This is a genomic window from Vibrio sp. 2033 (genome assembly GCF_033339735.1).
This window is the reverse complement of sequence record NZ_JAWOVC010000010.1, coordinates 57,672-115,342: the sequence shown is the minus strand read 5'-3', so window position 1 is coordinate 115,342 and position 57,671 is coordinate 57,672. Positions and strand designations below refer to the sequence as shown.

Sequence of the window (57,671 nt, the reverse complement as noted above, 5' to 3'; positions counted from 1 at the left end):
TAGATGTGATAATGGATCTTCTTTGGCATAGACACGCCAAGCTTTGGCGCAAAAACGCTCTAAATCAATCAAGCTTTCTTCTAATGCCATAAAAGCCACCACCACTTAGTTAGCAAGACTAACTATTTTAAATGAGTCACTCATCAAGTTCAATCATAAAAAAAGCCGCTCTCATCGAGCGGCTCTAAATCATTCAATTTCCAGCTTCTTGGCAGCCTTTAACTTGGCCAATCTATCTTGCTGTAATTGATCGTAAATTTGCGCCAACTCCAAGAAAGAATAGCGATGCTCAACATAATCGTAAACGTTGAACGAAATCGCGAGCTTATAAAGTGAGATGGCACTTGCGATATCACCTTCAAGCTGATTACGCTTTCCAAGGTAGAAATACGTTTCCGTCAATCGTTCAGCTAGGCGATAGTTCTCTCTCGTTCCATCCATAATTGCTTTAAGCGCGTCTTCGTCCGAGACGTCTCGTAGCATGATGGCAACAAGAACCCATCCCCACTCTTCACTACGATCTCGTAAATAACGCTGTTGAAGATTGGCTTTTGCTTGCTCTGGATTTTGCTCAGCTTCGATGATGTACAGCCATAATGAACGAAAAGGATCCGTTGGCATTTCTTGATAATGCTTGGTCATATCTTCTAAAGCGAGATCGATTCGGCCACCATAATACAGTGCAATCGCACGGTTGCGCTCAGCATAGGTATTATCAGGAGCCAACTCTATGGTCGAGTCAAACGCTTCATATGCCGCATCAAACTCTCCTACTTGGGTAAAGTATACTCCCAAAAGATTGAAGATGTCCGGCTGAGCAGGATTCAACTGCAAAGACTGGTTAAAGTCCAAACGGGCAAGATCACGCAAACCAACGCTGTCGTAGTAGCTACCGCGCTCATAATGCATTTTAGCGCGCACTTCATCACTAAGGTCGGGACGTTGTAGCAACTGCGAGAGACGCGCGATTTGTACTTCTTGTTGAACACTAGGCTGAAGTGGCACCGCCATCGGTGGATATAACCACTTTTGTGCTGATTGTTGAGAAGTATTTGCACAACCGGTCAGCGCGATAGCAACACATAAAATTGCGGTTTGAAACCATTTCACTAATTGATACTCCTGTTTGGACCGCTCAAGATTTGTTTCTCTTAATGCAATATAGGCGATAACCTCGTTTGAGGTTAATACATCGAAACAAACCAAAAAAGGGGAGCGAAAATGCTCCCCTTTTATAACATGCTTTCAGGCCCTTAATCTAATAAAAGGCTGAAAGTCTCATTTTGTCTTACTCGTCTTTAGCAGCCGGTGCTTCAGCAGCAGCTTCTTCAGCTGGCTTTTCTACCGCTTCTTTCATGCTTAGACGTACACGGCCTTGGCGGTCGATTTCAAGAACTTTAACTTGAACTTCTTGACCTTCAGCTAGGTAGTCAGACACTTTCTCTACGCGTTTTTCTGCGATTTGAGAAATGTGTACAAGACCATCTTTGCCTGGAAGAACCGTTACGAATGCACCGAAGTCAGCTAGACGTGCAACTTTACCTGTGTAGATACGGCCCACTTCCACTTCAGCAGTGATCTCTTCGATACGGCGGATAGCTTCTTTCGCAGCAGTGCCTTCAGTTGCCGCAATCTTGATAGTACCGTCGTCTTCGATTTCGATAGTTGTACCAGTCTCTTCTGTTAGAGCACGGATAACTGCACCACCTTTACCGATAACGTCTTTGATCTTCTCAGCGCTGATCTTCATCGTGTGAATACGCGGAGCAAATTCAGAGATGTCTTCACGAGCACCAGAGATAGCTTCATCCATTACAGATAGGATGTGCTTACGTGCGCCTTGAGCTTGGTTAAGCGCAATTTGCATGATTTCTTTAGTGATGCCTTCGATCTTGATGTCCATTTGAAGTGCAGTGATACCAGTGTTAGTACCTGCTACTTTAAAGTCCATGTCACCTAGATGGTCTTCATCGCCAAGGATGTCAGAAAGTACAACGAAATCGTCACCTTCTTTAACAAGACCCATTGCGATACCAGCAACAGATGCTTTGATTGGTACACCTGCGTCCATAAGCGCAAGAGAAGTACCACATACTGAAGCCATTGAAGATGAACCGTTAGATTCAGTGATTTCCGATACAACACGTACTGTGTATGGGAACTCATCAACAGAAGGCATTACTGCAGCAATACCACGCTTCGCCAGTTTACCGTGGCCGATTTCACGACGCTTAGGAGAACCTACAAAACCAGTTTCACCTACACAGTATGGAGGGAAGTTGTAGTGCAGTAGGAAGTGATCTTTACGCTCACCAGTTAGCTCATCGATGATTTGAGCATCACGCTGAGTACCTAGCGTTGCCGTAACGATCGCCTGAGTTTCACCACGAGTGAATAGCGCGCTACCGTGAGTACGAGGAAGAACACCAGTACGTACATCTAGTGCACGAACCATGTCTTTTTCACGGCCATCGATACGAGGGTTACCTGCAATAATACGGCTACGTACTACTGTCTTCTCTAGATCATGGAAGATAGTGTGGATTTCTTTTGTATCTGCTTCAGGATCTTCAGCAAGAAGAACTTCATTTACTTCCGCAGCGATCTCATGGATGCGGTCGTAACGAGCCATTTTCTCAGTAATTTGGTAAGCTTCAACAAGTTTAGCTTCTGCTAGATCAGCAATCTTATTTTTAAGCGCTGTGTTCTCTTCAGGAGCAACCCAATCCCAAGCAGGAGTTGCAACTTCTGCTTTGAATTCGTTGATAGCTTGAATAGCAACTTGTTGTTGGTCATGACCATAAACAACCGCCGCTAGCATTTCTTCTTCAGTTAGGTTGTCCGCTTCTGACTCAACCATCAGTACTGCTGACTCTGTACCTGCAACAACAAGGTCAAGCTTAGAAGTTTCTAGTTCAGTTTGGCTAGGGTTAAGTACAAGCTGACCATCGATATGACCAACACGCGCCGCACCGATAGGGCCGTTGAATGGAATGCCAGAGATAGCAAGAGCAGCAGAAGTACCGATCATTGTAACGATATCTGGCTGAACATCTGGGTTTACAGACATTACTGTCGCGATAACCTGAACTTCGTTTTTAAACGCGTCTGGGAATAGCGGACGGATTGGACGGTCGATTAGACGAGCTGTTAGCGTTTCGCCTTCAGAAGGACGACCTTCACGTTTGAAGAAGCCGCCTGGGATTTTACCCGCAGCGTAAGTACGCTCTTGGTAGTTAACCGTTAGTGGGAAGAAGTCTTGACCTGCAACGGCTTCTTTTTTACCTACAACAGATACGAATACAGACGTATCATCCATTGTGACCATAACTGCTGCTGTAGCTTGACGTGCAATAACGCCAGTTTCTAAAGTAACTGTGTGGTTGCCGTACTGGAACGTTTTAACAACTGGTTTTTCGAACATTGTTATTCCTTGTTTCTAATCTTCCTTTAGTGCTTAAAGAAATCTTAGATGTGTTAATTGACACTCAAGGCATTACGAATCGCGACTAGTAAAAAGAAACTCGGAAATTCCTTTTGAATAGTCGCGACCTTTTGGTCGACGTGGTTGACTGTAATGCTATGAGCTTTTGAGAAAACCTCTTACAAGGTTTAGCCGCCAGTATTATAACGGCATAAGTCTAATTTGGCTAAATTTAGGCAACAAAAAAGGGGCATAAAGCCCCTTTTTAGACAAACTGCTATGCAGTCGCTGATTAGCGACGTAGGCCTAGACGTTTGATTAGGTCTTGGTAGCGAGCTAGGTTTTTACCTTTTAGGTAATCTAGAAGCTTACGACGACGAGAAACCATGCGTAGAAGACCACGACGGCTGTGGTGATCGCCTTTGTGCGCTTTGAAGTGACCTTGTAGGTGGTTGATAGAAGCTGTAAGTAGAGCTACTTGAACTTCTGGTGAACCAGTGTCGCCTTCGCCTTGTGCGTATTCTGCAACGATTGCTGCTTTAGTTTCTGCATTCAGAGACATAATTCTCTCCTAATAAGAGTAGGTTTAAAGTTGTAGCAGCCAATCTCTGATTCAGCCGCTACGCGAAGCGCGGATTATAGGGAAATTTCCTATCTCGTGCAATATAAAAATACCGACACTCAGGTCGGTATTTTCAATCATTTACTTGGATGCAACGTCATCTCGGAACACGACCAATCGCTTAGGAGCGATTTTGCCATCTTCGTTCATTTCGCCAACGCCAATAAACAAGCGTTCTTCACCCATAGTAAGGCGAAGTGAGCCCTCAGTCGGAGCACCAAATACTTGAACGGGCTGCCCATGTTGGACCATATTCGCCAGTTCAGGCACCAAGTTGACTTCTGGTAAGTCTTCTACCGCTGTATCCATTGGCAAAAGCAGTGGGTCCAGTAGCTCTCGAGGCGCTCGTTCCTCGCGGTGAGCTTGCTCTAGCAACTCATTTAGTTGCTCAAGTGTTACCATATTCTCGTAAGGGTATTTAGCAACACCAGTACGACGAAGCATAGTTACGTGCGCACCACAACCTAACATTTCGCCCAGATCATCAACGATAGTACGAATATAGGTACCTTTAGAGCAGTGCACTTCCATCTCTACTTCATCGCCTTCAAAACGGTGAAGAACAATCTCATATACCGTGATCTTACGAGATTCACGCGGAACTTCGATGCCTTTACGAGCGTATTCATACAAGGGTTTACCTTGATACTTCAACGCAGAGAACATGGAAGGCACTTGATCAGATTCACCACGGAACTGATCGATGCACGCTTCTAGCTTGTCTAACGTAACATCGACTGGACGCGTCTCTACAACTTCACCATCCGAGTCAGACGTATTGGTACGTTCACCCAGCTTTGCGATCACACGGTAGCGTTTATCAGAATCAAGAAGAAACTGAGAAAATTTTGTCGCTTCACCCAAGCAAATTGGCAGCATGCCTGTCGCTAATGGGTCCAAGGCTCCAGTGTGGCCTGCTTTCTCAGCAAAGTAGATTCGCTTTACTTTTTGCAGTGCATCATTGGAAGAGATACCTGTTGGTTTGTCCAACAGTATAACGCCATTAATTGGACGACCTTTACGACGACGAGCCATTATTCTTCGTCCTCACGACCAGAATCTTTTTGCTTTTGTTTGTCTGAACTAACGACTTCAGACACTAGGTTAGACATACGCATACCTTCAACAAGCGTATTGTCATAGTGGAAGCGGATTTCTGGCGTTAAACGTAGACGAATACGCTTACCTAACATCATGCGAATGTGCACTTCGTGCTCACGTAGCGCTGCTAGACATGATTCAGGTGTTTGCTCACCCACACACAGGAAGGTCACAAATACTTTTGCGTAAGCTAGGTCACGAGAGACTTCTACGTCTGAGATCGTCACCATGCCAAGGCGAGAGTCACGAACTTCACGTTGAAGGATCATCGCTAGTTCTTTTTGCAGCTGCTGTGCAACGCGCTGCGTGCGGCTAAATTCTTTTGACATATCTTTACTCTTATATAGAAAGAATGGGGGGTTGGTCAAAGCCAGCCCCCCATGGTGTATTCAACAACCAATTACTACTTATCTTTCAAAGACAATATTAGTAATTTTAGTCAATTAGTCTAGAGTACGTTTAATTTCAACGATTTCGAAGACTTCGATTTGGTCACCAACGCGAACATCATTGTAGTTCTTAACGCCGATACCACATTCGTAGCCATTCTTAACTTCTTGAACGTCATCTTTGAAACGACGTAGTGACTCTAGTTCACCTTCGTAAATAACAACGTTATCACGTAGTACACGGATTGGGTTGTTACGCTTGATCACACCTTCTGTAACCATACAACCAGCGATAGCGCCCAGTTTCGGTGACTTAAACACGTCACGAACTTCAGCAAGACCAATGATCTCTTGCTTGAATTCTGGAGCAAGCATACCGCCCATTGCTTGTTTCACTTCGTCAATCAATTGGTAAATGATTGAGTAGTAACGTAAGTCAACAGCTGCGGCTTCAACAGCACGACGAGCAGAAGCATCTGCACGAACGTTAAAGCCAAGGATGATTGCGTTTGAAGCTTCCGCTAGTACTACGTCAGTTTCCGTAATACCACCAACACCAGAACCAACGATGTTCACTTTAACTTCGTCTGTAGATAGCTTAACTAGTGAGTCTGCGATTGCTTCTACAGAACCTTGAACGTCTGCTTTAAGTACAACGTTAAGTTCAGCAACTTCACCTGCAGTCATGTTAGAGAACATGTTCTCTAGTTTAGATTTCTGCTGACGAGCAAGTTTCACTTCACGGAACTTACCAGCACGGTAGTTAGCTACTTCACGCGCTTTACGCTCGTCACGAACTACTGTTGCTTCATCACCTGAAGATGGTACACCTGAAAGACCTAGGATCTCTACAGGGATAGATGGGCCAGCCGAAGTAATTTCTTTACCTAGCTCATCACGCATTGCACGAACACGGCCGTATTCTTGACCACAAAGAACGATGTCGCCTTTGTTTAGTGTACCTGATTGAACAAGTACTGTTGCAACTGGACCACGACCTTTATCTAGGCGAGATTCAACAACAACACCAGATGCCATGCCTTCAGCTACAGCTGTAAGTTCAAGAACTTCAGACTGAAGAAGGATTGCTTCTAGAAGACCATCGATGTTTGTACCCTGTTTAGCAGAGATGTGAACGAACATGTTCTCACCGCCCCACTCTTCAGGAATAACGTCGTATTGAGCAAGCTCGTTCTTAACGTTATCTGGGTTCGCGTCTTCTTTATCGATCTTGTTCACAGCAACAATTAGAGGAACGCCTGCCGCTTTCGCGTGCTGAATCGCTTCTACTGTTTGTGGCATTACGCCATCGTCTGCTGCAACTACAAGAACAACGATATCTGTCGCTTGAGCACCACGAGCACGCATTGCAGTAAACGCTGCGTGTCCAGGAGTATCAAGGAACGTGATCATGCCGTTGTCTGTTTCAACGTGGTACGCACCAATGTGCTGAGTAATACCACCCGCTTCGCCAGAAGCAACGTGTGTGCGACGGATGTAGTCAAGTGTTGACGTTTTACCGTGGTCAACGTGACCCATGATAGTAACAACTGGAGCACGTGGAACTGCTTCCGCGTTAGTGTCACGGTCAGATAGTACCGCTTCTTCCAGTTCGTTCTCTTTACGAAGAACTACTTTATGGCCCATTTCTTCAGCAACAAGTTGTGCTGTTTCTTGGTCGATCACTTGGTTGATAGTCGCCATAGCGCCCATCTTCATCATTACTTTGATAACTTCTGTCGCTTTAACCGACATCTTGTTAGCAAGTTCTGATAGAACGATCGTTTCGCCAATTACAACGTCTTGCTTAGCAACCGTTGCTGACTTATCAAACCCGTGCTGCATTGAAGTCGGCTTAGCAAGTTTGCCCTTACGACCTCTACCGCCACGTTGGTTGTTACGGCCACCGCGAGCTTGGTCGTCTTTACCCGAAGCTGCTTTTTTCTTCTTACGACGACCGCCTTCTACTTTGCGATCTGCTTCATCTTCGGCTTCACGTGCGTATTGTGAAGTCGTTACATGGTAATCTGTATCTTCCATATCACCCTTTTTCTCTTCTGCAGCAGACCAACGCTCTTTATTCTTTTCAGCCAATTCGCGAGCTTCTTCAAGCTTGCGCTGACTTTCCTCTTCAGCCTTACGCTTAGCTTCTTCTTCCTGACGACGTTTAAGCTCGTCGGCCTCTTTTCGCGCTGCTTCTTGCTTAATTTTCTCTTCAGCATCACGCTTTGCTTTTTCTTCAGCATTACGTTGTGCATTCGTATCTACGTCTCGCTTCGCTTTTTCTTCAGCTTCACGTTTCGCTTTTTCTTCCGCTTCACGTTTTGCAGCTTCTTCAGCTTCACGTTTTGCAGCTTCTTCAGCTTCACGTTTTGCAGCTTCTTCTGCTGCACGTTTTGCTGCTTCTTCTGCTTCACGTTGTGCTGCTTCTTCAGCTTCACGTTTCGCTTCATCTTCAATTGTGCTGCGCTTCACGTATGTACGTTTTTTGCGCACCTCAACCTGAACATTCTTACTCTTACCACCACCCGCGTTCACACTAAGTGTACTACGAGTTTTACGCTGAAGCGTAAGGCGAGTCGGCTCTGAATCACCTGATTTATCACCGTGTTCTTTCTTTAAATGAGAGAGAAGCTTCTGCTTCTCTTCATCAGTAACATTGTCAGAGCTCGCCTTTTTAATGCCAGCGTCAGCAAGTTGTTCAATCAAGCGGTCGACTGGCGTACCAATCTCATCACTCAGTGCTTTAACTGTTAATTGTGTCATGCCGCTTCCTCCTTGCCGAAAATTATGCTTCTTCGCCGAACCAACAGATGTTACGTGCGGCCATAATTAGCTCACCTGCACGTTCTTCGGTCAGGCCTTCGATACCTTCTAAATCGTCAATACCTTGGTCAGCAAGATCTTCCAGTGTCGCTACACCTTTCGCTGCCAATTTAAATGCCATCTCACGCTCAAGACCTTCAAGTGCAAGTAGGTCCTCAGCTGGTTCTAGACCTTCAAAAGACTCTTCTTGTGCTAGTGCGATCGTCGTTAGTGCATCTTTTGCACGTCCACGAAGCTCTTCGATTAGTTCTTCATTCAAACCATCGATTTCTAGTAGCTCGTTAACTGGCACGTATGCGATTTCTTCTAGCGTTGAGAAACCTTCTTCAACAAGAAGTTGAGCGAAGTCTTCTTCAATATCTAGGTACTTCATGAAGTTTTCAATAGATGCTTGTGATTCTTCAGCGTGTTTCTTCTGAAGATCAGCAACTGTCATAACATTCAGTTCCCAACCGGTTAGTTGAGATGCTAGACGCACGTTTTGACCGTTACGACCAATAGCTTGCGCTAGGTTGTCAGCTTCAACTGCGATGTCCATTGAGTGTGCATCCTCATCAACGATGATAGAAGCAACATCAGCTGGCGCCATTGCGTTGATAACGAATTGAGCTGGGTTATCATCCCAAAGAACGATATCGATACGCTCACCACCAAGTTCGCCAGAAACAGCCTGTACACGTGCACCACGCATACCAACACACGCACCTACAGGGTCGATACGTTTGTCATTTGTTTTGACAGCGATCTTAGCACGAGAACCAGGATCACGTGCTGCGCCTTTCAGCTCGATAATATCTTCTGCGATTTCAGGCACTTCAACACGGAACAGTTCTGCCAACATTTCTGGCTTAGAACGAGTGATGAACAATTGGAAACCACGTGCTTCAGGCGCGACTTTGTAAAGAAGGCCACGTACGCGGTCGCCTGGACGGAAGTTTTCACGAGGAAGTTGGTCATCACGCAGGATTACCGCTTCAGCGTTATTACCAAGATCAAGCACGATTGTGTCACGGTTTACTTTTTTCACGACACCAGTGATTAGATCACCCTCATTGTCGATGAACTGTTCAACGATTTGTGCGCGCTCAGCTTCACGAACTTTTTGAACGATAACTTGCTTAGCAGTTTGAGTCGTAATACGGTCAAACGTTACTGATTCGATTTCGTCTTCTACGTAGTCGCCAAGCTCGATTGAGTCATCTTCGTATTGCGCTGCTTCTAGTGAGATCTCTTTTGTAGGGTTCTCAACGTCATCAACAACTAACCAACGGCGGTAAGTTACAAATTCACCGGTTTTACGGTCAATGGCAACACGTACGTCGATTTCGATTTCGTATTTTTTCTTTGTAGAAGTTGCTAGAGCAATCTCAAGAGCCTCAAAGATACGCTCACGAGGTACCGCTTTTTCGTTCGATACCGCTTCTGCTACCGCTAAAATTTCTTTACTCATTGTATTTAGCCTCTAAGCTTAAACTTTTTTAGGGAACTAAAATTTAGGGATCAGGTTAGCTTTGGAAATGTTACTTAGAGCAAACTCTTCTTGCTGACCGTCTACAGTAATTGTCACTGTTTCGCCATCAACACCGTGGATAATACCTTTCCACTTACGACGGTTTGCTACAGCCATTTTCAATACGATGCTGACCTCGTGACCAATAAATTGCTCGTAATGTGCTGCTTTAAAAAGTGGTCTTTCTAAACCTGGAGAAGACACTTCTAGGCTGTAAGCAACAGAAATTGGATCTTCAACGTCTAAAACTGCACTAACTTGGTGGCTAACTTCTGCACAGTCGTCTACGTTAATACCATTTTCATGGTCAATGTAGATACGTAACGTTGAGTGCGCGCCTGCACGAATGAATTCTAATCCAACTAACTCATAACCTGATGCCGCTACTGGCGCGTCAAGCATTTCAGTAAGTTGTCTTTCTAAACCAGTCATTTAACCACTCCAGAAACAAAAAAAGGGCTCAGAGCCCAATCAAAAAACCAAGCAGTATCTGAGCTATTTCAAAAAGCTCAGATAACAAAAAACCCCGATAGTCGGGGTTTTATGCTGCTGGACCCTGATACGTTAAGAATAGCCAACAATTGCTTTTCTTAACTCGTAGTGTGGTTAGCACTACGCAAACTTGCCAATCTACGATTTCCTTTTAAAGAAAGAGATTGGTTGCGGGGGCCGGATTTGAACCGACGACCTTCGGGTTATGAGCCCGACGAGCTACCAAGCTGCTCCACCCCGCGTCCGACTTGCTGAGCATTATACTCGCAAACAAGTGATTTACAAGTTTGTAAATACATGGTGCCGAGAGAGGGACTCGAACCCTCACACCTAAGGCACTAGCACCTCATGCTAGCGTGTCTACCAATTTCACCATCTCGGCATCAAAACCTTACAGCTTATTGAGGAATTTCATCACCCGCAGGGGCAGGAACTTCACTCGCTGCATCCTTAACTTGTTCAACAACTGGTTGACCTAACGTTGGGTCTACCCATTGTGATTCAGTCTGGTGCGTAGACATACGACCAAGTAACAAGCTAACGATAAAGAATACGGTTGCTAAAATAGCAGTTGTTCGGGTTAAGAAATTACCTGAGCCGCCAGCACCAAACACTGTGTTTGAAGCACCAGCACCGAACGAGGCTCCCATATCTGCGCCTTTACCTTGTTGAATCAACACAAGGCCAATCACACCAAGCGCTGCCAACAGGTAAATCACAAGTAGAACTGAAAACATTTTTTCCACCTATGTTCCAAATTGTTGAGCCAGCGCCGTTCAAAAGAATAAATCATAATGAACAAGGCTAGCGACCTCCTAACGGGAGGCGGAGCAATACTAGCGAAAGCCAGTAACGCTGACAAGGGAAAATTAGTAAAAAATCAATGCCAATGCGTTAAGCGCTCAAAAAAAGGGCAAAAGACACCCTTTTCATTCAAGACATGCTTTAACGCAATGATTAACAACTTGCTTTAACAGCCTCAGCGATTTTCAATGCTGAGTGTTGAACTAGTTCACCATCTTCTCCTTCCACCATAACGCGGATCAAAGGCTCAGTGCCAGACTTACGCAGCAATACACGCCCTTTATCACCAAGTGTCGCCTCTACTTCAGCGACAGCATTTAATACAGCTGTAGCTTCAAGAGGGTTACTTTCTCCTGAGAAACGGACATTTTCTAAAACCTGAGGATATAGTGTCATTCCTTGCGATAGTTCATATAAAGACATATCGCTGCCAATTACAGAAGCAAGTACTTGAAGTGCAGCAACAATCGCATCGCCGGTTGTGACTTTATCTAATAAGATCACATGGCCTGAGTTTTCAGCACCAATTTTCCAACCTTTTTCTAGCAGTTGCTCCATGACATAACGGTCACCAACAGCAGCACGTACAAACGGAATGCCTAGCTGCTTTAAACCATTTTCCATACCCAAGTTAGTCATTAGTGTACCAACAACACCACCCTTTAGCTCACCACGACGAAGTGCATCACGAGCGATGATATAAGCAATTTGGTCACCATCAACTTTGTTACCCAAGTGATCGACCATAATGATACGGTCACCATCACCATCAAACGCGAGACCAAGATGCGCTTGCTCTTCAACAACACGCTGTTGAAGAGCTCGTACGTCTGTTGCGCCCACTTTTTCATTAATGTTGATGCCGTTAGGCTCTACGCCCATAGCGATAACTTCTGCCCCAAGTTCTTTGAAGACATTTGGAGCGATGTGGTACGTTGCACCGTGCGCACAGTCTACTACGATCTTAAAGTTCGCAAGGCTCAACTCAGATGGGAAAGTACTCTTACAGAATTCGATGTAACGACCAGCTGCATCATTTAGGCGGGTTGCTTTACCAAGCTCAGCAGACTCCACACATTCAATTTCTTTATCTAACTCTGCTTCAATCGCCAATTCAATATCGTCAGGTAGCTTAGTACCCTCAGAAGAAAAGAATTTAATGCCGTTGTCGTAATATGGGTTATGTGATGCAGAAATCACAATACCAGCCTCGGCACGGAAAGTCTGAGTTAAATAGGCCACAGCTGGAGTTGGCATGGGACCAGTAAATGTTGCTTTAAGTCCCGCAGCTGCAAGGCCTGCCTCTAGTGCAGATTCAAGCATATAACCTGAAATACGTGTATCTTTACCTATGATAACTTTCTTTGTGCCTTGTTTCGCTAGTACACGACCAGCAGCCCAGCCAAGCTTAAGTACGAAGTCTGGAGTGATTGGGTATTGTCCTACTTTACCGCGCACACCGTCAGTACCAAAGTAACGTCTTTCATTCGACATAAACTTTCCTTTATTATTTTTAAATATTGTTTTTCGTCATCTCAACAACTTTCATTGCTTCGATTGTCTCTTCAAAGTCATGCACGCGAATGATCTGCGCGCCTTTCATCGCGGCAATCGTAGCACAAACAACACTTGCGTTCGTACACTCTGCCGCTGGCTTGTCTAACAGTTTGAAGATCATGGATTTACGAGACATGCCAGCCAAAATAGGCAGGCCGAATTCATGAAACTTTTCAAGATGAGCAAGCATATGATAATTGTGTTCGATTGTTTTGCCAAAGCCAAACCCAGGATCGAGAATCAGTTGAGATTTATCAATCCCTGCAGCTTCACACGCCGCGATACGTTCTTCTAGAAAAGCCGACACGTCCCCCATTAAATCATCATAATGAGGGTCAACTTGCATGGTCCTAGGTTGACCGTTCATATGCATCAGACAAATTGGAAGGTTTGCTTCTGCTGCGACTTCCAGAGCACCAGGCTCTTGCAGCGAGCGGATGTCATTGATCAAATCAGCCCCAGCATCAATTGCTTGACGCATCACTTCTGCTTTACTGGTGTCAACGGAAATCCACACATCATACTTTTCACGAATGGCTTTGATTACTGGGACAACACGCCTAAGCTCTTCTTCCAAAGACACATCCGGTGCACCAGGTCTTGTCGATTCACCACCAACATCAACAATACTTACACCAGCCTTTATCATTTTATCAACTTGAGCAAGAGCAAGTTCAATTGAGTTGTATTTACCGCCATCCGAAAAGGAATCCGGTGTCACATTTAGAATGGCCATGACATGTGGACGCGAAAGGTCCAAAGATTTGTTATTTGCTGTAATCATCATCATAAACACAAAAACCCCGAGATAACTCGGGGTTTAATATTATCGATACTCTTTATTCAGAGTCTTTCTTTTCAGGCGCTTCGTTAGAAGTTGTTTCAGAAGAGCTAGGCTGTTCTGCATCTTTCGCAGTCTCCGTTGCTTCTTCTTTAACTTCTTGCTTTGCTTGAGGCTTGTCGCTGTCTTCTGGTTTGCTTGCTGAGTTATCACTCCAGCCCGCAGGCTCACGAATTTCAGCTTTGCGCTCCATTAAGTCATCAATCTGGCGAGCATCAATGGTTTCATACTTCATCAGCGCATCTTTCATCGCATGCATGATATCCATGTTCTCTTGAAGAATCTTCTTCGCACGATCGTAGTTGCGGTCAATGATCTGACGAACTTCGTCATCAATCAACTTCGCTGTATCGTCAGACACATGTTTAGTCTGAGTTACACTACGCCCTAAGAACACTTCGCCTTCATCTTCTGCATACAGCAGAGGGCCAAGCTTTTCAGAGAAACCCCATTGAGTAACCATCTTACGAGCAATATCTGTTGCGCGCTCGATATCATTAGAAGCACCGGTTGATACTTTGTCAGCACCGTAGATAAGTTCTTCTGCTAAACGACCACCGTACAAGCTAGAAATCATTGATTCTAGGTGTTGGCGAGACATACTCACGCGGTCCTGCTCTGGAAGGTACATTGTTACACCCAACGCACGACCACGTGGAATGATAGACACTTTGTACACTGGATCGTGTTCAGGAACCAAGCGACCAACAATCGCGTGACCCGCTTCGTGGTATGCGGTTGACTCTTTCACTTCCTCAGACATCACCATTGAACGGCGCTCAGCACCCATCATGATTTTGTCTTTCGCCAGTTCAAACTCAACCATAGAAACGTTGCGCTTGTTACCGCGCGCAGCAAACAGGGCTGCTTCGTTAACTAAGTTTGCTAGGTCAGCACCAGAGAAGCCTGGAGTACCACGTGCGATGAGAGAAGGCTCTACATCACCCGCTAGAGGGACCTTACGCATGTGAACTTTTAGGATCTGTTCACGGCCACGTACATCTGGAAGACCAACTACCACTTGGCGGTCAAAACGACCAGGACGCAGTAACGCAGGGTCCAGCACATCCGGACGGTTAGTCGCAGCGATAACGATAATACCTTCGTTACCTTCGAAACCATCCATCTCAACGAGCATTTGGTTTAGTGTTTGTTCACGTTCATCATGACCACCACCAACACCTGCGCCACGTTGACGACCTACCGCATCGATCTCATCGATAAAGATGATACAAGGTGCGGCTTTCTTTGCTTGTTCAAACATGTCACGCACACGAGATGCACCAACACCAACGAACATTTCTACGAAATCAGAACCAGAGATAGTAAAGAATGGTACTTTCGCCTCACCGGCAATGGCTTTCGCTAGAAGCGTTTTACCCGTACCAGGAGGACCAACCATTAGAACACCCGTTGGAATCTTACCGCCCAGCTTTTGGAAGCGGCTTGGATCGCGTAGGTAGTCCACCAGCTCTTTCACGTCTTCTTTTGCTTCGTCACAACCTGCAACGTCAGCAAAAGTTGTCTTGATTTGTTCTTCGCTCATCATTCGAGCTTTGCTCTTACCAAAAGACATGGCGCCTTTACCACCGCCGCCTTGCATTTGACGCATGAAGAAAATCCATACACCAATTAGTAAGATCATTGGGAACCAAGAGATGAAGATAGTACCAAGCAAGCTTTGCTCTTCTGGAGGCGTGCCTTGTACTTTCACGTTTTGGTTAATTAGGTCATCTAGAAGCTTTTGGTCATACACTGGCATGTAAGTGACCATTTTGGCACCGCCGCCACGACGAACAAAGCTAATTTCACCGTCTTTAAAAGTTGCTTCTTGAATCTGGCCTTGGCCAACTTCCTGTACAAACGTGGTGTAATCCACGGTTCTGCCATTGCTTTCTCCAGGGCCAAAGCTCTGGAATACCGACATCAATACGACGGCGATAACAAGCCACAGAATTAAATTTTTTGCCATGTCACTCAAGGTGTAAGCCTCTCGATAACTAATTGTAATTAAAGGTAGGGTACTACAGTTCATTAACTGTAGCTATAGTGTTAACACGCTCTCAAGAGAGCAAAATGGTTAACCTTTGTAACCAGTGGCTACGACGAAGACCTCTCGAGAGCGAGCTCGCGATGAGTCTGGTTTTCTAATTTTTACGGCTTTAAACATGTCTCGGACTTCTTTCACATACTGATCGAAGCCTTCCCCTTGGAAAACCTTTACGACAAAGCTACCATTAGGCGCTAGAACTTGTCGACACATATCTAAAGCTAATTCAACTAAATACATAGCGCGAGGTTGATCAACAGAATTGTTTCCCGCGATGTTAGGCGCCATATCAGACATTACTACGTCTACCATGGAAGGTTGGATCCTTTCTAGCAAAGCCTCCAATACTGCATCATCACGAAAGTCGCCTTGTAAAAAGCTAACGCCAGCAATCGGGTCCATAGGAAGCAAGTCACACGCGATGATCTGACCACTGTCCCCTACTATCTTAGCAGCATATTGAGACCATCCGCCCGGCGCAGCCCCCAAGTCGACGACTGTCATTCCAGGCTTTAACAATTTATCTTTCGTTTGAATCTCATCGATCTTGAAATAAGCACGTGAGCGGTAGCCTTTTTTTCGGGCTTCATTCGCGTATTTATCATCAAAGTGTTCTTTCAACCAACGACCAGAACTAGCCGAATGTTTTTGTTTACTCATTTTAATCCCAACAAGGCACAAATTGGAGCTATTGTTTTAATAGGCGCTACCTATTACTCAATAAATTATAGTCTTCAGCAATAGATGGCGTTAAAATAGCTTTTTTCAACCCTTATTTTAAAGAAAATTGGCCGCGTAATGAACCTAAGCACCAAACAAAAGCAGCACCTTAAAGGCCTAGCTCACAGTTTAAAACCTGTTGTGCTAATGGGCGCAAATGGACTTACAGAAGCCGTGCTAGCAGAAATTGAAATCGCTCTTAACCATCACGAACTTATCAAAGTAAAAGTTGCTTCGGAAGATCGTGAAACAAAACAGCTAATCATCGACGCTATCGTACGTGAGACGGGCGCTGAAAAAGTTCAGACTATTGGTAAAGTGCTAGTGCTATACCGCCAGTCTGAAGAGCGTAAAATCGAAATCCCTCGTAAGTAACTCTACTTACGTTGCTGAAGAAAAAAGGTCGCCTGAGGCGACCTTTTTGCGTTTTATCAGGGCAGTAATGCTACTCCAAACGACCTAGATATATTCTACTCGGTCAATTTCGAAGTCTTTCGCGCCACCCGGAGTTTGAATAGCAACTTCATCGCCTTCCATCTTGCCAATCAGGCCACGAGCAATAGGTGAGCTCACTGAAATGCGACCTGCTTTGATATCGGCTTCGTCATCACCAACGATTTGGTACGTTTTTTCTTCTTCGGTGTCGATATCAATCAAGGTTACGGTTGAACCAAAAATAACTTTACCCGTGTTCTCCATCTTCGTTACATCAATAACTTGAGCAACTGACAGTTTGTATTCAATGTCACGGATTTGTGCTTCACAAATGCCCTGCTCTTCACGAGCGGCGTGATATTCAGCATTCTCTTTTAAATCACCTAGCTCACGAGCTTCAGCAATTGCCTCTGAGATCTGAGGACGTAGTTTAAGTAGACGATCGAGTTCTGCACGTAGCTTTTGCTCGCCACGTAGTGTCATTGGAACTTTTTCCATTTTATAACCTCAAGCCCAAATGGGTCTTTGGACAAAAAAAAGCCCACCCTGTCATAGGACTGGGTAGTGCGCTTAAAGATGTATTTCGTTTAGTGTAAACAAACTCCCGGACGAAATCATCTTAATTCGAAAGACAGCAAGACTATGCCTTTTCGGCATAATGATATAACTCACTTTTAGAGCGGTTCTAGGGCGAATCACCTTCTCAATTTATTGAAAAACAACACTGTTCATTACACCAAAAACCTCAAAAAAGATAAAAACTAATCAATGTCAGGCCAATGTCATTGCCAATAATTTCAATAAAAAACAGTAATTTAAATAAAAACAACGCACAATTGAACAGTGTTCATCAGTGGGATTTATATCATTTTACTAACTCATACGGAAACTTTAGCAGTAAAACATGTCCAGCGAGTTGTTAGATCAATGGCTTACAAGTGCGAACTATATCGCTCAATTAGCCAATTTTGGACCAACAACTTGTGAGAGATCACCTCTCCCCCATACAACAATGATTATGGACAGCTAACTAGGACAAATAAGATGAAAAAGACTCTAATTGCTCTTTCTGTATCTGCAGCAGCTATGGCAACTGGCGTAAACGCAGCTGAACTTTACAACCAAGACGGTACTTCTCTAGAAATGGGCGGCCGTGCTGAAGCACGTCTATCTATGAAAGATGGCGACGCTCAAGACAAATCTCGCATCCGTCTAAACTTCCTTGGTAAACAAGAAATCAATGACAACCTATACGGTGTTGGTTTCTGGGAAGGTGAATTTGAGACTGCTCAAAACGGTACTGTAGACGGCGACGACAAGAGCGATCTAGAAACTCGTCTTGCTTACGCTGGTCTTGGCGGTGCTTACGGTGAGTTCGCATACGGTAAAACTGAAGGTGCACTAGGCGTTATCACTGACTTCACAGATATCATGGCTTACCACGGTAACTCTGCAGCAGACAAACTAGCTGTATCAGACCGTACAGACAACATGATGGCTTACAAAGGCCAGTTTGAAAACCTAAGCGTAAAAGCAAGCTACCGCTTCGCTGATCGTATGGAAAACAAAAACACTGGTGAGTACTACGACAACAAACAAGACGGTTACTCTCTATCTGCAATCTACGCTCTAGCTGACACTGGTCTTGAGCTAGGTGCTGGTTACGCAGATCAAGACAAAGCTAACGAGTACATGCTAGCTGCATCTTACACAATGTCTGATCTTTACTTCGCTGGTGTATTCACTGACGGCGAGAAAATGGAAGATTCAAACAACAGTAACACAGTTGATTACACTGGTTACGAGCTAGCGGGTGCTTACACTCTAGGCCAAACAGTATTTACAACATCATACAACAATGCAGAAACTAACAACGAAACTTCTGCAAACAACTTCGCTGTTGATGCTTCTTACTACTTCAAGCCTAACTTCCGTGGTTACATTTCTTACAACTTCAACCTGATTGATGCAGGTGACAAGTTTGGTTCAACTGACACGAGCAAAACAGTTGCAACTAAGATCGATGCTGAAGACGAGCTAGCTCTAGGTCTACGTTACGACTTCTAATTCCGGTCTTTGACTAGAATATCGAATGCCCGCTTTAAGCGGGCATTTTTTATACTTCATTTTAAGCAGCGCGCCTTTCTCTCGTGTCTCATTCATGAAGACATTTGAAGCATTTCTTTAGTTACCTAGCATATTGAAAGGACTTGCGTATACTCAATCACATAACTCACCTTAGAAAGTATCATTATGCGTTTACGTTGGCCCTTGCTCATATTCTCTTCATTACTTTCTGCTTTTTCACAAGCGTACCCTCATCAAGAGGTGTTGCCTGAAGGCGCCCGCATCAGTTTAGTTGCGGAAAAACTCAGTGAAAATGCTGAGCTTGACGGTGTTCATCCTACCGAACAACTGTTCCCACCAGCGAGTACATTAAAAATCGTCACCGCATTAGCCGCAAAGCTAGAACTGGGTGATAATTTCCGGTTTCGAACCAAGCTGGAAACGTCGAACTCAGATGCAGTGATTTACTTTGTCGGCGACCCAACACTCCAAACCAACGACTTAAAATCACTTCTCACTCTAGCTAAGAAAAATGGCTTAAAACGGATTAACGGTGACCTATGGCTCGATAACAGCGCATTCACTGGTTATAACCGTGCGGTGGGCTGGCCGTGGGATATCTTGGGAGTTTGCTACAGCGCTCCGGCATCGACCATCACACTCAATAACAACTGTGTACAAGCCTCTATCTATACACAAAAAGATGGTGGAACGCGGGTCTACGTACCAGAGCATCAACCTATTCGTGTCACAAGTACCGTAGAAACAGTTTCTAAAACCATTAAGAAAAGTCGTCATTGTGACTTAGGTTTAGTTGCAAATCCCGATAACAACTACAAGCTAACAGGGTGCTTGGTTGAAAGAGACAAACCATTGCCACTGAAATTTGCGGTTCAAGACCCTGAGCGTTACACCAGTCAAAGGTTGGCGGCTTTGCTCAAGGAGCTCAACATTGGGGTATCAGGACAGATTAGGGTCGGTACGGCGCCAGAAAAGCAGCGAAAACTCATCGCAATGCATCAATCAAAAGCCTTACCAGACATTCTCGAAGATATGCTCAAAAACTCTGACAACTTGATTGCCGACACATTAACCAAAACACTTGGTGCTAAATTTTTCGTTCAGCCAGGCAGTTTTACTAACGGTACAGAAGCGATCAAGCAGATCATTTTCGCCAACACTGGTATTGATATTCGTAATGCGCGCCTAGAAGACGGCTCAGGACTTTCGCGAAATAACCGGATCTCCGCGACCAAGATGGCTGAAATGCTGCGCTATATTTGGAAGCATGAAAACGAACTCAAATTGATTGCCATCATGCCGAAATCAGGTGAATCCGGCACATTAAAGTACCGACAAAGTATGCGAAAACTTCCAATTAAAGGACAGCTGATCGCGAAAAGTGGCTCTATCTACGGGACTTACAATATGGCTGGATATGGCTTGGACAAAAATGGTCAACCTAACACCATTTTTGTTCAGTTTGTTTCAGACTACTTCCCAGAAAAAAGGGACGACAACACACCTGTCATCGCCCCGATTACACATTTTGAGCAGCTTTTTTACAATGACATTGTGAACTTTAGTCAGGCAATACCTAAGAAATAGTTCACCACGTTAAAGTAAATCCACATTCCTGAAATATCGACGATAGACGCAAGAACTGGACTCACCAATACGGCTGGGTCCAACTTGCAAGCTCGTGCAATAATTGGCAACAGCCCGCCCAATGTTGTAGAAATGGTGACTTGAATGAACAGCGCAACTGCTATTGCCAGTGCGATATCGGTCAGTTCAAAGCCTCCTGTTGATTGTCCTGCACTAAATAACATAATGCGTCCAATCATCACGATAGCGATCGCTAGCGCAATAAATAGAGCGACTCGGCTCTCTTTCCACAAAACTTCTAACCATTGGCGTTTTTTTAACTCTCCAGTAGCAAGAGCACGAATCACCAAAGTTGCTGCTTGTGTTCCTGTGTTACCACCAGCAGCTGCAATCACTGGCATGTACACTGCAAGTAAAACAAGCTGACTAAGGGTGTCCTCATACTGAGCGATGATCAAGCCTGACACTATCCCTAAAAGAGCCAGCGCAATGATCCATCCAATACGCTGTTTTACATGCCCTAAAACACTAGTTGATAAATAACCATCGGGTGTATCAACTTCAGACATATGCAGACCCAGTTGGTGAGCATAATGACGTGCGCGTTTGTCATGACCTGCTTGCTCAAGTTGAGCAATAAGACTATTCACATAGCCGACAGAGCAATGCTGTAAAATACCTACAGCCTCATCAATCGGCATAACCGTAAGCAAATGGACTTGTTGCTCTTGCTCGTACTGCAAGAATGCATTGCGAGCTGCACCAATTTCTACTTCAGAAAAGTTTGGTGTTGTTTCAATAAAAGTGTTGTTCATTACCGTCATGGCGAATCTCCCGATTGGCATTGGTAACGACCATCGACAAAGCATGAAAAGCCACTCTTGCACGCTAAAAGTCAGACAACAATTAAGATGCACAGAGAAAACCAATGCGAATGCACTGTCTATTCAGAATGTATGAAGGAAATAACGAGAAGAAAATTAGAAAAGATGCCTCACCACTTAGGTAAGGCGGAGATCGCCAATACCGAAGCGGGTTATTTCGCTCCCTTAATCTTACTCACCCAACGACTGGGAGGATGGTCGGTATTGTTCATGTAAATCTCCGATAGCGCTGCCATTATTGGCAGCGCAAGTATAGTAGCAAAGTTCATCAGGTATGGAAGTTTTACTTTGCCGTTTTTGCTATATTTTCATACAAAAAAAGCGCCCTTCGGACGCTTTCATTTGCAGTCATTATGAATTACTGAATAGTAATACGAGCAAATTTACGTTTGCCTACTTGGAACACATAAGTACCCGCTTCTGGAGCAAATTTGCTGTCCGCAATTTTTTCACCATCAATCTTCACAGCGCCCTGCTTAACCATGCGCATCGCATCTGACGATGATGGACATAAGCCTGCTTCTTTCAACAGATTACTCACTGGGCGACCTGCGTCAAAGTCAAACTCTGGCATTTCATCAGGAATTTGGTTCTTCGCAAAACGGTTTACGAACTCTTGCTCTGCTGCATCGGCATCGGCTTCACTGTGGAAACGAGCAATAATTTCTTTTGCTAGCAATACTTTGATGTCACGAGGGTTTTTGCCCGCTTCTACATCAGCTTTGAATTGAGCAATCTCTTCCAGAGGACGGAAAGAGAGCAGCTCGTAGTAGCTCCACATTAGGTCATCAGAAATAGACATGGTTTTACCAAACATTTCGCTTGGCGCTTCGCTGATACCGATGTAGTTGTTTGCTGACTTAGACATCTTCTTCTCGCCATCAAGGCCCACTAGAAGCGGCATCATCAGTACAACCTGAGGTTTTTGACCGTGAGACTTTTGCAGTTCACGACCCATTAGAAGGTTGAACTTCTGGTCTGTACCACCTAATTCAACATCCGTTTCCATTGCTACTGAGTCCCAACCTTGTAGAAGTGGGTACATGAACTCATGAATAGCAATTGGCTGACCACCCGCGTAACGCTTTTTAAAGTCGTCACGCTCTAGCATACGAGCAACGGTTTGGTTTGCCGCAAGGCGAATCATACCTTCTGCGCCCAGTTCAGACAGCCACTCAGAGTTAAACTGAATTTTAGTCTTTGCAGGATCGAGAATTTTGAACACTTGCTCTTTGTACGTTTCAGCGTTACGCAATACGTCTTCACGACTTAGCGGTGGACGAGTTGTGTTTTTACCTGTTGGGTCACCAACCATTGCAGTGAAGTCACCGATTAGGAACGTCACTTCATGACCTAGTTCTTGGAACAAGCGAAGCTTATTGAAAATAACCGTATGGCCTAGGTGAATGTCAGGTGCTGTTGGATCAGCGCCCAATTTAATACGTAGAGGACGGTCTTCTTTTAGTTTTGCGATTAGCTCTTCTTCTGGAATCAGCTCTTCAACACCGCGCTTAATCTCGGCTAGTGCAGCTTCAATGCTCGCCATTCTTGTTCACTCCCACAGATTTGGCAAAAATATAATAGCTGAACATATTACTTGAATAGCGATGCATTTTGAAACACGTTAGACTAGGTAGTTGTCACTTTTTCCGTTTAATTTAGCAATCAAGTACCTCATGCATTCGATTTTTGTCCGACTTCCACTCTTGCACAAAGTATTGATCGGTTTTTTTAGTGCGCTGATTATCTTCGCGCTCTTCTTTTTACCTGATCCGCAAGACCTAGACCCGCAGCAGAGCCGATTAAAAGTTGGTCAACATTATCCTGTGCCAGTTTCCCTCGAACTCAGTGCACTAAATAGTTCATCGCCTGCGGTTCCCGCCGTGCTGCGCTGGGAGACATACAAGGTAAAAAATGGCGAGAGTGCTGCCATCTTATTTAGTCGCGTCGGGCTTTCTGCTCGTCTATTACATGAACTGGTGTCATCAGACAAAGAAGTGGAAAAACAGTTAACTCGGCTTCGACCTGGTGACCGATTGCAATTTGGTTTTGACGAAAATAACGACTTGGTGCAGCTAAGAAGAACACTAAGCGCGTTCGAGACTTTTCGTATCACATTAAAAGACGGCAAGTACGTTTCTGAAGTTGATAAAAAAGAAGTCGACTTCCAGTACAACTACGCTGAAGCCACCATCAAATCAAACTTTTGGAATGCAGGAATATCTTCTGGATTAAATGGTAACCAAATCATGGAACTGGCTGGCATATTTGGTTGGGACATCGACTTTGCTTTAGATATTCGTAAAAACGACAGCTTCCGAGTACTTTACCAAGAGGAAGTGGTAGAAGGTGAAGTAATCGGCCGTGGAAAAATCATTGCTGCGATCTTTAAAAACCAAGGCGATACCTTTACCGCAATATTGGATCAGAAAAGTGGCAAGTATTACGACGAAAATGGGCGTGCAATGAAAAAAGCATTCTTACGCGCGCCGTTGGACTTCCGTCGAGTTTCGTCTAATTTCAACCCACGCCGCTTACATCCAGTGACGGGACGCGTTCGTCCTCATAGAGGCACGGACTATGCGGCACCAGTGGGCACCCCGATTTGGGCGGCTGGTGATGGCGTTGTTCAAAAATCGTCTTACAACAAATTTAATGGTAACTACGTTTTCATTAAACATAGCAATACTTACATTACCAAGTACCTGCACTTAACCAAACGTACTGTACGAGCTGGTCAACGCGTTAAGCAAGGCCAAACCATTGGTACGCTTGGCGGAACTGGCCGTGTAACTGGCCCTCACCTGCACTATGAGTTCCTTGTGAATGGTGTCCATAAAAACCCGCGCACGGTGAATTTGCCACAATCTAAATCCCTGACAGGCAAAGCGAGACAAACTTTCATGGCAAACGCGAAAATTAGCATGGACAAGCTTGAACGCTACAGCAAACTGCTAGCAATGAAGTAAGCCAGGTATTGAAAAGGGCAGCGAAGCTGCCCTTTTTGTTTTGTCGATATCATCACGATAAAGCTTACTGTTCGGAGTGATGCTCTCTCCCGAGCATAAGCAAACACGGTGTCAGAACTAACGTTAGCAAAGTCGCAAACGCCAAACCACCCGCGACAGCGGTCGCAAGCTGAGACCACCATTGAGTGCTTGGTGCGCCAAACTCCACTTTCTGATTAACTAAGTCGATGTTCATTTCTAACACCATTGGCAATAAGCCTAATATGGTGGTCACCGTCGTAAGTAAAACGGGTCTTAAACGCTGCACACCCGTACGCAAAATAGCCTCAGATTTTTCTAAACCACGTTTACGCATCTGATTATAAGTATCGATTAAAACAATATTATTGTTTACCACGATACCAGCCAACGCAATCACTCCAATTCCCGACATAATGATGCCAAATGGCTTTTGGAAAATAAGTAACCCGGCGAAGACACCAACGGTAGAAAACAGCACTGCACTAAGGATTAAGAAAGCTTGATAAAAGCTATTAAACTGCGTAATTAAAATCAAAGCCATCACACCAAGCGCGACAATAAAAGCATTTTGCAAGAATGCTGATGAGTTTTCCTGCTCTTCATTTTGACCCCGAATCTTATATTCAATGCCTTCCGGTAAGTCGAGCTGTTCCATTCCAGCGGCAATCTTAGGTAACTCAAGCGCCAAATTGTAACCTTCCACCATATCCGCTTTAATATTGATAACTCGATGACCGTCGACCCGACGAATAGTGTCTTGCTTATGATCTGGTTTGATTTGAGCAAAATTCGTAATCGGTACCAGACCAGCTGCCGTTTTCACTCTCAGTTGATCAAATCGACCTATGTCGCGCTTATCTTGCGGATAGCGCACCAAAATATCGACTTCTTCATCCGCATCATCGGGCAAATAATCGCCTATTTTCAAGCCGTTCGTAACAAACTGGACGGTATTCCCGACTAAAGTAGCATCCGCTGCAAAGCGAGAGGCGTCATCTCGCTGGATATCAATTTGCCAATCAATCCCTTCCTTATTAGTGGTATCACTCAAGTTGGTCAGTGCAGGATTACCATCAGCCCAATGTCGTACTTTTTTGGCTGCTTCATCTAACGCACTAACACTCAAATTTCGTGATGACACTTCAATCACGAGATCATGCTCGACAGGCGGTCCTGCGTCCGGGAATTTATACTCAAGTTCAACACCATAAAAGCGGTCTGTCGTCTCTTTTAGTTCCTCAATAATGGTTTTCACTTTGCGTCGATACTGCCAATCCACAGGCGTTATTTGAATCTGGCCAATCTCGTCCCCATTATCGCTCGATCCTGTGCGCGTGTAGACACTTTCAAACTCGTCATGACCGAGCATCACCTTCTCGATTTCGCGCATAACAACATCTTTTTCGTGAATAGACAGGTCACCATAAGAACGAACTTTAACGGTAAAAAAGGCAGGGTCCACCTCAGGGAAAAACTCTGCACCCAAGCCAGCTTTGTTGTAAGTGAAGCCGACACCTGCCGCTAGCAGTATCGCGCTGAGTAAGACTTTCCATGGATGACGAATCGCTACCGACAGAGTCTGGTAATAAAGCTTGGTAATGCCTGTCGCTTTTTCAAAGTTGCCGTTATGCAGCTCAACCATTTCTCGCTGAGCTTTCTGATTGACGACTTGAGGCTTGCCAATGATCCCGCCGATGACAGGAACGAACAATAAAGCCATCATCAGCGAAGCGGCCAAAGTAGCAATTAAAGTAAGTGGTAAGTACTTCATGAACTCACCAGTAATGTCTGGCCAGAAAAGTAACGGAGCAAACGCAGCCAATGTGGTTGCTGTGGATGCGGTAATAGGCCAGGCCATTCGCTTTGCTGCATCTCGATAGGCTTCTTTACGTGGCGTTCCTTCTTGCATGCGCCGATCTGCAAACTCTGTCACCACAATGGCACCATCCACCAACATGCCTACTGCCATAATTAAAGCAAACAGTACGACGATATTGACCGTCAGCCCAAATACCGATAACACCAACAACCCAGTCAAGAACGATCCTGGAATAGAAATCCCCACGAGAAGCGCGGTCCTAACCCCCAATATGGCAATAATGACGATAACTACGAGGATAATTGCGGATAAGATATTGTTTTGTAGATCACTGAGCATCAATTTGACATCGTCGGATTGATCCCAAGTGTATTTAACTTGCAAATTGTCGGGCCACTCGGCACGCTTCTGTCCCTGAGCCAGTACTTCTTTTACCAGCTCAACCGTTTCAATAATGTTTTCCCCTGCCCGTTTTTTTACATCCAAAACGATGGCAGATTCGCCATCTAAACGAGCAAAACTTTCAGGATCGCGAAATGCACGTCGTACTGTCGCCACATCGCCAAAAGTGATCACCTCTTTGCCATTCACCTTGATCGGTAGTTCAAGCACATCTTTCAGTGAATCAAAAACCGATGGGACTTTTACCGAAAAGCGTCCATACCCAGTATCGACAAACCCCGCTGCCACAACTCGGTTATTCAAGGCAATTAAATTATAGATATCCGCTTGATCGAGACCGTAGCTTTCCATCAATAGCGGATCGACAACTATCTCCACGATGTCTTCGCGATCTCCTGCGATTTCAACCTCAAGAACCTGACGGAAACTTTCCAAACGATCACGTAACGTTCTGGCAATCTGAACAATGGTTCGCTCTGGTACGGTGCCATAGAGCACAACGGTCAAAACAGGCTCTTCAGATGCAAACGTGACTTCGTTTACCGTCGGCTCATCACTGTCCTCTGGTAACTTTGGCTTCGCAAGATCAACCGCATCACGCACATCTGCCATCGCTTTATCAAGATCCACTCCGACACTAAATTCCAGCGTCACCGAAGCATGACCTTCTGATGCCACAGAGGTCATCTCTTTTACGCCTTCAATAGAACGCAGCTCTTGCTCTATTGGACGAACCAATAAACGCTCGGCATCGACAGGAGAAATACCTTGATGTCCAACAGAAACATAAATGATCGGAATGGTAATATCAGGGCTCGATTCCTTGGGGATAGTGACGTAAGTAATGACACCGGCAATTAAGATCATCACCAGTAATGTCAGCATGGTGCGAGCGCGGGATAACGCAGCATCAATCAGAGTGTACATAAGTGCTCCTTACTGCTCACTAGCCGCTTCAACAACTACGTCATCAACTTTATTGGCCAGTACTTGATCACCATCTCGCACAAAACCTTGTCCCAGCACGATAATATCTGCACGCTCTCCTAACCCAGAGAGCCACACACCATCATCCTCGGCCTTAACGAGTTGAATTGGAACAAACTCAACATACTCATTACGCAGTGTCTTGACACCTAAGTTACCTTCTTCATCTAGTGCTAACATGGCAGCCGTAATCTTTACTGCCAACACTTCACTCAAAGGCAGCTGTACTTCTGCGCTCATACCGGCAGGAATTCTTGCGTCTTGATTATCAATTTCGATTTCAATTGGAAATGTATTAGTAGAAGCAGAAGAAACACGTCCAATGTAGCGCACACGACCTTGATGATGCTGTTGGTTAATGGTTCTTACGTCGGCTTCTAGGCCTTCCTTAAGGTATTGTATATGCCGTTCACTGACATCGGCTTCAATCACTAAAGTATCCAAATCAATGACCGTCGCAATAGGATCGCCAATCCCGACAAAATCACCTAACTCAACAAAGTGGTGATCTACGATGCCATCAAATGGCGCTTTAACCTCAGTATTTCTTAAAGCCGTTTGCACGTTACTCAAATTCGCACGTGCATCTACCAACGCTGCTTGCGCTGTCGCAAATGCAACCTCACCTTGCAGTCCACGACTTTTTAGCGATTTAGCTGCATTAAACTCTTTCTCTTTAACCAACAGCATCGCCTGGGCCCGTTTAAGTTGAATGCCAAGGTCGCGCTTATCGATGTTTGCGATCACTTGTCCCTGTTTGACCGCTTGGCCTTTCTTTATGTTAAGACTGACTATTTTACCGGCAACTTCGGCGCCAAGACGCGCTTGACGATTGGGCGCTGTTCGTCCATACAATTCAATGGTTTTACTGGTAGGTTCGGCAAGAAAAGTATCAAACATCACCTTTGCAAGTGGTGTCGTGTTCGTGGATGTTGAAGAGTTAGGATGATCATATTGTGCTTTGAGTTGGCCGATGGTTAGCCATGCAACAAGAAGTAAGACGAGGATAAGAGATACTAGCCAAGGGCGCTCGACAATTCGGCGTCCAAAAGAAAGTCCAGACATATAAAGTCCTTTTTATTATTTCTCTGCATATCTGCGAGCGTGCGCTTTACGTGACATCCTTCTACATAAAGCACAGGCAGCCATTAGCTGCCTGTTAGGTGTTAATTACACACTGAACGATGCACCACAACCACATGTTGTCGTTGCATTTGGATTATTTACGAAGAAGCGCGCTCCTTCCAACCCTTCTGTGTAGTCAACAATACCGCCAACGAGATATTGCAGACTCATAGGGTCTACAACCAGTGTTACACCACTGTTTACGATTGTCGTATCGCCTTCGTTTACATTTTCATCAAAAGTAAAGCCGTATTGGAAGCCGCTGCAGCCGCCGCCAGTAATGTATACGCGCAGTTTCAATGCTGGGTTTTCTTCTTCAGCAATCAATGCTTTAACGCGAGATGCTGCTGCGTCAGAAAAAGATAATGGTACGTTTACTTCGCTCACGAAGACCTCTCTCACTCGTGTAATGCGTCAAGCCTGAAGCAAGACGTCAAATTTGTGCTAATTGAGACGATTATCCAATACCTGACAAACTCGTTCAAGTATTCGCCGCCGATTCTTTATAACAGATGCGGATATATAAGATTACACTGCGAAACAACACATAAATTAAGCAAAACGTTTCTAACTTGATTATAGCTAGGTACAATGCGCTCCACTTGGTCCGAGCAATCAAAAGAGGATAACCCCATGACCAAATCATCAGAGCTGTATCAAAAAGCTCAGCAAACCATCCCTGGCGGTGTCAATTCACCAGTTCGTGCATTCAACGGCGTTGGCGGCTCTCCGCTATTTATCGAACGAGCAGACGGTCCACTGATTTTTGATGCCGATGGTAAAGCGTATATTGATTACGTTGGCTCTTGGGGTCCAATGATTCTTGGCCACAACCACGCGGTTATCCGCGAAGCAGTAATTGATGCAGCGCAACGCGGTCTTAGCTTCGGTGCGCCAACAGAGCTTGAAATCGCGATGGCAGAATTAGTTTCTGAGCTTGTTCCATCAATGGAGCAAATCCGCATGGTAAGTTCTGGTACTGAAGCTACTATGAGCGCGATTCGCCTTGCACGTGGCTTCACCGGTCGCGACAAGATCATGAAATTTGAAGGTTGTTACCACGGCCACGCTGACAGCTTGCTAGTAAAAGCAGGTTCTGGAGCACTAACTCTAGGCCAACCAAGCTCTCCTGGCGTTCCTGCAGATTTTGCTAAGCACACGCTAACAGCAACATTCAACGACCTAGATTCTGTACGCGAGCTATTTGCTGCTAACAAAGGCGAAATTGCTTGTATCATCGTTGAGCCAGTAGCAGGCAACATGAACTGTATTCCACCAGTGGAAGGCTTCCACGAAGGGCTACGTGAAATCTGTGATCAAGAAGGCGCGCTACTAATTTTTGATGAAGTAATGACAGGCTTCCGTGTTGCTCTAGGCGGCGCGCAAGCACACTACAACATCAAACCCGACCTAACGACACTGGGTAAAGTGATTGGTGGCGGTATGCCAGTAGGTGCTTTCGGTGGCCGTAAAGAAGTGATGCAATACGTTGCACCTACAGGCCCAGTTTACCAAGCTGGTACCCTTTCCGGTAACCCTGTCGCAATGGCAGCAGGCTACGCATGTTTGAACCTTCTAAAAGAAGAAGGCAACGAAAAGCGCCTAGCTTCTAAAACGAAACAACTTGCTGAAGGCTTTAAGTCTCTAGCAGAAAAACACGGTATTCCGCTAGTTGTTAACCAAGTGGGCGGTATGTTCGGCTTCTTCTTCACTGACCAAGAAAAAGTAACTTGCTACGAAGACGTAACGAAGTGCGATGTAGAACGCTTCAAGCGTTTCTTCCACTTAATGCTAAAACACGGTGTCTACCTTGCGCCATCTGCGTTTGAAGCGAGCTTTACTTCACTCGCTCATGGTTCAAAAGAGATTGATGCCACACTAGAAGCTGCTGACCGCTGTTTTGCTGTTCTTGCAGAAGAAGCGAAATAATCGCTAAAAACGGCGATAACGCATTTAGAAAAGGACCGTAACGGTCCTTTTTTATTGCCAATTCAAAATAACCAATATCGCTAATACCCCAACGACAATGCCAAACCACGGTATTCGCTTAGCTTTTTTCTCGGTTTGACACTTTTTATCACCGTTGCAACAACCCATAGCTCATCTCTTGATTGATAACCGACTGATTTGTAGTCATTATAGCAAGGTACATCGCCCTGCTCTAATTCGGCATTGTCATAAGCTTGAAAGAGTTAAGAGTGCAAAGTAATAAAGGTTACACGCCATCATTGAAGGCATAAACCGTAAACGTCACCTGTAAGTTGGACTAATACCATGCCAAATAATGTAAAAATAACGTCGAGTCACCGAGTACTAATGGTTGCTTTACTCGCCGCTGCTTTTGCTTGCTACTTATTGGTTGAGCCATATATCAATTCCATTGTGATGGCTTTTATCATTTCTTTGCTCATGTTTCCGATACACGAATGGTTTGAGCAGAAAATTCCCAAGCACCCCAATATGGCGGCACTGCTGTCATGTGTCGTCTTGACGTTTATTATTGTTATCCCGCTTTTATTTGTGTTTGCCGCCATTGTTCAGCAAGGCTCTGTTTTCTCACAAAATACATATAATTGGGTTACCAATGGTGGTATCCAAGATATATTCCAACATCCTTTCGTTATCAAAGGCTTAGCGATTGTTAATGAGTACTTACCTTTTGATAAAATCGAGCCCAAAGCCATTGCTGAGAAAATTGGGCAATTTGCCACATCGTTTGGCTCTAACTTAGTCGCTATCAGCGCAAAGATTTTAGGAGACGCAACCAACTTCCTAATGAACTTCTTCTTAATGCTGTTTGTGCTGTTTTTTCTGCTTCGTGACCACGACAAAATTATCTCTGCGATTCGTCATATCCTGCCACTCTCACGTAGCCAAGAAGACCGCATATTGACAGAGATAGAGCAAGTTTCTAAATCAGCCGTAATGGGCTCATTCATGACAGCGATTGCTCAAGGTCTGGCTGGCGGTATCGGTATGTGGCTAGCAGGCTTCCCTGGGTTATTTTGGGGAACGATGATGGGCTTTGCATCATTCATTCCAGTGGTAGGAACCGCGCTAATCTGGATTCCTGCAGCAGCGTACTTGTTCTTAACAGGCGATATGACTTGGGCTATCTTCTTGACGGTGTGGAGTGTAGTTATCGTTGGCTCTATAGATAACCTATTACGTCCGTTGCTAATGCAAGGCAGCGCCGGCATGAATACCCTTATGATTTTCTTCTCATTACTGGGTGGTCTGCATCTGTTTGGTTTGATTGGTCTTATCTACGGGCCACTTATTTTTGCCGTGACCATGGTACTGTTTAATATCTACGAGGAAGAATTCAAAGACTTCCTTAACCAACAAGACAACAGCTAGTCACCGCTTAATCACTTCAAGCTTGGGGCAGATTGTGCGAAAATCTGCCCCAAATTATTTCTGATGAACCAAATTTATGTCTGCTTATATCGCTCCTAGCCAAATAGCTCAGCGCCAACTTGAATACTTCAACGGAAAACACGTTTTAGTCGCTGGTGAAGTTGAAGACCTATTTCCTCTTGAGTTAGTGGCTCATTGTGAGTCTGTTGAAGTGTTTACTTCCAACTATAGCTACTACCGCCAAATTCAAACCTCTGACAAGGTGAAAAGTCATTTTGGCTCTGTGTTTGATGTTGAAACAAAAGCAGACATGGTCCTTTTATACTGGCCAAAAGCAAAAGCTGAAGCAGAATACTTGCTGGCGATGTTGATGGCGAAACTGGGCATTAACACCGAAATCGTCATCGTTGGTGAAAACCGCTCCGGCATCAAGAGCATCGAGAAGATGTTCCAAGAATACGGCCCTGTGAACAAGTACGACTCTGCTCGTCGCTGCTCATTTTACTGGGGTAATTGCCTCAATGAACCAAAACCTTTCAACCAAGCAGATTGGTTTAAGTCTTACACTGTTACACTCGGTGAGCAGTCGCTAGCGGTTAAGAGCCTACCTGGCGTATTCAGCCATGGCGAGTTCGACTTAGGTAGCCGATTGCTGCTTGAAACCTTACCTAAGCTGTCGGGCAAAGTGCTCGACTTTGGTTGTGGTGCAGGTGTGCTCGGTGCGTTTATGGCGAAAGCGAATCCAGAGATCGCGATTGAGATGTGTGACATTAATGCTTATGCGATCACTTCTAGCCAAGCCACATTAGAAGCGAATGGTTTATCCGGACGCGTATTTGCATCAGATATATACTCGGATACCGCAAAAGACTACCGCTTTATTATCAGCAACCCGCCATTCCACAGTGGTCTAGACACAAATTACAACGCAGCGGAAACCTTGTTGGGTCAGGCACCACAATATTTAACCAAAGACGGCGAAATGGTGATTGTCGCGAATAGCTTCTTAAAATACCCACCAATTATCGAGCGGGCGTTTAATAATTGCGAGACGCTAAATAAGACCAATAAATTTTCTATCTACTACGCGAAAAAATCATAACTTCCCCCCGCGCAGGCACAAACCTGCGCGATTTTTTCTCATAAATTCAACACTCATAAGAAAAACTGCGTCACCCTGCACGCTTTACAACTAACTTTCTTGTCAAAGAAAAAAAACTCGTTAATTTTGTTAATTCTATCTAGTTGAACATCTTATCCGTTTTTAACGAGAACCTCGGCAGCGAAGTATGTTTTAGAACTGCCCATTATGAGTTGTAATCTTATCCATGTTTAAATTCTACAAAAAACAGAAATTTAAGCGCCTTCAGAGTACACTGATGACCGCATTTCTGGTGCTCAGTATCACACCTCTTACCATTACTGCGATCTTTTTCTTGCAGTCCCACAGTAAAGATCTGCAAGAACAAAGCACCTCACACTTACTGTCTGTTCGAGATACAAAACAGCAGCAAATCATCGACTACTTTGAGGCACGAGAAACCGAAGTCATGGGCTTTGTGCGCTCAGAGTTGGCTTACGCCAGTGGTGGCCGATTCTACGGTCTCGTCAATGCTTTTAGTCGTTTAGGCAATGATATTGAAGAGTCTCGTAAAAACGCCCAACAGCGCTACATCGAGGGCAGCGGAGACCAAATCAAAACCTCAACGTTACCCGAGTCATCCAACTATGTAGGAAGTGAACGTTACCGGCTTTTACATAAACGCTATCATTGGGCCTACTTAGAGCTCCTCAAGCGCTCTGATTTTAATGACATTTTGCTGGTAGACATCAATGGTAACGTCACCTACTCGATCAACAAAGACGATAACTACGGAACGAACTTGTTATCAGGCCCCTACAAAGACTCGGCACTTGGCAAAACTTTCAAGCGTCTCGCCGATGATGTGACTGAACGTCGAAAAGTAAACGAAGACTACACTCCTGTGATTGTGTCTGACTTCGAGCTGGAAGGGGGGAAATCAGTCGCTTGGCTAGGTGCACCAATTGTTCAGCAAGGTTATCTACACAGCTATGCCATGTTCCGCTTGCCAAATAATGGCATCACTAAGTTAGCCGCAGACGCCAACCGAGAGTCATCAATTAACACCTTGCTGGTTGGAAATGATCACCAACCTCGCACAATTAACACGAAACAAGACGACATTAAGAACAGTTTAGAAGTGATCGATAAAGCACTCTCTGGTGCATTTGGTGTCGGCACTTACACAAACGGTTTAGGTGAAGAGATCATCGCGGCTTATGCACCGATTGAAACTCGTGGTGTGATTTGGGCGCTCGTCGTACAGTTACCAGAAAACGAAGCTTTCGCTCGTATACATCAACTCGAAAAACTATTCGTTATCGCTATGTTGATCGCCATTATCCTTGTGGTGATCGCTTCTCACTATTTATCAAACTTTATCACTTCTCCGTTGCTGAAATTGACTTGGGTTGCCGAAAAGGTCTCTGCAGGGGATCTTGATGACACGTCTTTTAATACGGTTCGTAAAGATGAAATTGGTCGGCTTGCGTTAAGCTTTGAACGAATGCAACGCTCTATTCGAGAGAAGATTCAAACCATTAAGAAGCAAAATGAAGAACTAGAAAGCAACATACAGATCATTCAGAAACAGAATGAAGAACTGCAATTGGCCGATAAATTAAAAGATGAGTTCTTAGCCACGACTTCTCATGAACTTCGTACACCGTTACACGGCATGGTCGGGATTGCTGAAACCTTAGCGTCCGGCGCCAATGGCGCGATCCCCGCTAGCCAGAAATATCAGCTTGATATCATCATTAAAAGTGGTCAGCGTCTCGCTAATCTAGTCGATGACTTGTTGGATTATCATAAAATGCGTTATGGAAGCATGGATATCCAGAAATCAGCAGTGAGTTTGGGCAGTGCAACACGATTGGTTTTAGAGCTTTCTAGCCATTTACTCGGAAGTAAAACCATCCGCATCATCAACCAAGTCCCAGCGGATTTAAAAGCAGTATCAGCTGACCCGCAACGCCTTGAACAAGTGCTATATAACCTGATTGGCAATGCGATTAAATACACCTCAGAAGGTAAAATTGTTATTTCCGCTAATGTGGTAGATGATCATGTACGCGTACAAGTTGTGGATACTGGACAAGGAATTCCCGCAGAACAACTTGAACATATTTTTGAACCACTCATCCAAGCAGGGCAAGACGCGAGCCGTTATCGTCAAGGTGCAGGACTTGGGCTCTCCATTAGCCGTCAATTGATCGAATTAATGGGAGGCTCGTTATACGTCAGTAGCCAACCAATGGTCGGAACTACCTTCAGTTTCACTTTACCGCTCGCCAGTGAAGAAGAAATCCAAGCAACCCAGACTCTAGCTGCGCACGGGCACTTCCAAATTCCTGAAGTTAATGTAGAGAACAGTGAAGACTTATCACTTCCAGAGAACCCAGACGGCCCGTTACTGTATGTTGCTGACGATGAACCAGTAAACTTACGCGTGCTTGAAAGCTTTTTACGTTTAGAGGGCTATCGTGTGCGTACCGTCTCCGATGGGCCAGAAACGTTAGCGCTCGTCGAGCAAGAGAAGCCGGAACTTCTGTTATTGGATATCATGATGCCAGGCATGAGCGGCTACCAAGTTTGTAGTGAACTACGTGAAGCCTATGATCATGCCGAATTGCCAATCATTATGCTCACCGCACTCAGTCAAACAGAAGATCGTGTAAGAGGTTTTGAAGCAGGAGCCAACGACTATTTATCGAAACCATTTAATAAACAAGAGTTGGCGGCACGTATCCAAGCGCATTTAACGGCAAGCAAAGCAGAAATGCGCCATATGGAAAACAAAGTGCTAGAGTCTGAACTTAGACAGCGAGCAGTCGTTGAAGCAAGCTTACTTGAGACTCAAGGTCGTTTGTTGGAACAGCTAGAATCGGCTCCTGAAGCAATCATCTGTCTACGTGAAGACAAGCGTATTCGCTTTGCTAACGAAGCTGCTTGTAAGCTATTCAAGCGTAGCTTAGAACAGCTAAAGCGCTCATCTGCTGATGAGCTGATTGCCCCTAAATATCTAACCGTCAAACAACCTCATTACTGTGGCAAGATTGATATCTATATTGAAGATATTCGTCAGAACATCGAAGCAGACATTCTTAAGCTCCCTGAAGGTTCAGGGTTAGATATCATGTACATCTTTAATGTCGGCGGTGGAGCCAGTGCCGCTCGCATACATAATCTAGAAACCGCCGTAGAAGTGCTTTCAAGTTATGCATTTGATGGTGACAAAGACCAATTACAAAAGCTAAAAGAGCTTGGCGGAGAATTTACGCGCCTTGCAGACAAAGCGCTCGGTAATAAAAAAGACAAGCAAGAACTTATGCGAGAAGTTCTAGTAGACGCAATGACACATGCTTTAGAGTATTGGGAATCTGTAACGGGTGAAAGTAAGTTCGCATTTGCAGAGCAAAGTGGCTTGTGGCGCGTTTATCTAGACCGTAGTACTTTGCAAACACGCACTTTAGATAAATACATGCGTATAGAAACATTACCCAAAACACCACGTTGGAGAACGGTGCTAAGCTCGATAGAGTTCATTCTCGAACACTGCAAAGAACAGAGCCCCGAGAGAGCATACATAGAAGCACAACGAGATAAACTACAGCGACTATTGACCAGCTAATATTTATCAAAAAACTAGCCCAGCGTGCATGCTGGGCTTTTTTGTTATTCGAGTATTCCCTTCCTAGAGATAAAAGAGACCGCCTCTTCCTACCCCGTTAACATATTTCCAATAACGAACATTTGGTTAGACAACGCTATCTATTGTTGGTCTTCAAAACGTACGACCTTATCCATTTAACTTGTCTTAACTAGGTAAGTTCGAGCAACCGAAAAACTTCATTCATACAATAAAAAAAGGACAACAAACGGAAGAAAACTGTCGATAAAAAAGGCCATTTTTCAGATAACAAGCGGATTTTGACGAACTATTGATAGAGATTGCGAACTTAATCACAACAGAACGGCAGATTAATTTTTAGCTGATTAATTAACACCATTTCTGCATGTGAGCGAGATCTCCGAACCTAGAAACCAAGCAAGAAACGTATATTTAAAAAGGACCAACAGGTTAGTAATCACCAATATTCATTATTAACAAGGATATAAACTGCGACGCATATCAACGTTTATTTTTTGGCCCAATGCTGGTTAAAATTAGCCAAAATAACGTTTATAACGGAGAGCTCAGAGATTTTAACGTTTTTAACGGGAATCAAGTTTGATTATTTTATGGATAAGGTGTTTTCTTACTCCTGCCTAAGGCCTACAGGCCACTCTTGGCGAAACTCAATGTTGTAATGAGTAAGGCATGTACAAGAGGTAGGTCTTAGAGAGTGTTTATCAATTGATGACATTCAATTCCATTTAGTGAAATGAAAGCAAATAGTAAGGAACAGCTATGCTTGCCAATATTAAAAAAACAGCACTAGCAACAGCAATTATTGCAACGGCTACTACAGGTTTTGCATCGGTAGCTACTGCGGCTGAACGCAGTGAACTGACTATCCACCCTAAAGAGTTTACAACTTTCGTTCGTAACTTTAACCCTTTCTTGGGTGCAACTAACCTGCACACAACAACCGACTTTATTTACGAGCCGCTCGTTGTTTTTAACGAAATGCACGGTAATACGCCTGTATTTCGTCTAGCAGAAAACTTTACCATGGCTGATGACCTGATGAGCGTAACCTTCGATATCCGTAAGGGCGTAAAATGGTCTGATGGCAAAGCGTTTACCGCTGATGATGTTGTTTACTCTTTCAACCTAGTTAAAGAGAAGCCAGAGCTAGACCAATCTGGTATCAACTCTTGGGTGACTGACGTAGAAAAAGTTAACGACTACCAAGTTAAATTCCGTCTAAGCGAAGCAAACTCAAACGTTCCTTACGAAATTGCGAAAGTACCCGTCGTACCTAAGCACGTATGGAGCAAAGTAAAAGATCCAGCAACATTCACAAACGAAAATCCAGTAGGCAGTGGTCCATTTACCGAAATCGACACTTTCACACCGCAGCTATATATCCAGTGTGAGAACCCGAATTATTGGGATGCAGACAACCTAGATGTAGACTGTCTGCGTGTGCCGCAAATCGCGAACAACGACCAATTCTTGGGCAAAATCGTTAACGGCGAAATGGACTGGACGTCCTCATTCGTACCAGACATCGACCGTACGTACGCTGCAGCAAGTCCGAATCACCACTACTGGTACCCACCAGCGGGTACTCAAGCATTTGTAGTGAACTTCAAAAACCCAGACGCTGCGAAAAACGAAGCACTAACTAACGTAGACTTCCGTCGTGCGTTCTCTATGGCGCTAGACCGTCAAACTATCATTGATATCGCTTTCTACGGCGGCGGTACAGTGAACGACTTCGCATCTGGCCTTGGCTACGCATTCGAAGCTTGGTCTGATGAAGAGACACACAACAAGTACAAAGGCTACAACACATACAACGCGGAAGGTGCGAAAAAGCTTCTAGCTAAAGCTGGCTTCAAAGATGTAAACAAAGATGGCTTTGTGGATACACCATCTGGCAAGTCTTTCGAGCTTCTAATTCAATCACCAAACGGTTGGACTGACTTCAACAACACAGTACAACTAGCCGTTGAGCAACTAGCAGAAGTGGGCATTAAAGCTCGTGCTCGTACACCGGACTTCTCGGTATACAACCAAGCAATGCTAGAAGGTACTTACGACGTTGCTTACACCAACTACTTCCACGGTGCAGATCCACACTTGTACTGGGATAGTGGCTACAACTCGAAGCTACAAGCTGGTGACGGCATGCCTCGCTTTGCAATGCACTTCTACAAGAACGATAAGCTAGACGGTCTTCTTAACAGCTTCTACAAGACAGCAGATAAGCAAGAACAGCTAGAGATCGCTCATGGCATTCAGAAGATCATTGCTCAGGACCAAGTAACTATTCCTGTGCTATCTGGCGCGTACATGTACCAATACAACACAACTCGCTTCACTGGTTGGTGGAACGAAGAAAACCCTAAGGGCCGTCCAAACATTTGGGCAGGTATCCCAGAGCGTCTACTTCACGTACTGGACCTAAAACCAGTTAAATAAGTAGAAGTTCATTTCAAGCGGCATACATCCCGTGTGCCGCCTATAAAAATCCCTTGTTAACGAAACCAATATGTGGCGCTCGTCGTCAGGGGATTTTTCGCTCTAAATTTCGCTAGGAGCGACCTGAAACCAGAAACAGGGAAAAAATCTGGGTGAGTAAGGTGTGAGTTATGGGTTATTTTTTAAGACGTTTGTCGTTCTATCTTGTCGCGCTCTTAGTTGCAGCGACGTTAAACTTTATTATTCCGCGAGCAATGCCTGGTGACCCAGTTACCATGATGTTTGCTAATGCTTCAGTACAGGTGACTCCAGAACGAATCGCAGCAATGAAAGAACTGCTCGGTTTCGTTGATGGGCCAATTTACATTCAGTACTTCTCGTACATTAAAAACATTCTAAGTTGGGAATTGGGCACCTCAATCCAGTTCTACCCACTTTCAGTTAATTCTTTACTAGGTAGTGCATTTGGCTGGTCACTATTTCTAGCTGGTACTGCGGTTGTACTTTCTTTCTCCATCGCTTCTGTCCTTGGTATTTTTGCCGCCTGGAAGCGCGGTAGTAAGTACGATGCATTCGTAACGCCTGGCACATTGATCATTCAAGCTATTCCACAAATGGTTATCGCAATGTTAGTGCTGTTTACCTTTGCGATTGGCCTGAAATGGTTCCCATCTGGCTATGCTTACACGCCAGGTACTATTCCTGATTGGACAAGCTGGGAGTTCATCAAGAACGTGGGTTACCACGCTGTACTACCTCTATTCTGTGCAACCATCGTTCAAATTGGTGGCTTCCTAGTTAACATGCGTAACAACATGATCAACCTTCTCGCCGAAGACTATATCACGATGGCTAAAGGTAAAGGGCTGAGTGAAAACCGCGTCGTCTTTAATTACGCCGCACGTAACGCACTACTTCCAAGTGTTACCGCACTGTCTATGTCTTTAGGTATGGCCATTGGAGGTCAATTAATCATCGAGATGATTTTCAACTACCCAGGCCTAGGTACTGTTCTATTGAACGCAATTCACGCTCGTGACTACCAAGTACTTCAAGGTCAGTTAATTATCATGACGATGTTCATGCTGTGCTTCAACTTAATGGCTGACATGCTGTACATGATTCTAGACCCTCGCCTACGTACGGGAGGCAAATAATCATGAAAGAACTATTCAAACTTATTTTAGGTAACGCATTTGCTCGCATTGGTCTTGGCATTGTTACGCTGTTCGTGTTCGTTGCGATTGCCGCTCCTTTACTTACAAAGCATGCGCCAGACAAGCGAACCGGTAACCCACACGAATACCCAAGCTTTGTTGTAAAACAGGCACAAAACAACCCTGATGGTTGGGTCGCTAAAAACCTAGCAGACGATCGTCGTACACTGCTTATGTCTAAAAAGGCCGACCACGTATTAGGTACTAGCCGAATGGGTCGCGATATCTGGTCGCAGGTGGCTTACGGTGCACGAGTATCACTGGGTGTAGGCTTTGGTGCTGGCATCATCGTGTGTTTCTTAGCAACAGTCATTGGTATATCGGCAGGTTACTTCGGCGGTAAAGTGGATGACGTATTGAGTGCCGCGATGAACATCATGTTAGTAATTCCGCAGTATCCATTGCTATTCGTGTTGGCGGCCTTTATCGGTGAAGCAGGCCCACTCACCATTGCCTTGATTATCGCTGGTACTTCTTGGGCATGGGGTGCACGTGTTGTCCGCTCTCAAACAATGGCACTACGCGAGAAAGAGTTCGTTAAAGCTGCCGAAGTATTGGGAGAGTCTTCATTCCGCATCATCTTTGTTGAGATTTTACCAAACCTTATCCCAATTGTCGGTGCGAGCTTCATTGGCTCAGTAATGCTGGCGATCAACACTGAAGCGGTCATTTCGTTCCTAGGTTTGGGTGATGCCAACACGATCAGTTGGGGCATCATGCTTTACAACGTGCAAACCTCATCAGCCATGCTGATTGGCGCATGGTGGGAAGTACTAGCACCTTGTATTGCCCTAACACTACTGGTTACTGGTCTTGCTCTGTTGAACTTTGCCGTTGACGAAATTGCGAACCCTCAACTTCGTTCTCACAAAGGCATGAAACGCTGGAAAAAACTAGCAGCAAAAGACAAGAAAGAACGTGAGCCTGAACTGGCACCACAAAATGCACTATGGAGCGGAGATAAATAATCATGACTGCACCACTAATTTCCATCCGTAACCTATGCGTAGACTACATCACAGACGCGGGCGATGTCCGCGCCTGTAACAACGTGAGCTTCGACATTGCACCAGGTGAAGTATTCGGTCTGGCTGGTGAATCTGGCTGTGGCAAATCCACTGTTGCCTTCTCACTAATGCGCCTTCATAAGCCGCCAGCGTTTATCACAGGTGGTGAGGTGATCTTCAACGGTGAAGATATCCTTCAGTACAGCGATGATCGCATGCAAGCGTTCCGCTGGAGTGAAATGTCGATGGTATTCCAGAGTGCGATGAACGCTTTGAACCCTGTTCTAACCATGGAAGAGCAGTTCTGTGACGTCATCATGCGTCATACTAATATGACTCGCGCTCAAGCAAAAACACGCGCTGAAGGTCTGCTGGAAATCGTTGATATCCACCCTAGCCGATTGAGTGATTACCCGCACCAGTTCTCTGGTGGTATGCGTCAACGTCTAGTAATCGCAATCGCTTTGGCTCTGAACCCAAAAATGATCATCATGGACGAACCGACTACCGCATTGGATGTAGTGGTTCAACGTGAAATTCTACAAAAAATTTACGCGCTTAAAGAAGAGTTTGGTTTCTCAATTCTGTTCATCACACATGACTTGTCATTGATGGTCGAGTTCTCGGATCGTATCGGCATCATGTACTCAGGTGAGTTGATTGAAGTCGCGCCTTCTAAGCAAATTCTGGAAAGTCCTTACCACCCTTACACCAAAGGTTTGGGTAGCTCTTTCCCTCCACTAACTGGACCAAAGACCAAATTGACTGGTATTCCAGGTAACCCGTTGAACTTGCTAGAAGTACCACGGGGCTGCCGCTTCCAAGCTCGTTGCGATCGCGTACATGAAGCATGTACACGTGTACCAACCCAATTACGTCAAATTGAACCAGGTCGCCTCTCAAATTGCCATTTGTACGGCGACACCATTGCTCAAGCTAAGGTTTAACAACAAAAAAACGCTAGCTAAGAACAAAAATTACACTGGAGAGAATTATGAGCAAACAATTCGGCGAACTGCTGATTGAGGGTAAAAATGTCGTTAAGGACTTCCCTTTAAACAGTAACTCAATCAAACAATCTAAGATGCGCGCAATCAACGACGTCTCTTTCAAAATGTACAAGAGCCGCGGCTTGTCAGTGGTAGGTGAATCTGGTTCAGGTAAGTCTACTACTGCAAAAATGATTGCAAAAATGTACGCACCAACCGATGGCATCATTGAATACAAAGGTCGTGATATCCAAGACATCACCTCTCGTCACGATTTAATGACCTACCGTGAAGGTGTACAAATGGTGTGGCAAGACCCGTTTGGCTCGCTAAACCCAACGCACAATATCTTCCACCATATTGCGCGCCCGCTGCTGATTCATAAGAAAGTAGCACCGGGCAACAAGAAAGAACTGGAAGAGCGTGTGTACGACCTACTTGAACAAGTTGGTCTTATTCCACCAAAAGAAACGGCGCAAAAGTTCCCGCACCAGCTATCTGGCGGTCAGCGTCAACGTGTAAACCTAGCTCGTAACATCGCAGTTGGTGCTGAAGTGGTATTGGCGGATGAGCCAACATCGATGCTCGATGTATCAATCCGTGCCGGTGTTCTGAACTTGATGGAAGAGATGAAGTTCGAGAAACAAATGTCTCTGCTTTACATCACTCACGACATCGCAACAGCGCGTTACATTGCTGAAGATCTCGCGGTCATGTACGTAGGTCACATGGTTGAATGGGGCGATACTGAAGAAATCATTCACGATCCTCAACACCCATATACGCAACTGTTGGTATCTGCGGTTCCAGATCCATCGAAGTCTATTCACGAGAAACTGAAAGGCAACAAAGGGGAAATCCCACTTTGGACACCAGAATCTGTCGGCTGTCCATTTTCTGGACGTTGTGTACACGCTACCGACAAATGTCGTGAACGACTACCAGGCGTCACTCAACTGTCCGACAACCACTTTGTCCGCTGTTACTTATTTGAAGATTAATCATAACGAGGGTCAGGTTCAGCCTGACCCATTCCTGTTTTTATCGTTTCCCGGAGACATTGAATGCTGCTACTGACTAACCACATTGGTTATGAACGTCTGGGCCCAAAGAAAGCCATTATCCAGACCGAACAACCACACTTGTCTTCTTACACTGCTCAATTGATTTGTGCCACTAGCGAGCAAACCGTGGCAACTTTTGCGGTTGAAGAACAAGGTAAAGTGGCGAACTGGCATCAGGGCTATTTCTACCTCATCGACTTTTCCTCTTTCACAACGTCAGGTGACTATTTCTTGCAAGTAGAAGATACGCGCTCTTCCTCTTTCATCGTTGGCGAACACATTCTGTTGGATCAAACTTTGTCAGATGTGATCCACTACTTCAAATCGCAACGTTGCGGCGGGATCTTCGATCAACAAGATCGACAACTTCCAGTACTAAACTCCAATAAAAAGGTTGATGTACACGGCGGCTGGTACGACGCATCAGGAGACGTTAGCAAGTATTTAAGTCACCTTTCATACGCGAATTATTTGAATCCTCAACAAACCCCAATGGTGGTTTGGAACATCCTAAAAGGGGTTTCGTTGCTTGAAGGAAGCGAAGACATTGCAGCTTTCACACGTACACGTCTGATTGAAGAAGCCCTGTTCGGTGCAGACTTTCTTGTGCGTATGCAAAACGAAAAAGGCTTTTTCTACATGACGGTCTTTGACAAGTGGAGCAAAGATACTGCGCAACGCGAGATTTGCGCGTACGAAACTCAACTTGGTCACAAATTTGACGACTATCAAGCAGGCTTTCGACAAGGTGGCGGTGTCGCCATTGCAGCGCTAGCGGCAGCGTCGCGTTTAAGTGTTCACGGTGAATACGATCAACAAAAATACCGCAACGCTGCCGAAAATGGTTACTGGCACTTAAAAGAGCACAATACACAGTACCTCAATGATGGGGAAGAAAACATTATCGACGAATACTGTGCGCTACTGGCTTGTGTGGAACTGTTTAAAGCAACCAAAGAAACTCGCTACTTGGAAGAGAGCCGTTTGTGGGCGCAACGTTTAGTTGCACGCCAAATGAGCGACGAGCAGATTCAACACTTTTGGTCAGCAAACCAAGACGGCAGCCGTCCATATTTTCACGCAGCCGAAGCTGGTCTACCAGTTATTGCCCTATGCGAATATCTATCAATTGAAGACGACTCAGCACGATCGGAATCGGTAAAACGTATCGTCAACCTAGCGTGTGAGTTTGAGGTCACAATATCGAATAAAGTGATCAACCCATTCGGTTACCCTCGCCAATATGTTAAAGGCGTAAATGAGTCAAAACGCGAGGCATTTTTTGTCGCACACAACAATGAATCCGGCTATTGGTGGCAAGGCGAGAATGCTCGACTGGGCTCACTCGCGACCATGGCGTACCTTGCTCAACCGCATATAGCGTCGCAAGAAGTACAGCAACAACTTTCTGTGTTTGCTCAAGATGCATTGAACTGGGTTGTAGGCTTAAACCCATACGACATGTGCATGCTAGATGGCCATGGTCGTAACAACCCTGATTACCTCCCTCAATATGGTTTCTTCAACGCAAAAGGTGGCGTGTGTAACGGAATCACTGGCGGCTTTGAAGACGAGGAAGACATTGCATTTAACCCACCAGCACAAAAAGAAGACGTGTTACAAAACTGGCGCTGGGGCGAACAATGGATCCCGCATGGCGCTTGGTACTTACTCGCGATAATCAGTCAAGCTCAGCATGTTTCTCAGTTGGCGACCTCTAAAAATATGAAGGAAGAATAATCATGGGAATGTATTTTGTCGGTATCGATGGTGGCGGCACGTCATGTCGAGCCAGGATTAAAGATTCACAAGGTAATTTTCTTGGCGAGGCCAAAAGCGGCAGTGCCAACATCATGCTAGGTGCTGAAATAGCAATGGCTTCGATTCTTGAATCCATCACTTCGGCTACCGAGCAAGGCGGTCTGACACAACAAGATTTCGCGTCGATGCACGTCGGCTTAGCCCTTGCTGGCGCAGAGCACAAAGCATCTTGGCAAGCCTTCATGTCTCTTCCTCATCCATTTGCCAGTATAACTCTGAATACCGATGCTTACGGTGCGTGCGTTGGTGCGCACAATGGCGAAGATGGCGCAATCATGATTGCGGGAACCGGTTCTTGTGGCATCTACCTTAAAGGATTGGAGCAACACGTTGTCGGTGGTCGTGAATTCCCTATTTCGGATCAAGGTGGCGGCGCAGTGATGGGGCTACGCCTAGTTCAGCAAGTTTTGTTAGCTGAAGATGGCATCAGAGAAAAAACGCCCCTAGCACAACACGTTATGACGCATTTCGAAAATGAGGTCGACAACTTGGTGGCGTGGTCAAAACAGGCGCTTCCTCGTGATTATGGGCAGTTTTCTCCGGCTATTTTCCAACATGCGGAACAAGGCGATGCACTGGCCATTGAAATGCTGAAGCAAACCGCAGCGGATATAGAAATGTTTCTCGTGGCATTAAACAAGCGCGGCGCAACACGTATTTGTTTAATGGGTAGCATTGCTGAACGCATTGTACGTTGGCTTTCACCACCAGTTCAGCAATGGATTGTTGAGCCACAGTTTGACGCGATTGAAGGCGCAATTATGTTTGCTGGCAAACCAGAACATAACCTTTACTCGCTCAGTGCGGCGTAGGAGTAGATATGGAATATCGTGTTGATCTCGTAGTCCTTTCTGAGCAGAAACAAAACTGCCGCTTTGGCCTCACCTTTCATAACTTGAGCGACCAAGACCTAAACAGCTGGAGCTTAACTTTCGCTTTCGATCGTTACATTCTTCCAGACAGCGTTTCAAATGGTCAACTGACTCAAATTGGTAGTTTTTGCACACTTAAACCAGAAGGGGTGGTACTGGCTGCCAACCATCACTATTACTGTGAATTCAGTATTGGTTCGAACCCATTCCGTTATTACTCGGATGGCTTTAACGAAGCGATGATCAACTTTGTCGTTGATGGAAACCCACAGCGCGCACAAGTGGATGTCACGCCTATCGTATTAGCTTCACCATACCGTGAACGCAGTGAGATTCCGGCAAGTTTAACCCATGCACAGCCCTTGCTGCCAAAACCAAACCATATTGAGGTCAGCGATCACTATTTTAGCTTTGATCATCATGCTGGCGTCGCGGTTTATTCAAGCCTGGCCAATTCAGCTAAAGAATGGCTACTTGAAGAGCTTAAGCGCATTCACCAATTTGAGTTCGCATCAGACAATGGCAGTCAGATCATCTTCAAAGGCAACCCAACCTTGGATGAAGGCGCTTACAAACTGAAAGTAGCCGAAGAGTCAATCAAAATTGAAGCAGGATCTTCGTCTGGTTTTACCCATGCTTGTGCAACGTTATTACAACTAGTCAAAGTTGGCGATCAACCTAACTCAATGGAAGTAGTTTGCTGTTCAATCAAGGACAGGCCACGCTTTCGTTACCGCGGTATGATGCTCGATTGTGCTCGTCATTTTCACTCCGTTGAGCAAGTCAAACGCTTGATCAACCAACTGGCTCATTACAAGTTCAATACGTTCCATTGGCATCTTACCGACGATGAGGGTTGGCGAATTGAAATCAAATCACTGCCTCAACTGACCGATATTGGTGCTTGGCGCGGATTGGATGAGATCAATGAACCACAGTACACGCACTTTGATGAACGTTACGGCGGCTTCTACACGCAAGAAGACATCAAAGACGTTATCGAATTTGCATCGCAACGCGGCATCACCATCATTCCTGAAATTGATGTACCTGGTCATTGCCGAGCCGCCATCAAGTCGTTACCACACCTATTGGTAGAAGCGGAAGATACCACCGAATACCGCAGTATTCAGCATTACAACGACAACGTCATTAACCCTGCTCTGCCGGGGAGTTATGAATTTATCGACAAAGTGCTAGAAGAAGTCTCTGCACTTTTTCCTGCGCCTTACGTTCATATTGGTGCCGACGAAGTACCTAACGGCGTATGGTCAAAAAGCCCAGCATGCCAAGCACTAATGGAACAACTGGGTTACAGCGACTACAAAGATTTGCAAGGACACTTCTTACGTTATGCCGAAGACAAACTTCGTAAATTGGGCAAACGCATGCTGGGCTGGGAAGAAGCTCAACACGGCGACAAAGTCAGTAAAGATACGGTGATCTACTCATGGCTAAGCGAAGAAGCGGCCTTGAACTGTGCTCGCCAAGGCTTTGATGTGGTGCTGCAACCAGCACAAACCACTTACCTAGATATGACCCAAGACTACGCACCTGAAGAACCGGGCGTGGACTGGGCAAACCCACTGCCACTAGAAAAAGCTTACAACTACGAGCCGCTCGCTGAAGTGCCTGCCGACGACCCAATACGTAAGCGCATTTGGGGCATTCAAACAGCATTATGGTGCGAAATTATCAATAACCAACCTCGCATGGACTACATGATCTTCCCTCGTTTAACTGCAATGGCAGAAGCATGTTGGACAGACAAACAACACCGAGATTGGACCGACTATTTATCACGCTTGAAAGGCCATCTACCTCTGCTTGATTTGCAGGGAGTGAATTACCGTAAACCGTGGAAGTAATACAAAACTGATGTCGAAACATCACGCTTGAAGAGTTTTTAAATTTTGGCTGCTGATGCAGCTTCGTAAAAAGGAAAGACACAAATGAAATACGGCTATTTCGATAACGAGAATCGCGAATACGTCATCACTCGCCCTGACGTACCAGCACCATGGACCAACTACCTAGGTACTGAGAAGTTCTGTACGGTTATCTCGCACAACGCGGGTGGCTACTCGTTCTACAACTCTCCAGAATACAACCGTGTTACTAAATTCCGTCCAAATGCGACATTCGATCGCCCAGGACACTACGTTTACTTGCGTGATGATGAGACAGGTGATTACTGGTCAATCTCTTGGCAACCAGTTGCGAAGAGCCTAGACGAAGCAAACTACGAAGTTCGTCACGGCTTGTCTTACTCTAAATTTAAGTGTGAGTACAACGGTATTGAAGCTGAAAAGACGCTATTCGTACCAAAAGGCGAAGACGCTGAAATCTGGGATGTAGTGATTAAAAACACCTCTGACAAACCACGTACGATCAGTGCATTCTCATTTGTTGAGTTCTCATTCAGCCACATTCAATCTGATAACCAAAACCATCAGATGTCTCTGTACTCGGCAGGTACGGCTTACAACGAAGGCGTGATCGAGTACGACCTGTACTACAACACCAACGATTTCGAAGGCTTCTACTACCTAGCTTCAACATTTGACCCAGATTCATACGACGGCCAACGTGACAGCTTCCTAGGCCTATACCGTGACGAAGCAAACCCGTTAGCGGTAGAACAAGGTAAGTGTTTCAATACAGCACAAACGTGTTACAACCACTGTGGCTCTTTGCATAAGCAATTTACTATTCAGCCGGGTGAAGAAGTTCGCTTTGCTTACATTCTAGGTATCGGTAAAGGCAACGGTGAGCGTCTACGTGCTAAGTACCAAGACCTTGCAGAAGTCGACAACGCATTTGCGGGTATCAAAACACACTGGGATGAGCGCTGTGGCAAGTTCCAAGTGAAATCACCAAACGAAGGTCTAGATACCATGATCAACGCTTGGACACTGTACCAAGCAGAAACTTGTGTGGTGTGGTCTCGCTTTGCTTCATTCATCGAAGTGGGTGGTCGTACTGGTCTTGGTTACCGCGATACAGCGCAAGATGCGATCTCAGTCCCTCACGCTAACCCTGCAATGACGCGCAAACGTATCGTTGACCTACTGCGCGGCCAAGTAAAAGCGGGCTACGGTCTACACCTATTTGATCCAGATTGGTTCGATCCAGAAAAAGCTGACGTTAAACCATCGAAATCCCCAACCGTGGTTCCAACACCGTCTGATGAAGACAAGATTCACGGCATCGAAGACACCTGTTCTGATGACCACCTATGGCTAGTTCCAACCATCTGTAAGTACGTGATGGAAACCGGTGAGCACAGCTTCTTTGACGAAGTGATCCCTTACGCCGACGGTGGCGATGCAACGGTTTATGACCACATGAAAGCCGCACTAGACTTCTCGGCTGAATACGTAGGTCAAACCGGTATCTGTAAAGGTCTGCGTGCAGACTGGAACGACTGTCTGAACCTAGGTGGTGGCGAATCTTCAATGGTGTCGTTCCTACATTTCTGGGCACTGCAGGAGTTCATCGACCTAGCGAAATACCTAGGTAAGGAAGCCGACGTTGAAAAATACACGGTGATGGCAGCAAACGTTCGTGAAGCGTGTGAAACCCACCTTTGGGATGACGAAGGCGGTTGGTACATCCGTGGTCTGACGAAGAATGGCGACAAGATCGGTACTGCGCAACAAGCGGAAGGCCGAGTACACCTAGAGTCAAACACACTTGCGGTACTTTCTGGTGCGGTATCTCAAGAGCGCGGCGAAAAAGCGATGGACGCTGTCGATGAGAACCTATTCTCTGAATACGGCCTTCACCTAAACTCACCATCTTTTGCAACACCGAATGATGATATCGGCTTCGTAACTCGTGTTTACCAAGGCGTAAAAGAGAACGGGGCGATCTTCTCGCATCCAAACCCATGGGCTTGGGTAGCTGAAGCGAAACTGGGTCGTGGTGATCGTGCAATGAAGTTCTACGATGCACTAAACCCATACAACCAGAACGACATCATCGAAAAACGTATCGCAGAACCGTACTCCTATGTGCAGTTCATCATGGGTCGTGACCACCAAGACCACGGTCGTGCAAACCACCCATGGTTAACAGGTACATCTGGCTGGGCTTACTTCGCTGTTACCAACTTTATCCTTGGTGTGCGTACAGGCTTCGATGGCCTAACTATCGATCCATGTATCCCAACGAACTGGCCTGGTTTCGAAGTGACTCGTCAATGGCTAGGTGCAACGTACAACATCAAAGTCGTTAACCCAGACTCAGTAAGCAAAGGCGTTAAGTCGATTACTGTGAACGGTGAAGCGGTGAATGGTGCCTCTGTACCAGTTCAAGCGGAAGGTTCAGTAAACGAAGTTATCGTTACTCTAGGTTAATCATCTTTTGGGGGAGAGCTTTTCCCCTTTTGATTTATCCGATGCACTTGAGTTTGAGAAGTGCATCGGTTCGCTAGCAAAGATTTAAGACGCGGTGGGATGCCGCTCTTATCGAGGATCGAATCATGATCAAATTTGGTACAGGCGGTTGGCGTGCATTTATTGGTGAGGAGTTCACCAAAGATAACGTACGCTTGGTTGCCCAAGCAGTTGCAAACATCACGAATAACGAATCGGTTGCTGATCGCGGTTTTGTGATTGGCTATGACCGTCGTTTTCTTTCCGATAAAGCAGGTCGTTGGTTCGCTGAAGTTCTAGCAGCAAACGGCATTATGGTTAGCTTTATCGACAAATTTGTCCCAACACCTATCGTAATGTTTAAAGCGAAAGAAATGGGCTGCGCATACTCGGCATGTATTACCGCATCACACAACCCTGCCGATTACAACGGCATTAAAGTCTTCATTGAAGGTGGTCGTGACGCAGATGAAATCATCACCCAAAAAATCGAATCACAAATAGACGCGCTCACTGCGCAAGATGTAAAAAGCGTCGACTTTGAACAAGCGGTTGAAGATAAGCTGATTGAAATCATCAATCCGATGAACGAATTCGTTGACTCAATCATCGACTTTATCGACATCGGAGCGATCAAGAAGGCGAATTTACGTGTTTTGATCGACCCAATGTTTGGTGTCGCGAAAAACGCACTGCAAACCGTATTAATCAACGGCCGCTGTGACGTTGATGTGATTAACGATGGCAAAAACCCAGACTTCGGTGGGTTAATGCCTTCGCCAAGCGCTGCAACACTCTACCGTTTGATGCACCTAGTGAAAGAGCAAGGTTACGATATTGGCATCGGTACTGATGGCGATGCGGACCGTCTTGGTATTATCGACGAAAAAGGTAACTTCATTCATCCAAATGAAGTGCTACTGCTGCTTTACTACTACCTACTTGAATACAAAGGCTGGAAAGGCTCCGTGGTACGTAACATCGCAACCACCCACCTTCTCGATAAAGTCGCCGAAGATCATGGCGAGAAATGCTTTGAGGTTCCTGTAGGCTTTAAGCACATCAGCTCCCAAATGGAAGCGGATGACTCACTGATTGGCGGGGAAAGCTCTGGTGGCCTAACCATTCGCGGCCACATCAAAGGTAAAGACGGCGTATTCGCATCAAGCCTATTGGTAGAAATGATTTCAGTAACCGGCAAGAAGCTGTCTGAGTTGCTGGATGAAATCTACGGCAAGTACGGCTATGCCTACATGGCAGAAGGCGATTGCAAGTTCAAACCAGCGCAAAAAGACGTACTGTTCAACAAGATTTATGTTGAAAAGCAGTTGCCTGAGTTTGAGTTTGAAATCGAAAAAGTCAGCTATGAAGATGGTGCGAAAGTCTACTTCAAGAACGGCGGTTGGATCATCGCTCGCTTCTCTGGCACTGAGCCACTGCTACGAATTTTTGCAGAGATGCAAGATAAGGACACTGCGGAACGTGTTCTTCAACAGTTTAAAGACTTCTTGTCTTTATAACTGAACCTTGTGCCCGCTTCGAGCACTATGATGAGAGTCAACGCTGTCTGAAAAGGCGCTCATCAACAGGAGAAGAGCACTTGCCCGGCTCCACAGCCGGGCTTTTTTATTGTATGTTGGGAAGTCGTAAACGAGATAGAAAAGATACTCAGGAGCGTTAAGCAAATGCCAGGACGCCTTGCGTTTCAATTTTCACCGCGACGGACTCACCTATATTTAATGCTTGCGAAGCTGTAGCTAACAAACGGTCACCATTCGCGTTAATCACATAACGGCAGTGATCACCCATAAAATGCTGTTCCAATACGGTTACCGAACTATCTTCATCGGATTGAATTTGCACATGCTGCGGTCTTAGCAGTAAAGAGCACTCCGCCTGTACTGGAATATCTTGTTGAGCCGTGGCTTCAACCACGCCCAAGTGGGTTTCATATTCTGAATTCGAAACCCGTTTAGCAGCAAGGTAACTGCCACCACCTAAGAAATCAGCGACAAATTTACTTGAAGGCTGGTAGTAAAGCTCAGATGCTGTGCCATATTGCTCGATGACTCCATTGTTCATCACTGCCATTTTATCGGCGAAAGCAAAAGCCTCTTCACGGCTATGCGTAACAAAAATGGCAGTCACACCTTGGGCCTTAAAAATCTTACGGATCTCACTTATCAACTCATGGCGAACTTGCGTATCAATATTAGAAAACGGTTCATCAAGTAACAATAAGTCTGGGCTGTAAGCTAATGAGCGAGCAATCGCAACACGCTGCTGCTGTCCACCAGACAATTGATGAGGATAACGATCGCCATAACCTTGAAGATGCACGAGTTCTAACATCTCTTGAACTTTGGCATTTTTCTCTTTTGTCGAGCACTGCTTTAAGCCAAAGGCAATGTTTTGCTCCACCGTCAAGTGAGGAAAAAGTGCGTAATCTTGGAAAATCATCCCGATATTACGCTGTTCTGGCGGCAACCAGTTTTCCCCATCATCAATTGTGACGCAATTTAGACTCATTTCGCCTGACGTTAACGGCAATAATCCCGCAACGGCCTTTAATAGTGTTGTTTTCCCACAGCCACTGGCTCCTAGCAAACAGACAATCTGCCCTTGTTCTACCTCAAGAGACAATGATTCGAGTACAGTTTGATCGTCATATTGGCACGTTAGGTTTTTAATTGATAATGCACAGCTCATCAGTGATTTTGCTCCAGTGAACGGTTAACAACAACAAGCGGGATCAACCCAACAAGAACCAACAGAACCGCTGGCAAAGCGGCCAATTCTAAATGCTCATCCGAGGCGAAGTTATAAACGTATGTGGCTAGTGTTTCAAAGTTAAACGGACGAAGTAACAAAGCCGCATTAAGCTCTTTCATCGACTCGATAAACACTAATAAAGCCGCAATCAGTGCACCGCGCTTAACCAGCGGAAAGTGCACGCGCCACAGCATGGCATTGGGCTTACAACCCATAGTGCGCGATGCCATATCTAACGACGGAGAAATTTTATTTAAATTACTTTCGATACTACCAATCGCTACCGCGGAAAAGCGCACAACCATGGCAAATACTAGTGCGAACATGGAACCAGAAAAGATAAGTCCCGGCCTTCCCCACTCCATGGCTTTAGCAACATCGTTGACACGATGATCCATAAACAGCACAGCGACCATCACACCGATGGCTAGTACCGTTCCTGGTACTGCATAGCCCATAGAAGAAAGACGCATAAATGCCAAGCTTTCTCGTTTACCACTGACTCGATGGGTAAAGTTAACGATCAGTGCGACAGCAACACCAATAATCGCAGCAATAACAGACACAACTAAGCTATTCCATGCGTATTCACGAAACTCTGAGGTCCAACTCTGCGCAAAATAAGTGATCGCATAATCAATCAGCTGTAGTAGCGGCAAAATAAAAGCGACTGAAACCAAGCCCCAACACCAAACCAGTGCGGTCCACTTTTTCCAGCCCGTCAACTCGTAACGAAAATCTTCGTGACTGTTAAATTGGCTTTGAAAAAGCTTTTGTTTACGGCGGCTGTATCGTTCGGCACTAAGAAGCAGTACTACAATGACGAGCATCATGGCAGAAATCTTGGCTGCCGCATTAAGATTAGAGTACCCCAACCAAGTATCGTAGACCGCTGTGGTTAACGTATTCACCGCGAAGTAACTTACCGTACCAAAGTCACCGATGGTCTCCATTGCGACCAATGATAAACCTACTGCGATAGAGGGTCTTACTAACGGCATCGAGATGCGCCAAAAGCTTTCCCATGGAGAGCACTTGAGCAAACGCGCGCTTTGCAATAAAGATACATTTTGCTCCATAAACGCAGCCCGGCACAATAAATACACGTAAGGATACAACACCAAAGCCAACACAAAGGTCGCACCAGGCAACGTACGAATGTCAGGGAACCAATACTCGCCAGGTCCCCATCCGGTTACATCACGCAAAAAGATCTGAATCGGGCCTGCAAAATCAAACCAATCAGTAAAAATATAACCAATGATATAACCTGGCATTGCAAGAGGTAGCACCAATGCCCACTGCAACCATTTTTCGGTCGGCAGTTTACACATGGCCATTATCCAAGCGCTTGGAATACCAAGAATTAAGGACAGCACCATTACGCCAACAGTTAGCGCAACCGTGTTAAAAATATAAGTCGGCATGACCGTTGCCATTAAATGAGCAAACAAATCATCCGTTTCACCAATTGCGGTGTAGAAGATCGCTAAGATCGGCAAAACCAGTAGCAGAGTTATTACCCCACTACTGGTTTTCCATAAAGAGTGTTTATCTTTCATCGCCTAATTACTGCAAGGCTGTATGAAATACAAATGCTGTTGCAAATACATCTCATATCCTTTAATCAAATGGGGGTACTGTTATACCCCCACAAGGAATTAAAGGTCAAATTTCACTTCATCTAATAGCTTAATTGCCGCTTCGTGGTTGGCTGCAATATCGTCTAGAGAAAGCTTGTCTGCTTTAAAGTCACCCCAAGATTCCACAAGCTCAGAACGCTTCACGCCTTCTTTAACTGGGTACTCGTAGTTAACTTCTGCGTACATTTGCTGCGCTTTGTCACCCGTTAGGAATTCCATTAGCTTCACAGCATTGTCTTTGTTTGGAGAGTACTTAGCCATCGCCATACCAGAGATATTCACGTGAGTGCCTGTAGTCTCTTGGTTAGGGAAGTTGATGTAAACTGCATCAGCCCAAGCTTTTTGCTCTTTGTCGTTAACCATTTTACCTAGGTAGTAGCTGTTACCTAGAGAAACATCACATAGGCCTTCTTTGATCGCTTTAACTTGTGCACGATCGTTGCCTTGTGGTTTGCGAGCAAGGTTTGCTTTCACGCCTTCTAACCACTCTTTGGTTTCTGCTTCGCCATTGTGAGCAATCATTGCTGAAACTAGAGAAACGTTGTACGGGTGCTTACCGCTACGAGTACAAATTTTACCTTTGAACTCTGGCTTAGCTAAGTCTGCGTAGTTGAAATCTGCGCCTAGTTTACCTACGCGATCACGTGATGAATAAACGCTACGAGAACGTAGAGTTAGAGCAAACCACTCATTCTCTTTATCTTGGTATTGAGCAGGTACGTTTTCTTCAATGATTTTGCTATCGACTTTCTGAACTAAACCTTTGTTTGTCAGTTCAGCTAGACGGCTGATGTCTGTCGTAAGAATAACGTCAGCAGGGCTGTACTCACCTTCTTGAGCTAGCTTTTCTGCTAAGCCTTTTTTAGCAAATTTTACGTTTACTTTGATACCAGTTTCTTTAGTGAACTCATTGAACATAGGTTCAACTAGGAAAGGTTGACGGTAAGAGTAGACGTTCACTTCTTCAGCAGCCATTGCTGTTGGAGCTAGAGTAGCGCAAGTTAGTGCTGAAAGAGTTAGCAGTTTTTTCATTGTTTAATCCTTTACCATGCTAATGATAACGTTTATCAGTTGCGTTATTATATGTATGTTCAATAAGAAGACAATGACGAATATTAAAAAACCTGCTCATCGGAGCAGGTTTTATTGTGTTAAGTGTGTAACCATTTATTACAAGCTAATGATTATTTCACCGTAACAAACTCTGGGTAAGCACCAACACCACAATCATGCATGTCCATACCTTCCATTTCTTCATCTTCTGTAACGCGAATCCCAACGGTCGCTTTCAAGATTGCCCACACAACTAGGCTAGCACCAAATACCCAAGCAAAGATAACTACGGCACCTAAAAGCTGTGCACCAAACGTTGCATCACCGTTGCTCAGTGGCACTACCATTAGGCCGAAGAAACCACACACACCGTGAACTGAGATAGCACCTACTGGATCGTCAATTTTAAGTTTATCTAGAGCAATGATACTGAATACTACTAGTGCACCCGACACCGCACCAATCGCAACCGCGTACAGTGGTGATGGCGATAGAGGGTCTGCAGTGATGGCAACCAAGCCAGCTAGCGCGCCATTGAGGATCATCGTTAAATCGGCTTTACCCCAAGTAGTTTTACAAACGAATAGCGCCGCAATTGCACCAGCAGCCGCTGCTGCGTTAGTGTTTAGAAAGATCTGACCTACCGCTGTAGCATTCTCAAAATCTGAAACCATCAACTGAGAACCACCGTTAAATCCAAACCAGCCAAACCAAAGGATAAAAGTACCCAACGTTGCCAAAGGCATGTTAGAACCTGGAATCGGATAGATTTCACCATTTTTACCGTACTTACCCTTACGCGCGCCAAGCAGTAACACACCAGCAAGAGCAGCAGAAGCACCTGCCATATGTACGATACCAGACCCCGCAAAGTCACTAAATCCAGCTTCTGCTAGGAAGCCTCCACCCCATGTCCAGTAACCTTCCATTGGATAGATAAACGCAGTTAAAATCGCAGAGAAAATCAAGAAAGACCAAAGCTTCATGCGCTCAGCTACCGCACCAGAAACGACGGACATAGCAGTTGCAACGAAGACAACTTGGAAGAAGAAGTCAGACTCTAAAGAGTGGTCGGCCCCTTCACCTTGAGTACCAATTAGCGTACCAAATGAAGGTAACCAGCCTCCTTCTCCATTATCGACATACATGATGTTATAACCGACAATCAGAAACATCGTGCATGCGATGGCGTACAAACAGATGTTCTTCGTAAGAATTTCTGTTGTGTTTTTAGAGCGCACAAGGCCAGCCTCTAGCATCGCAAAGCCTGCTGCCATCCACATTACCAACGCACCGGAAATGAGGAAGAAAAAGGTGTCAAGTGCGTAACGTAACTCGGTTACTGTTGTTGTTAATTCCATAATAAGTATCTCCAATCCTTTGAATTCTTAAAGTGCTTCTGCGTCCATTTCGCCAGTTCGGATACGCACCGCTTGGTTCAGATCGTAAACAAAAATTTTACCGTCGCCGATTTTTCCGGTTTGCGCAGCTTTTGTAATTGCTTCAACAACGCGATCTACATTGTCTGCGTGAGTCGCGATTTCAATTTTCACCTTTGGTAGAAAATCGACTTGATACTCTGCACCGCGATACAATTCCGTGTGACCTTTTTGACGACCGAACCCTTTAACTTCTGATACTGTCATCCCTTCGATACCGACAT

Annotated in this window: 43 protein-coding genes and 2 tRNA genes (2 of these 45 cut by a window edge); 18 read left to right on the top strand and 27 right to left on the bottom strand. The window is 45.2% G+C overall.

Annotated elements, in window-relative coordinates:
* The 16 genes from R7P74_RS14475 to rlmE form a co-directional block, all read right to left on the bottom strand.
* A protein-coding gene (locus tag R7P74_RS14475) for a MarR family winged helix-turn-helix transcriptional regulator (RefSeq protein WP_005380103.1) crosses the window boundary here: on the bottom strand, positions 1–90 show its 5' end (the start). The gene continues 333 nt to the left of window position 1, outside the view; the window shows 90 of its 423 coding nt (coding positions 1–90); the start codon lies at positions 88–90; its stop codon lies off the left edge, out of view.
* Positions 91–189: 99 nt separating this feature from the next.
* Complete coding sequence (nlpI, locus tag R7P74_RS14470) at positions 190–1,110, bottom strand: lipoprotein NlpI (protein ID WP_005380101.1); 921 nt, start codon at positions 1,108–1,110, stop codon at positions 190–192.
* Between the two features lie 178 nt (positions 1,111–1,288).
* Positions 1,289–3,424, bottom strand: a complete 2,136-nt coding sequence (gene pnp, locus R7P74_RS14465; protein WP_005380098.1) for a polyribonucleotide nucleotidyltransferase — start codon at positions 3,422–3,424, stop codon at positions 1,289–1,291.
* A gap of 292 nt (positions 3,425–3,716) precedes the next feature.
* Positions 3,717–3,986 carry a 30S ribosomal protein S15 gene (gene rpsO / locus R7P74_RS14460; RefSeq protein ID WP_005380094.1) on the bottom strand — a complete coding sequence of 90 codons (270 nt, stop codon included), beginning with the start codon at positions 3,984–3,986 and terminating at the stop codon, positions 3,717–3,719.
* 141 nt (positions 3,987–4,127) lie between these two features.
* Positions 4,128–5,081 (bottom strand): tRNA pseudouridine(55) synthase TruB, encoded by a 954-nt coding sequence (truB, locus tag R7P74_RS14455; RefSeq protein ID WP_005380088.1) that lies wholly within the window; start codon positions 5,079–5,081, stop codon positions 4,128–4,130.
* Positions 5,081–5,476 (bottom strand): 30S ribosome-binding factor RbfA, encoded by a 396-nt coding sequence (gene rbfA / locus R7P74_RS14450; protein ID WP_005380087.1) that lies wholly within the window; start codon positions 5,474–5,476, stop codon positions 5,081–5,083. Before rbfA ends, truB begins: the two co-directional genes overlap by 1 nt.
* 114 nt (positions 5,477–5,590) lie before the next feature.
* Complete coding sequence (gene infB, locus R7P74_RS14445; protein WP_005380086.1) at positions 5,591–8,302, bottom strand: translation initiation factor IF-2; 2,712 nt, start codon at positions 8,300–8,302, stop codon at positions 5,591–5,593.
* A gap of 22 nt (positions 8,303–8,324) precedes the next feature.
* Positions 8,325–9,812 carry a transcription termination factor NusA gene (gene nusA / locus R7P74_RS14440; protein ID WP_005380084.1) on the bottom strand — a complete coding sequence of 496 codons (1,488 nt, stop codon included), beginning with the start codon at positions 9,810–9,812 and terminating at the stop codon, positions 8,325–8,327.
* 36 nt (positions 9,813–9,848) lie between these two features.
* Complete coding sequence (rimP, locus tag R7P74_RS14435; RefSeq protein ID WP_005386424.1) at positions 9,849–10,304, bottom strand: ribosome maturation factor RimP; 456 nt, start codon at positions 10,302–10,304, stop codon at positions 9,849–9,851.
* Between the two features lie 225 nt (positions 10,305–10,529).
* Positions 10,530–10,606 (bottom strand) — tRNA-Met (locus R7P74_RS14430).
* A gap of 56 nt (positions 10,607–10,662) precedes the next feature.
* A tRNA-Leu gene (locus tag R7P74_RS14425) sits at positions 10,663–10,746 on the bottom strand.
* Positions 10,747–10,762: 16 nt separating this feature from the next.
* Positions 10,763–11,101: a preprotein translocase subunit SecG gene (secG, locus tag R7P74_RS14420; RefSeq protein ID WP_005380080.1), complete on the bottom strand. Its 339-nt coding sequence runs from the start codon at positions 11,099–11,101 to the stop codon at positions 10,763–10,765.
* Between the two features lie 220 nt (positions 11,102–11,321).
* Positions 11,322–12,662, bottom strand: coding sequence for a phosphoglucosamine mutase (glmM, locus tag R7P74_RS14415; RefSeq protein ID WP_005388992.1), 1,341 nt, complete (start codon positions 12,660–12,662; stop codon positions 11,322–11,324).
* Positions 12,663–12,681: 19 nt separating this feature from the next.
* The gene (gene folP / locus R7P74_RS14410) at positions 12,682–13,512 is read right to left on the bottom strand and encodes a dihydropteroate synthase (protein WP_225473690.1); all 831 of its coding nucleotides are present in this window, start codon (positions 13,510–13,512) and stop codon (positions 12,682–12,684) included.
* Between the two features lie 52 nt (positions 13,513–13,564).
* Positions 13,565–15,538, bottom strand: a complete 1,974-nt coding sequence (gene ftsH, locus R7P74_RS14405; RefSeq protein ID WP_017635895.1) for an ATP-dependent zinc metalloprotease FtsH — start codon at positions 15,536–15,538, stop codon at positions 13,565–13,567.
* A 108-nt stretch (positions 15,539–15,646) separates the two neighbouring features.
* Positions 15,647–16,276, bottom strand: a complete 630-nt coding sequence (gene rlmE, locus R7P74_RS14400) for a 23S rRNA (uridine(2552)-2'-O)-methyltransferase RlmE (RefSeq protein WP_005388985.1) — start codon at positions 16,274–16,276, stop codon at positions 15,647–15,649.
* Positions 16,277–16,414: 138 nt separating this feature from the next.
* Here rlmE and yhbY point away from each other — a divergent pair, with 138 nt between their 5' ends.
* Positions 16,415–16,711 (top strand): ribosome assembly RNA-binding protein YhbY, encoded by a 297-nt coding sequence (gene yhbY / locus R7P74_RS14395; RefSeq protein WP_005380066.1) that lies wholly within the window; start codon positions 16,415–16,417, stop codon positions 16,709–16,711.
* Positions 16,712–16,795: 84 nt separating this feature from the next.
* Here yhbY and greA read toward each other — a convergent pair whose 3' ends face one another.
* Positions 16,796–17,269 carry a transcription elongation factor GreA gene (gene greA / locus R7P74_RS14390; protein WP_005380065.1) on the bottom strand — a complete coding sequence of 158 codons (474 nt, stop codon included), beginning with the start codon at positions 17,267–17,269 and terminating at the stop codon, positions 16,796–16,798.
* 546 nt (positions 17,270–17,815) lie between these two features.
* Between greA and R7P74_RS14385 the strand changes: the two genes are divergently transcribed.
* Complete coding sequence (locus tag R7P74_RS14385) at positions 17,816–18,838, top strand: porin (protein ID WP_005380064.1); 1,023 nt, start codon at positions 17,816–17,818, stop codon at positions 18,836–18,838.
* 186 nt (positions 18,839–19,024) lie between these two features.
* On the top strand, positions 19,025–20,446 hold the full coding sequence (gene dacB / locus R7P74_RS14380) for a serine-type D-Ala-D-Ala carboxypeptidase (protein WP_005380063.1): 1,422 nt from the start codon (positions 19,025–19,027) through the stop codon (positions 20,444–20,446).
* Here the strand turns inward: dacB and R7P74_RS14375 are convergent.
* Both R7P74_RS14375 and tyrS read right to left on the bottom strand, forming a co-directional pair.
* Complete coding sequence (locus tag R7P74_RS14375; RefSeq protein ID WP_005380062.1) at positions 20,425–21,270, bottom strand: magnesium transporter; 846 nt, start codon at positions 21,268–21,270, stop codon at positions 20,425–20,427. The two genes, dacB and R7P74_RS14375, sit on opposite strands and share 22 nt — an antisense overlap.
* 418 nt (positions 21,271–21,688) lie before the next feature.
* Complete coding sequence (gene tyrS / locus R7P74_RS14370; RefSeq protein ID WP_318122929.1) at positions 21,689–22,876, bottom strand: tyrosine--tRNA ligase; 1,188 nt, start codon at positions 22,874–22,876, stop codon at positions 21,689–21,691.
* A 130-nt stretch (positions 22,877–23,006) separates the two neighbouring features.
* Here tyrS and R7P74_RS14365 point away from each other — a divergent pair, with 130 nt between their 5' ends.
* Positions 23,007–24,299, top strand: a complete 1,293-nt coding sequence (locus R7P74_RS14365) for a peptidoglycan DD-metalloendopeptidase family protein (RefSeq protein WP_005386530.1) — start codon at positions 23,007–23,009, stop codon at positions 24,297–24,299.
* A 64-nt stretch (positions 24,300–24,363) separates the two neighbouring features.
* Here R7P74_RS14365 and vmeK read toward each other — a convergent pair whose 3' ends face one another.
* From vmeK to erpA, 3 genes are all read right to left on the bottom strand, one after another.
* Entirely contained in the window at positions 24,364–27,468 is a 3,105-nt protein-coding gene (gene vmeK / locus R7P74_RS14360) for a multidrug efflux RND transporter permease subunit VmeK (RefSeq protein WP_005380029.1), read from the bottom strand.
* A 9-nt stretch (positions 27,469–27,477) separates the two neighbouring features.
* Positions 27,478–28,593, bottom strand: a complete 1,116-nt coding sequence (locus R7P74_RS14355) for an efflux RND transporter periplasmic adaptor subunit (protein ID WP_318122928.1) — start codon at positions 28,591–28,593, stop codon at positions 27,478–27,480.
* 105 nt (positions 28,594–28,698) lie between these two features.
* A complete protein-coding gene (erpA, locus tag R7P74_RS14350; protein WP_005380031.1) occupies positions 28,699–29,040 on the bottom strand; it encodes an iron-sulfur cluster insertion protein ErpA in 342 nt (113 codons plus the stop codon).
* 246 nt (positions 29,041–29,286) lie between these two features.
* Between erpA and hemL the strand changes: the two genes are divergently transcribed.
* The 14 genes from hemL to R7P74_RS14280 all read left to right on the top strand — a co-directional run bounded on the left by hemL (position 29,287) and on the right by R7P74_RS14280 (position 52,060).
* The gene (gene hemL / locus R7P74_RS14345) at positions 29,287–30,582 is read left to right on the top strand and encodes a glutamate-1-semialdehyde 2,1-aminomutase (protein WP_005380032.1); all 1,296 of its coding nucleotides are present in this window, start codon (positions 29,287–29,289) and stop codon (positions 30,580–30,582) included.
* Positions 30,583–30,927: 345 nt separating this feature from the next.
* Positions 30,928–32,013: an AI-2E family transporter gene (locus tag R7P74_RS14340; RefSeq protein ID WP_031779035.1), complete on the top strand. Its 1,086-nt coding sequence runs from the start codon at positions 30,928–30,930 to the stop codon at positions 32,011–32,013.
* 76 nt (positions 32,014–32,089) lie between these two features.
* Positions 32,090–33,115, top strand: coding sequence for a 16S rRNA (guanine(1207)-N(2))-methyltransferase RsmC (gene rsmC / locus R7P74_RS14335; RefSeq protein WP_025768200.1), 1,026 nt, complete (start codon positions 32,090–32,092; stop codon positions 33,113–33,115).
* Positions 33,116–33,341: 226 nt separating this feature from the next.
* Positions 33,342–36,728 carry a hybrid sensor histidine kinase/response regulator gene (locus R7P74_RS14330; protein WP_213973262.1) on the top strand — a complete coding sequence of 1,129 codons (3,387 nt, stop codon included), beginning with the start codon at positions 33,342–33,344 and terminating at the stop codon, positions 36,726–36,728.
* 780 nt (positions 36,729–37,508) lie between these two features.
* The gene (locus tag R7P74_RS14325; protein ID WP_238970094.1) at positions 37,509–39,191 is read left to right on the top strand and encodes an ABC transporter substrate-binding protein; all 1,683 of its coding nucleotides are present in this window, start codon (positions 37,509–37,511) and stop codon (positions 39,189–39,191) included.
* 170 nt (positions 39,192–39,361) lie between these two features.
* Positions 39,362–40,348, top strand: coding sequence for an ABC transporter permease (locus tag R7P74_RS14320; protein WP_318122927.1), 987 nt, complete (start codon positions 39,362–39,364; stop codon positions 40,346–40,348).
* Positions 40,349–40,350: 2 nt separating this feature from the next.
* The gene (locus R7P74_RS14315) at positions 40,351–41,376 is read left to right on the top strand and encodes an ABC transporter permease (protein ID WP_047102642.1); all 1,026 of its coding nucleotides are present in this window, start codon (positions 40,351–40,353) and stop codon (positions 41,374–41,376) included.
* A gap of 2 nt (positions 41,377–41,378) precedes the next feature.
* Positions 41,379–42,362, top strand: coding sequence for an ABC transporter ATP-binding protein (locus R7P74_RS14310; RefSeq protein WP_005380040.1), 984 nt, complete (start codon positions 41,379–41,381; stop codon positions 42,360–42,362).
* Positions 42,363–42,409: 47 nt separating this feature from the next.
* A complete protein-coding gene (locus R7P74_RS14305) occupies positions 42,410–43,405 on the top strand; it encodes an ABC transporter ATP-binding protein (protein WP_213885647.1) in 996 nt (331 codons plus the stop codon).
* A 63-nt stretch (positions 43,406–43,468) separates the two neighbouring features.
* Positions 43,469–45,208 (top strand): glycoside hydrolase family 9 protein, encoded by a 1,740-nt coding sequence (locus R7P74_RS14300; RefSeq protein WP_318122926.1) that lies wholly within the window; start codon positions 43,469–43,471, stop codon positions 45,206–45,208.
* Between the two features lie 2 nt (positions 45,209–45,210).
* Positions 45,211–46,101: an N-acetylglucosamine kinase gene (locus R7P74_RS14295; RefSeq protein ID WP_318122925.1), complete on the top strand. Its 891-nt coding sequence runs from the start codon at positions 45,211–45,213 to the stop codon at positions 46,099–46,101.
* A gap of 8 nt (positions 46,102–46,109) precedes the next feature.
* Complete coding sequence (locus R7P74_RS14290; protein WP_054579084.1) at positions 46,110–48,029, top strand: beta-N-acetylhexosaminidase; 1,920 nt, start codon at positions 46,110–46,112, stop codon at positions 48,027–48,029.
* Between the two features lie 84 nt (positions 48,030–48,113).
* Complete coding sequence (locus tag R7P74_RS14285) at positions 48,114–50,522, top strand: GH36-type glycosyl hydrolase domain-containing protein (RefSeq protein WP_170893985.1); 2,409 nt, start codon at positions 48,114–48,116, stop codon at positions 50,520–50,522.
* A 125-nt stretch (positions 50,523–50,647) separates the two neighbouring features.
* Positions 50,648–52,060, top strand: a complete 1,413-nt coding sequence (locus R7P74_RS14280; RefSeq protein WP_005380053.1) for a phosphoglucomutase/phosphomannomutase family protein — start codon at positions 50,648–50,650, stop codon at positions 52,058–52,060.
* Positions 52,061–52,217: 157 nt separating this feature from the next.
* Here R7P74_RS14280 and R7P74_RS14275 read toward each other — a convergent pair whose 3' ends face one another.
* The 5 genes from R7P74_RS14275 to R7P74_RS14255 all read right to left on the bottom strand — a co-directional run.
* A complete protein-coding gene (locus R7P74_RS14275) occupies positions 52,218–53,249 on the bottom strand; it encodes an ABC transporter ATP-binding protein (RefSeq protein WP_005380055.1) in 1,032 nt (343 codons plus the stop codon).
* Positions 53,249–54,874: an ABC transporter permease gene (locus R7P74_RS14270; RefSeq protein ID WP_025768193.1), complete on the bottom strand. Its 1,626-nt coding sequence runs from the start codon at positions 54,872–54,874 to the stop codon at positions 53,249–53,251. Before R7P74_RS14270 ends, R7P74_RS14275 begins: the two co-directional genes overlap by 1 nt.
* 99 nt (positions 54,875–54,973) lie before the next feature.
* A complete protein-coding gene (locus R7P74_RS14265) occupies positions 54,974–55,987 on the bottom strand; it encodes a Fe(3+) ABC transporter substrate-binding protein (RefSeq protein WP_005386566.1) in 1,014 nt (337 codons plus the stop codon).
* Positions 55,988–56,139: 152 nt separating this feature from the next.
* Entirely contained in the window at positions 56,140–57,369 is a 1,230-nt protein-coding gene (locus R7P74_RS14260; protein ID WP_005386568.1) for an ammonium transporter, read from the bottom strand.
* Between the two features lie 27 nt (positions 57,370–57,396).
* A protein-coding gene (locus R7P74_RS14255; protein ID WP_005386570.1) for a P-II family nitrogen regulator crosses the window boundary here: on the bottom strand, positions 57,397–57,671 show its 3' portion. Its footprint extends 64 nt past the window's final position; 275 of the gene's 339 nt are visible here — the last part of the coding sequence; the start codon falls outside the window, past its right edge — the gene reads right to left on this strand; the stop codon is at positions 57,397–57,399.

Bases quoted from the DNA above. Each gene is read 5' to 3' on its own strand.
- R7P74_RS14305 (WP_213885647.1), top strand. From the start codon at position 42,410: ATGAGCAAACAATTCGGCGAACTGCTGATTGAGGGTAAAAATGTCGTT.
- R7P74_RS14355 (WP_318122928.1), bottom strand. From the start codon at position 28,593: ATGTCTGGACTTTCTTTTGGACGCCGAATTGTCGAGCGCCCTTGGCTA.
- R7P74_RS14265 (WP_005386566.1), bottom strand. From the start codon at position 55,987: ATGAAAAAACTGCTAACTCTTTCAGCACTAACTTGCGCTACTCTAGCT.
- ftsH (WP_017635895.1), bottom strand. From the start codon at position 15,538: ATGGCAAAAAATTTAATTCTGTGGCTTGTTATCGCCGTCGTATTGATG.
- rpsO (WP_005380094.1), bottom strand. From the start codon at position 3,986: ATGTCTCTGAATGCAGAAACTAAAGCAGCAATCGTTGCAGAATACGCA.
- R7P74_RS14295 (WP_318122925.1), top strand. From the start codon at position 45,211: ATGGGAATGTATTTTGTCGGTATCGATGGTGGCGGCACGTCATGTCGA.
- glmM (WP_005388992.1), bottom strand. From the start codon at position 12,662: ATGTCGAATGAAAGACGTTACTTTGGTACTGACGGTGTGCGCGGTAAA.
- tyrS (WP_318122929.1), bottom strand. From the start codon at position 22,876: ATGGCGAGCATTGAAGCTGCACTAGCCGAGATTAAGCGCGGTGTTGAA.
- R7P74_RS14340 (WP_031779035.1), top strand. From the start codon at position 30,928: ATGCCAAATAATGTAAAAATAACGTCGAGTCACCGAGTACTAATGGTT.
- rlmE (WP_005388985.1), bottom strand. From the start codon at position 16,276: ATGAGTAAACAAAAACATTCGGCTAGTTCTGGTCGTTGGTTGAAAGAA.
- R7P74_RS14315 (WP_047102642.1), top strand. From the start codon at position 40,351: ATGAAAGAACTATTCAAACTTATTTTAGGTAACGCATTTGCTCGCATT.
- R7P74_RS14285 (WP_170893985.1), top strand. From the start codon at position 48,114: ATGAAATACGGCTATTTCGATAACGAGAATCGCGAATACGTCATCACT.
- R7P74_RS14385 (WP_005380064.1), top strand. From the start codon at position 17,816: ATGAAAAAGACTCTAATTGCTCTTTCTGTATCTGCAGCAGCTATGGCA.
- R7P74_RS14290 (WP_054579084.1), top strand. From the start codon at position 46,110: ATGGAATATCGTGTTGATCTCGTAGTCCTTTCTGAGCAGAAACAAAAC.
- nusA (WP_005380084.1), bottom strand. From the start codon at position 9,812: ATGAGTAAAGAAATTTTAGCGGTAGCAGAAGCGGTATCGAACGAAAAA.
- truB (WP_005380088.1), bottom strand. From the start codon at position 5,081: ATGGCTCGTCGTCGTAAAGGTCGTCCAATTAATGGCGTTATACTGTTG.
- rsmC (WP_025768200.1), top strand. From the start codon at position 32,090: ATGTCTGCTTATATCGCTCCTAGCCAAATAGCTCAGCGCCAACTTGAA.
- R7P74_RS14325 (WP_238970094.1), top strand. From the start codon at position 37,509: ATGCTTGCCAATATTAAAAAAACAGCACTAGCAACAGCAATTATTGCA.
- R7P74_RS14330 (WP_213973262.1), top strand. From the start codon at position 33,342: ATGTTTAAATTCTACAAAAAACAGAAATTTAAGCGCCTTCAGAGTACA.
- R7P74_RS14310 (WP_005380040.1), top strand. From the start codon at position 41,379: ATGACTGCACCACTAATTTCCATCCGTAACCTATGCGTAGACTACATC.
- yhbY (WP_005380066.1), top strand. From the start codon at position 16,415: ATGAACCTAAGCACCAAACAAAAGCAGCACCTTAAAGGCCTAGCTCAC.
- rimP (WP_005386424.1), bottom strand. From the start codon at position 10,304: ATGACTGGTTTAGAAAGACAACTTACTGAAATGCTTGACGCGCCAGTA.
- vmeK (WP_005380029.1), bottom strand. From the start codon at position 27,468: ATGTACACTCTGATTGATGCTGCGTTATCCCGCGCTCGCACCATGCTG.
- rbfA (WP_005380087.1), bottom strand. From the start codon at position 5,476: ATGTCAAAAGAATTTAGCCGCACGCAGCGCGTTGCACAGCAGCTGCAA.
- folP (WP_225473690.1), bottom strand. From the start codon at position 13,512: ATGATGATTACAGCAAATAACAAATCTTTGGACCTTTCGCGTCCACAT.
- secG (WP_005380080.1), bottom strand. From the start codon at position 11,101: ATGTTTTCAGTTCTACTTGTGATTTACCTGTTGGCAGCGCTTGGTGTG.
- R7P74_RS14260 (WP_005386568.1), bottom strand. From the start codon at position 57,369: ATGGAATTAACAACAACAGTAACCGAGTTACGTTACGCACTTGACACC.
- greA (WP_005380065.1), bottom strand. From the start codon at position 17,269: ATGGAAAAAGTTCCAATGACACTACGTGGCGAGCAAAAGCTACGTGCA.
- R7P74_RS14365 (WP_005386530.1), top strand. From the start codon at position 23,007: ATGCATTCGATTTTTGTCCGACTTCCACTCTTGCACAAAGTATTGATC.
- infB (WP_005380086.1), bottom strand. From the start codon at position 8,302: ATGACACAATTAACAGTTAAAGCACTGAGTGATGAGATTGGTACGCCA.
- R7P74_RS14375 (WP_005380062.1), bottom strand. From the start codon at position 21,270: ATGACGGTAATGAACAACACTTTTATTGAAACAACACCAAACTTTTCT.
- R7P74_RS14300 (WP_318122926.1), top strand. From the start codon at position 43,469: ATGCTGCTACTGACTAACCACATTGGTTATGAACGTCTGGGCCCAAAG.
- R7P74_RS14270 (WP_025768193.1), bottom strand. From the start codon at position 54,874: ATGAAAGATAAACACTCTTTATGGAAAACCAGTAGTGGGGTAATAACT.
- R7P74_RS14280 (WP_005380053.1), top strand. From the start codon at position 50,648: ATGATCAAATTTGGTACAGGCGGTTGGCGTGCATTTATTGGTGAGGAG.
- dacB (WP_005380063.1), top strand. From the start codon at position 19,025: ATGCGTTTACGTTGGCCCTTGCTCATATTCTCTTCATTACTTTCTGCT.
- hemL (WP_005380032.1), top strand. From the start codon at position 29,287: ATGACCAAATCATCAGAGCTGTATCAAAAAGCTCAGCAAACCATCCCT.
- pnp (WP_005380098.1), bottom strand. From the start codon at position 3,424: ATGTTCGAAAAACCAGTTGTTAAAACGTTCCAGTACGGCAACCACACA.
- R7P74_RS14275 (WP_005380055.1), bottom strand. From the start codon at position 53,249: ATGAGCTGTGCATTATCAATTAAAAACCTAACGTGCCAATATGACGAT.
- R7P74_RS14320 (WP_318122927.1), top strand. From the start codon at position 39,362: ATGGGTTATTTTTTAAGACGTTTGTCGTTCTATCTTGTCGCGCTCTTA.